This is a genomic window from Myxacorys chilensis, assembly GCF_059505265.1.
The window spans coordinates 6,357-62,361 of sequence record NZ_JCACKG010000191.1 but is presented as its reverse complement, the minus strand read 5'-3'; the positions used below and the strand labels follow the sequence as shown (position 1 = coordinate 62,361).

60 protein-coding genes and 1 riboswitch are annotated in these 56,005 nt (G+C 49.1%); of the genes, 38 read left to right on the top strand and 22 right to left on the bottom strand.

What is annotated here, in order from left to right:
* Positions 1-128: 128 nt before the first annotated feature.
* From AC5JLB_RS17340 to AC5JLB_RS17310, 7 genes are all read left to right on the top strand, one after another.
* Positions 129-1,562, top strand: a complete 1,434-nt coding sequence (locus tag AC5JLB_RS17340; RefSeq protein WP_495875076.1) for an HlyD family secretion protein — start codon at positions 129-131, stop codon at positions 1,560-1,562.
* 183 nt (positions 1,563-1,745) lie between these two features.
* A complete protein-coding gene (locus tag AC5JLB_RS17335) occupies positions 1,746-3,044 on the top strand; it encodes an MFS transporter (protein ID WP_495875075.1) in 1,299 nt (432 codons plus the stop codon).
* Between the two features lie 10 nt (positions 3,045-3,054).
* Complete coding sequence (locus AC5JLB_RS17330) at positions 3,055-4,626, top strand: DHA2 family efflux MFS transporter permease subunit (RefSeq protein ID WP_495875074.1); 1,572 nt, start codon at positions 3,055-3,057, stop codon at positions 4,624-4,626.
* Positions 4,627-4,935: 309 nt separating this feature from the next.
* The gene (locus AC5JLB_RS17325; RefSeq protein ID WP_495875073.1) at positions 4,936-5,895 is read left to right on the top strand and encodes a hypothetical protein; all 960 of its coding nucleotides are present in this window, start codon (positions 4,936-4,938) and stop codon (positions 5,893-5,895) included.
* Between the two features lie 36 nt (positions 5,896-5,931).
* Positions 5,932-6,714 carry an RDD family protein gene (locus AC5JLB_RS17320; RefSeq protein ID WP_495875072.1) on the top strand — a complete coding sequence of 261 codons (783 nt, stop codon included), beginning with the start codon at positions 5,932-5,934 and terminating at the stop codon, positions 6,712-6,714.
* Positions 6,715-6,828: 114 nt separating this feature from the next.
* Positions 6,829-7,725, top strand: coding sequence for an SAM-dependent methyltransferase (locus tag AC5JLB_RS17315; RefSeq protein ID WP_495875071.1), 897 nt, complete (start codon positions 6,829-6,831; stop codon positions 7,723-7,725).
* Between the two features lie 150 nt (positions 7,726-7,875).
* A riboswitch (cobalamin riboswitch) is annotated at positions 7,876-8,034 on the top strand.
* A 22-nt stretch (positions 8,035-8,056) separates the two neighbouring features.
* The gene (locus tag AC5JLB_RS17310; RefSeq protein WP_495875070.1) at positions 8,057-8,695 is read left to right on the top strand and encodes a HupE/UreJ family protein; all 639 of its coding nucleotides are present in this window, start codon (positions 8,057-8,059) and stop codon (positions 8,693-8,695) included.
* Positions 8,696-8,736: 41 nt separating this feature from the next.
* Here the strand turns inward: AC5JLB_RS17310 and AC5JLB_RS17305 are convergent, their stop codons facing one another.
* The gene (locus AC5JLB_RS17305; protein ID WP_495875069.1) at positions 8,737-9,063 is read right to left on the bottom strand and encodes a hypothetical protein; all 327 of its coding nucleotides are present in this window, start codon (positions 9,061-9,063) and stop codon (positions 8,737-8,739) included.
* Between the two features lie 286 nt (positions 9,064-9,349).
* Here AC5JLB_RS17305 and AC5JLB_RS17300 point away from each other — a divergent pair, with 286 nt between their 5' ends.
* The 4 genes from AC5JLB_RS17300 (at position 9,350) to AC5JLB_RS17285 (ending at position 13,381) form a co-directional block, all read left to right on the top strand.
* The gene (locus AC5JLB_RS17300; protein WP_495875068.1) at positions 9,350-9,790 is read left to right on the top strand and encodes a hypothetical protein; all 441 of its coding nucleotides are present in this window, start codon (positions 9,350-9,352) and stop codon (positions 9,788-9,790) included.
* A gap of 64 nt (positions 9,791-9,854) precedes the next feature.
* Entirely contained in the window at positions 9,855-11,183 is a 1,329-nt protein-coding gene (locus tag AC5JLB_RS17295) for an S-layer homology domain-containing protein (protein WP_495875067.1), read from the top strand.
* Between the two features lie 134 nt (positions 11,184-11,317).
* Positions 11,318-12,265 carry a hormogonium polysaccharide biosynthesis glycosyltransferase HpsE gene (gene hpsE, locus AC5JLB_RS17290; protein ID WP_495875066.1) on the top strand — a complete coding sequence of 316 codons (948 nt, stop codon included), beginning with the start codon at positions 11,318-11,320 and terminating at the stop codon, positions 12,263-12,265.
* Positions 12,266-12,277: 12 nt separating this feature from the next.
* Positions 12,278-13,381, top strand: coding sequence for a glycosyltransferase family 4 protein (locus tag AC5JLB_RS17285; protein ID WP_495875065.1), 1,104 nt, complete (start codon positions 12,278-12,280; stop codon positions 13,379-13,381).
* A gap of 9 nt (positions 13,382-13,390) precedes the next feature.
* On the opposite strand, the gene AC5JLB_RS17280 is transcribed toward AC5JLB_RS17285, so the two are convergent.
* The 6 genes from AC5JLB_RS17280 to AC5JLB_RS17255 all read right to left on the bottom strand — a co-directional run bounded on the left by AC5JLB_RS17280 (position 13,391) and on the right by AC5JLB_RS17255 (position 18,807).
* On the bottom strand, positions 13,391-14,308 hold the full coding sequence (locus AC5JLB_RS17280) for an NAD(+) kinase (RefSeq protein WP_495875064.1): 918 nt from the start codon (positions 14,306-14,308) through the stop codon (positions 13,391-13,393).
* Between the two features lie 253 nt (positions 14,309-14,561).
* Complete coding sequence (gene nuoK / locus AC5JLB_RS17275; RefSeq protein ID WP_495693517.1) at positions 14,562-14,867, bottom strand: NADH-quinone oxidoreductase subunit NuoK; 306 nt, start codon at positions 14,865-14,867, stop codon at positions 14,562-14,564.
* Between the two features lie 12 nt (positions 14,868-14,879).
* Positions 14,880-15,491, bottom strand: coding sequence for an NADH-quinone oxidoreductase subunit J (locus AC5JLB_RS17270; protein WP_495875063.1), 612 nt, complete (start codon positions 15,489-15,491; stop codon positions 14,880-14,882).
* A 51-nt stretch (positions 15,492-15,542) separates the two neighbouring features.
* On the bottom strand, positions 15,543-16,124 hold the full coding sequence (ndhI, locus tag AC5JLB_RS17265) for an NAD(P)H-quinone oxidoreductase subunit I (protein ID WP_495875062.1): 582 nt from the start codon (positions 16,122-16,124) through the stop codon (positions 15,543-15,545).
* A gap of 40 nt (positions 16,125-16,164) precedes the next feature.
* Positions 16,165-17,283: an NADH-quinone oxidoreductase subunit NuoH gene (nuoH, locus tag AC5JLB_RS17260; protein WP_495875101.1), complete on the bottom strand. Its 1,119-nt coding sequence runs from the start codon at positions 17,281-17,283 to the stop codon at positions 16,165-16,167.
* Positions 17,284-17,652: 369 nt separating this feature from the next.
* Positions 17,653-18,807 carry a citrate synthase gene (locus AC5JLB_RS17255; RefSeq protein WP_495875061.1) on the bottom strand — a complete coding sequence of 385 codons (1,155 nt, stop codon included), beginning with the start codon at positions 18,805-18,807 and terminating at the stop codon, positions 17,653-17,655.
* A gap of 402 nt (positions 18,808-19,209) precedes the next feature.
* Here AC5JLB_RS17255 and AC5JLB_RS17250 point away from each other — a divergent pair, with 402 nt between their 5' ends.
* The 9 genes from AC5JLB_RS17250 to AC5JLB_RS17210 all read left to right on the top strand — a co-directional run bounded on the left by AC5JLB_RS17250 (position 19,210) and on the right by AC5JLB_RS17210 (position 28,916).
* Complete coding sequence (locus tag AC5JLB_RS17250) at positions 19,210-19,575, top strand: hypothetical protein (RefSeq protein ID WP_495875060.1); 366 nt, start codon at positions 19,210-19,212, stop codon at positions 19,573-19,575.
* A 194-nt stretch (positions 19,576-19,769) separates the two neighbouring features.
* On the top strand, positions 19,770-21,056 hold the full coding sequence (gene codA, locus AC5JLB_RS17245) for a cytosine deaminase (RefSeq protein ID WP_495875059.1): 1,287 nt from the start codon (positions 19,770-19,772) through the stop codon (positions 21,054-21,056).
* A 96-nt stretch (positions 21,057-21,152) separates the two neighbouring features.
* On the top strand, positions 21,153-21,905 hold the full coding sequence (gene purC, locus AC5JLB_RS17240) for a phosphoribosylaminoimidazolesuccinocarboxamide synthase (RefSeq protein ID WP_495875058.1): 753 nt from the start codon (positions 21,153-21,155) through the stop codon (positions 21,903-21,905).
* A gap of 156 nt (positions 21,906-22,061) precedes the next feature.
* A complete protein-coding gene (locus AC5JLB_RS17235) occupies positions 22,062-24,509 on the top strand; it encodes a BamA/TamA family outer membrane protein (RefSeq protein ID WP_495875057.1) in 2,448 nt (815 codons plus the stop codon).
* Positions 24,510-25,415 (top strand): UDP-3-O-acyl-N-acetylglucosamine deacetylase, encoded by a 906-nt coding sequence (lpxC, locus tag AC5JLB_RS17230; RefSeq protein WP_495875056.1) that lies wholly within the window; start codon positions 24,510-24,512, stop codon positions 25,413-25,415.
* 18 nt (positions 25,416-25,433) lie between these two features.
* Positions 25,434-25,934 carry a 3-hydroxyacyl-ACP dehydratase FabZ gene (fabZ, locus tag AC5JLB_RS17225; RefSeq protein ID WP_495875055.1) on the top strand — a complete coding sequence of 167 codons (501 nt, stop codon included), beginning with the start codon at positions 25,434-25,436 and terminating at the stop codon, positions 25,932-25,934.
* A 200-nt stretch (positions 25,935-26,134) separates the two neighbouring features.
* Positions 26,135-26,941 (top strand): acyl-ACP--UDP-N-acetylglucosamine O-acyltransferase, encoded by an 807-nt coding sequence (lpxA, locus tag AC5JLB_RS17220; protein WP_495875054.1) that lies wholly within the window; start codon positions 26,135-26,137, stop codon positions 26,939-26,941.
* Positions 26,938-28,113: a lipid-A-disaccharide synthase gene (gene lpxB / locus AC5JLB_RS17215; RefSeq protein ID WP_495875053.1), complete on the top strand. Its 1,176-nt coding sequence runs from the start codon at positions 26,938-26,940 to the stop codon at positions 28,111-28,113. The genes lpxA and lpxB overlap by 4 nt, the downstream gene beginning before the upstream one ends.
* A 131-nt stretch (positions 28,114-28,244) precedes the next feature.
* On the top strand, positions 28,245-28,916 hold the full coding sequence (locus AC5JLB_RS17210) for a GvpL/GvpF family gas vesicle protein (RefSeq protein WP_495875052.1): 672 nt from the start codon (positions 28,245-28,247) through the stop codon (positions 28,914-28,916).
* A gap of 1 nt (position 28,917) precedes the next feature.
* Here the strand turns inward: AC5JLB_RS17210 and AC5JLB_RS17205 are convergent, their stop codons facing one another.
* Both AC5JLB_RS17205 and AC5JLB_RS17200 read right to left on the bottom strand, forming a co-directional pair.
* The gene (locus AC5JLB_RS17205; RefSeq protein WP_495875051.1) at positions 28,918-29,277 is read right to left on the bottom strand and encodes a zinc ribbon domain-containing protein; all 360 of its coding nucleotides are present in this window, start codon (positions 29,275-29,277) and stop codon (positions 28,918-28,920) included.
* 31 nt (positions 29,278-29,308) lie between these two features.
* Positions 29,309-29,617: a TIGR03792 family protein gene (locus AC5JLB_RS17200; RefSeq protein ID WP_495875050.1), complete on the bottom strand. Its 309-nt coding sequence runs from the start codon at positions 29,615-29,617 to the stop codon at positions 29,309-29,311.
* Positions 29,618-29,778: 161 nt separating this feature from the next.
* On the opposite strand from AC5JLB_RS17200, the gene AC5JLB_RS17195 reads away from it, so the two are divergent.
* The 7 genes from AC5JLB_RS17195 (at position 29,779) to ruvA (ending at position 34,743) form a co-directional block, all read left to right on the top strand.
* On the top strand, positions 29,779-30,960 hold the full coding sequence (locus AC5JLB_RS17195; protein ID WP_495875049.1) for an RtcB family protein: 1,182 nt from the start codon (positions 29,779-29,781) through the stop codon (positions 30,958-30,960).
* Between the two features lie 163 nt (positions 30,961-31,123).
* Positions 31,124-31,981 carry a TIGR02587 family membrane protein gene (locus tag AC5JLB_RS17190; protein WP_495875048.1) on the top strand — a complete coding sequence of 286 codons (858 nt, stop codon included), beginning with the start codon at positions 31,124-31,126 and terminating at the stop codon, positions 31,979-31,981.
* Positions 31,978-32,379, top strand: coding sequence for a TIGR02588 family protein (locus AC5JLB_RS17185; protein WP_495875047.1), 402 nt, complete (start codon positions 31,978-31,980; stop codon positions 32,377-32,379). The genes AC5JLB_RS17190 and AC5JLB_RS17185 overlap by 4 nt, the downstream gene beginning before the upstream one ends.
* Before the next feature lie 57 nt (positions 32,380-32,436).
* Positions 32,437-32,661: a DUF167 domain-containing protein gene (locus AC5JLB_RS17180; RefSeq protein ID WP_495875046.1), complete on the top strand. Its 225-nt coding sequence runs from the start codon at positions 32,437-32,439 to the stop codon at positions 32,659-32,661.
* Complete coding sequence (locus tag AC5JLB_RS17175) at positions 32,645-33,238, top strand: molybdenum cofactor guanylyltransferase (protein WP_495875045.1); 594 nt, start codon at positions 32,645-32,647, stop codon at positions 33,236-33,238. Before AC5JLB_RS17180 ends, AC5JLB_RS17175 begins: the two co-directional genes overlap by 17 nt.
* An 87-nt stretch (positions 33,239-33,325) precedes the next feature.
* Positions 33,326-34,072, top strand: coding sequence for a sucrose-phosphate phosphatase (locus AC5JLB_RS17170; protein ID WP_495875044.1), 747 nt, complete (start codon positions 33,326-33,328; stop codon positions 34,070-34,072).
* 44 nt (positions 34,073-34,116) lie between these two features.
* Positions 34,117-34,743 (top strand): Holliday junction branch migration protein RuvA, encoded by a 627-nt coding sequence (gene ruvA, locus AC5JLB_RS17165; RefSeq protein WP_495875043.1) that lies wholly within the window; start codon positions 34,117-34,119, stop codon positions 34,741-34,743.
* Positions 34,744-34,771: 28 nt separating this feature from the next.
* Here the strand turns inward: ruvA and AC5JLB_RS17160 are convergent, their stop codons facing one another.
* Positions 34,772-34,969 carry a type II toxin-antitoxin system HicA family toxin gene (locus AC5JLB_RS17160; RefSeq protein ID WP_495875042.1) on the bottom strand — a complete coding sequence of 66 codons (198 nt, stop codon included), beginning with the start codon at positions 34,967-34,969 and terminating at the stop codon, positions 34,772-34,774.
* Entirely contained in the window at positions 34,970-35,215 is a 246-nt protein-coding gene (locus AC5JLB_RS17155) for a DUF1902 domain-containing protein (protein WP_495875041.1), read from the bottom strand.
* Positions 35,216-35,453: 238 nt separating this feature from the next.
* On the opposite strand from AC5JLB_RS17155, the gene AC5JLB_RS17150 reads away from it, so the two are divergent.
* Together AC5JLB_RS17150 and AC5JLB_RS17145 are read left to right on the top strand one after the other, a co-directional pair.
* Positions 35,454-35,993, top strand: a complete 540-nt coding sequence (locus tag AC5JLB_RS17150) for a Uma2 family endonuclease (protein ID WP_495875040.1) — start codon at positions 35,454-35,456, stop codon at positions 35,991-35,993.
* 113 nt (positions 35,994-36,106) lie between these two features.
* Positions 36,107-36,445 (top strand): hypothetical protein, encoded by a 339-nt coding sequence (locus tag AC5JLB_RS17145; protein ID WP_495875039.1) that lies wholly within the window; start codon positions 36,107-36,109, stop codon positions 36,443-36,445.
* Here the strand turns inward: AC5JLB_RS17145 and AC5JLB_RS17140 are convergent.
* From AC5JLB_RS17140 to nblD, 3 genes are all read right to left on the bottom strand, one after another.
* The gene (locus tag AC5JLB_RS17140; RefSeq protein ID WP_495875038.1) at positions 36,390-37,700 is read right to left on the bottom strand and encodes a DUF58 domain-containing protein; all 1,311 of its coding nucleotides are present in this window, start codon (positions 37,698-37,700) and stop codon (positions 36,390-36,392) included. The genes AC5JLB_RS17145 and AC5JLB_RS17140 overlap by 56 nt on opposite strands.
* A 10-nt stretch (positions 37,701-37,710) precedes the next feature.
* Positions 37,711-38,661, bottom strand: coding sequence for an AAA family ATPase (locus AC5JLB_RS17135; RefSeq protein ID WP_495875037.1), 951 nt, complete (start codon positions 38,659-38,661; stop codon positions 37,711-37,713).
* A gap of 79 nt (positions 38,662-38,740) precedes the next feature.
* Complete coding sequence (gene nblD, locus AC5JLB_RS17130; protein ID WP_495875036.1) at positions 38,741-38,929, bottom strand: NblD family protein; 189 nt, start codon at positions 38,927-38,929, stop codon at positions 38,741-38,743.
* 167 nt (positions 38,930-39,096) lie between these two features.
* Here nblD and AC5JLB_RS17125 point away from each other — a divergent pair, with 167 nt between their 5' ends.
* The gene (locus AC5JLB_RS17125) at positions 39,097-40,521 is read left to right on the top strand and encodes a hypothetical protein (protein WP_495875035.1); all 1,425 of its coding nucleotides are present in this window, start codon (positions 39,097-39,099) and stop codon (positions 40,519-40,521) included.
* Between the two features lie 382 nt (positions 40,522-40,903).
* On the opposite strand, the gene AC5JLB_RS17120 is transcribed toward AC5JLB_RS17125, so the two are convergent.
* Complete coding sequence (locus tag AC5JLB_RS17120) at positions 40,904-41,068, bottom strand: hypothetical protein (RefSeq protein ID WP_495875034.1); 165 nt, start codon at positions 41,066-41,068, stop codon at positions 40,904-40,906.
* 26 nt (positions 41,069-41,094) lie between these two features.
* Between AC5JLB_RS17120 and ispE the strand changes: the two genes are divergently transcribed.
* From ispE to AC5JLB_RS17085, 7 genes are all read left to right on the top strand, one after another.
* On the top strand, positions 41,095-42,069 hold the full coding sequence (gene ispE, locus AC5JLB_RS17115) for a 4-(cytidine 5'-diphospho)-2-C-methyl-D-erythritol kinase (RefSeq protein WP_495875033.1): 975 nt from the start codon (positions 41,095-41,097) through the stop codon (positions 42,067-42,069).
* Between the two features lie 25 nt (positions 42,070-42,094).
* The gene (locus AC5JLB_RS17110) at positions 42,095-42,409 is read left to right on the top strand and encodes a DUF3082 domain-containing protein (protein WP_495875032.1); all 315 of its coding nucleotides are present in this window, start codon (positions 42,095-42,097) and stop codon (positions 42,407-42,409) included.
* 658 nt (positions 42,410-43,067) lie between these two features.
* Positions 43,068-43,274 carry a DUF2811 domain-containing protein gene (locus AC5JLB_RS17105; RefSeq protein WP_495875031.1) on the top strand — a complete coding sequence of 69 codons (207 nt, stop codon included), beginning with the start codon at positions 43,068-43,070 and terminating at the stop codon, positions 43,272-43,274.
* Positions 43,275-43,411: 137 nt separating this feature from the next.
* Positions 43,412-43,990, top strand: coding sequence for a protoporphyrinogen oxidase HemJ (gene hemJ, locus AC5JLB_RS17100; RefSeq protein ID WP_495875030.1), 579 nt, complete (start codon positions 43,412-43,414; stop codon positions 43,988-43,990).
* Between the two features lie 157 nt (positions 43,991-44,147).
* The gene (gene dprA, locus AC5JLB_RS17095) at positions 44,148-45,266 is read left to right on the top strand and encodes a DNA-processing protein DprA (RefSeq protein WP_495875029.1); all 1,119 of its coding nucleotides are present in this window, start codon (positions 44,148-44,150) and stop codon (positions 45,264-45,266) included.
* 96 nt (positions 45,267-45,362) lie between these two features.
* Positions 45,363-46,706: a 16S rRNA (cytosine(967)-C(5))-methyltransferase gene (locus AC5JLB_RS17090; RefSeq protein ID WP_495875028.1), complete on the top strand. Its 1,344-nt coding sequence runs from the start codon at positions 45,363-45,365 to the stop codon at positions 46,704-46,706.
* Positions 46,703-47,119 (top strand): tellurite resistance TerB family protein, encoded by a 417-nt coding sequence (locus AC5JLB_RS17085; protein ID WP_495875027.1) that lies wholly within the window; start codon positions 46,703-46,705, stop codon positions 47,117-47,119. Before AC5JLB_RS17090 ends, AC5JLB_RS17085 begins: the two co-directional genes overlap by 4 nt.
* A 76-nt stretch (positions 47,120-47,195) precedes the next feature.
* Here the strand turns inward: AC5JLB_RS17085 and psb35 are convergent, their stop codons facing one another.
* From psb35 to petP, 5 genes are all read right to left on the bottom strand, one after another.
* The gene (psb35, locus tag AC5JLB_RS17080) at positions 47,196-47,414 is read right to left on the bottom strand and encodes a photosystem II assembly protein Psb35 (RefSeq protein WP_495693558.1); all 219 of its coding nucleotides are present in this window, start codon (positions 47,412-47,414) and stop codon (positions 47,196-47,198) included.
* Positions 47,415-47,650: 236 nt separating this feature from the next.
* On the bottom strand, positions 47,651-50,020 hold the full coding sequence (locus tag AC5JLB_RS17075) for a transglycosylase domain-containing protein (protein ID WP_495875026.1): 2,370 nt from the start codon (positions 50,018-50,020) through the stop codon (positions 47,651-47,653).
* A gap of 309 nt (positions 50,021-50,329) precedes the next feature.
* On the bottom strand, positions 50,330-51,370 hold the full coding sequence (gene chlG, locus AC5JLB_RS17070; protein ID WP_495875025.1) for a chlorophyll synthase ChlG: 1,041 nt from the start codon (positions 51,368-51,370) through the stop codon (positions 50,330-50,332).
* 16 nt (positions 51,371-51,386) lie between these two features.
* Positions 51,387-52,481 carry a Get3/ArsA fold putative tail anchor-mediating ATPase NosAFP gene (locus AC5JLB_RS17065; protein ID WP_495875024.1) on the bottom strand — a complete coding sequence of 365 codons (1,095 nt, stop codon included), beginning with the start codon at positions 52,479-52,481 and terminating at the stop codon, positions 51,387-51,389.
* Positions 52,482-52,606: 125 nt separating this feature from the next.
* On the bottom strand, positions 52,607-52,894 hold the full coding sequence (petP, locus tag AC5JLB_RS17060; RefSeq protein ID WP_495875023.1) for a cytochrome b6f subunit PetP: 288 nt from the start codon (positions 52,892-52,894) through the stop codon (positions 52,607-52,609).
* Positions 52,895-53,125: 231 nt separating this feature from the next.
* Between petP and AC5JLB_RS17055 the strand changes: the two genes are divergently transcribed.
* Positions 53,126-53,884 carry an SH3 domain-containing protein gene (locus tag AC5JLB_RS17055; RefSeq protein ID WP_495875022.1) on the top strand — a complete coding sequence of 253 codons (759 nt, stop codon included), beginning with the start codon at positions 53,126-53,128 and terminating at the stop codon, positions 53,882-53,884.
* Positions 53,885-54,070: 186 nt separating this feature from the next.
* Here AC5JLB_RS17055 and purB read toward each other — a convergent pair whose 3' ends face one another.
* Both purB and AC5JLB_RS17045 read right to left on the bottom strand, forming a co-directional pair.
* Positions 54,071-55,366, bottom strand: a complete 1,296-nt coding sequence (gene purB, locus AC5JLB_RS17050; RefSeq protein ID WP_495875021.1) for an adenylosuccinate lyase — start codon at positions 55,364-55,366, stop codon at positions 54,071-54,073.
* Positions 55,367-55,727: 361 nt separating this feature from the next.
* Positions 55,728-56,005 (bottom strand): hypothetical protein (locus AC5JLB_RS17045; RefSeq protein ID WP_495875020.1); only part of this gene is annotated, 278 nt, incomplete at its 5' end.

Genomic DNA, 56,005 nt, shown 5'->3' with positions numbered 1-56,005 from the left:
TAAAGGGATGATATTATGTTTGCAGTTAGATATTTAGTGTTCTAAATAAATTTGTTTTAAGTAAGTTTATACACGGTTGATATTTCTTCTGTCCTTTGTCCTTTTTGATCCCATCGTTTTACTAAAGTATGAACACCACATCTTTCGACGATCGCGATTTTGACAGCAACTCCGACCATCAGACCCGCAACGGCCACAAGTCAGCAGGTTATGCTCAACCGCCGCGTGATGCTTTAGAGCTTCGCGAAACCAATCGGGTTGAGGTGACGACAACAAAGCCGCCCGAACCCAAAACTGAACCCACTGCCGATAGCTTGCCAAAAGAGCGCTTGACCACCCGCAAAAAGCCGATTAAGAAGATTTTGGCCGGGGCAGGGATTGGAGGCGCGATTGTAGCGGGTGCGTTTGGGTATAACTGGTGGCAATACGCTTCTGTTCACCAATCGACCGACAACGCTACAGTCACTGGCAACATTCACCAGATCGGCTCTCGGATTGCAGGCACAGTCGACCAAGTGTTGGTGAGCGATAACCAAGAGGTGCAAGCAGGTCAGCCCTTGATCAAGCTCGATTCACGCGATTTGCAAGTCAAGCTTGCTCAAGCTCAAGCCGAATTAACGGCGGCTCAGAGCAAAGCAAATACGGCTCAGGTCAATATTGATTTGGCGGCGAAAAATGCTCAAGCCGCGAATACTCAGGCTCAAGGCGGCATTGGCACAGCTCAAGCCGCGATCGCACAAGCACAAGCTCAGGTGTCTGAAGCGCAAGCGGGCGTTCCTCGCGCCCAAGCCGAACTTGCCCAAGCGGAAGCAAATTTGCGGAAAGCCCAAACTGACTACACGCGATTCCAAAGCTTGTTTGGCTCTGGAGCGGTTGCCCGTCGAGAACTTGATGCGGCGCGGCAAGCGTATGATGTAGCTCGCGCCCAGCGGGATGCTGCCTCCGAGGGAATTCGCCAAGCCCAAGCCAAAGTCGCTCAAGCCCAACAAGGCGTGGCAACGGCTCAAGCGGGACTAGAGTCCTCTCAAGGTGAAGTGCAGCAAGCCCAAGCTAAAGGCGTTCAGACGGATGCAAGTCGGAGCGAGTTTCAAACATCGCAAGCTGCTATCAAGCAGGCACAAGTCGCGCTCAAGAATGCCAAGCTTCAGCTTTCATATGTCAACATTACTGCACCTGTCAGCGGTCGAATTGGTCGCAAAACGGTAGAAGTCGGTCAGCAAGTGCAGCCAGGAACTCCGCTAATGGCGATCGTAGACAATCAGTACTGGGTGACAGCAAACTTTAAAGAGACGCAACTTGAGAAGATGCATCCGGGGCAAGCAGTGGAGATCAAGCTAGACTCGTTCCCTAGCCACGAATTTACGGGCCATATCGACAGCTTATCGCCTGCTTCAGGAGCACAATTTGCCCTCTTACCTCCTGACAATGCGACGGGCAACTTCACCAAGGTCGTGCAGCGGATTCCGGTGAAGGTAGTGTTTGATAGCAACAGCATTCATGGGTATGAGCAGGCTATTACTCCTGGTATGTCAGCAGAAGTAACGGTTGAGACAGGGAAATAGTAGGGGGTTGAGAGGGGAGACCATCAATCCTCTCTAGGGACGGATACATTCTTCATTGGTTTTGAGGTTCTATTTGTCCTAGCGCATCCTCTTCCTCAGATCAAAATTGCGATTCCTTGCGGATTTTGCGACTCAAACCTCCCCGCAATTCTGAGGTATTCTCTCTTCAACCGATCTTCGACTATGAACTCTCAGAGCCAGCTAACTTCCGTCCTTCGAGCCTTTCAATCGCGTAACTATCGTCTCTTCTTTGCAGGGCAAGGACTGTCTCTGATTGGAACGTGGATGACCCAGACGGCGGTTATTTGGTTGGTCTACAGCTTAACCAACTCGGCGTTGCTTTTAGGAGTGGTTGGGTTTGCTCAACAAGCGCCAAATTTTTTGCTCAGCCCAATCGCTGGGGTACTTGTCGATCGCTGGAATCGCCATCATGTGCTGATTGCCACCCAAGCGTTATCGCTACTGCAATCGCTGGGATTAACGGTACTCGCCATCACAGGCACAATTGATATTTGGCACATTGTCCTGCTGAGCGTTTTTCAAGGAGTCGTGAACGCGATCGATGTTCCAGCGCGGCAGGCGTTTGTGGTCGAACTCGTTGAGCGGCGAGAGAATTTAGGCAACGCGATCGCGCTTAATTCTTCCATGTTTAGCGCAGCAAGATTGGTAGGCCCAGCGATCGCAGGGTTGCTCATTGCGGCGGTGGGAGTTGGAACCTGCTTTCTGATCGATACAGTGAGCTATGTAGCGGTGATTATTGGCTTGCTGGCAATGCGATTGCGATCGCGGCGAGGGGCTGCATCCAACAAAGCCAACGATACAGTTATGCAACGCCTGAAAGAAGGCTTTCAGTATGCGTTTGGGTTTCCGCCAATTCGCGCGATTCTGCTGCTGATTGCCTTGGTTAGCTTAGCGGGAATGCCATACACAGTTCTTGCCCCAATTTTTGCAACCCAGATTTTGCATGGCGGGGCTGAGACATTGGGCTTTCTAATGGCCGCCTCTGGACTGGGGGCACTTTGTTCGGCAGTTTACCTCAGTTCTCGTCGAAGTGTTGTAGGACTCGGCAAAATCATTACTATCGCTCCGGCTATTTTTGGCGTCGCGCTGATGGTGTTTTCTCAGTCACAATCGCTGCTGATTTCACTCCCTGCAATGTTTGTTTTAGGCGGAAGTTTAATTTTGCAGTCTACTTCTAGCAATACGGTGCTGCAAACCATTGTGGAAGACGATAAGCGGGGGCGAGTCATGAGTTTCTATTCGATCGCCTTTATTGGCATGGTGACGTTTGGAAACCTTTTGGCAGGCAGTTTAGCAAGTCGCATTGGTGCGCCCAACACGCTGTTGCTCGGCGGAGGGGTATGTATTGTAGGTTCGCTCATTTTCGGTCGCCAACTTCCCGCCTTGCGTCAACTCGTTCTGCCGATCTACTCCCGTCTTGGGCTACTCGATCCGCCAGAACCGTATCCGCCTCATTCTTAGAGGGCATCTTATGACTACTGTTGCTCACCCCCAGCCGAGCGATCGTGTTTCTTTCAAAACTTGGGTTGGCGTGTTTGGCACCGTCCTAGGTGCATTCATGGCAGTGCTTGACATTCAAATTACCAACTCTTCGCTTCAAGATATTCAAGCGGCACTGGGAGCCACGTTAGAAGAAGGATCGTGGATCTCGACCTCTTATTTGGTGGCTGAAATTATCGTCATTCCGTTGACTGGATGGCTATCTCAAGTCTTCTCGACGCGGCGCTACATCCTCGTCAACGCTAGCTTTTTTATCCTATTTTCAATTCTGTGCGCCTTTGCCTGGAACTTGCCCTCGATGATCGTGTTTCGGGCGTTGCAAGGCTTTACAGGCGGCATCTTGATTCCGATGGCGTTTAACGTGTTGCTGACCACGCTTCCTCCCGCGAAACAACCCATCGGCATGGCCCTATTTGGCATCACCGCCACCTTCGCTCCCTCGATCGGCCCGACGTTAGGCGGTTGGTTAACCGAAAATTTTAGCTGGCATTATGTGTTTTACATCAACGTAGTGCCAGGACTGATGTTATTGGCGGCAGTTGCGTACGCGCTTGATGCCCGTCCGATGCGATTGGAGTTGCTCAAAGATGGCGATTGGTTTGGCATCTTAGCCATGGCGATTGGGCTAGGATCGCTGCAAGTCGTGTTGGAAGAAGGGAGCCGCAAGGATTGGTTTAGCTCGGCTTTGGTCATGCGGCTAACAGCGCTAGCCGTGATTTTCCTCACAATTTTCTTCTGGATCGAACTGACTCGAAAGAAGCCGTTCATCAACTTAAGACTGATGAAAGAACGGAACTTTGGGCTTGCCAGCATTGTGAACGTGGCGTTAGGAGTAGGGCTATATGGCTCGGTTTACGTCATGCCGCTCTATCTCGGACAAATTCAGGGCTATAACGCGATGCAGATCGGAGAAGTCCTGATGTGGGTTGGGTTTCCCCAGCTATTGATCATTCCGTTTGTACCAAAGTTAATGCAGCGCATCGATATCCGGTTAATTATTGGAGTCGGGGTGAGTTTATTTGCGGTCAGTTGTTTTATGAATTCGACCCTGACGAACCTGACCGGACTCGATCAATTACGCTGGTCGCAACTCGTGCGGGCAGCCGGGCAACCGTTAATCATGGTTCCGCTTTCGTCGGTCGCTACAGCGAACTTACCGCCCTCTCAAGCAGGGTCGGCATCGGGATTATTTAATATGATGCGGAATTTAGGCGGCTCGTTTGGCATTGCCGCGATCGCAACGCTGCTGACTCAACGGGAACAGTTTCATTCCAATCGCCTCTCTGAAAATCTATCGGTCTTTAATCCGGCGACGCAAGAACGCCTCAATCAGGCGACGCAGTATTTCATCAGTCGCGGATCTGATTTAGCCACCGCCCAAAGTCAAGCGATCGCGTCTCTCGGCAACATTGTTCGTCGCGAAGCCTATGTGCAGGCATTCAATGATTGCTTCTATTTCATTGGGTTCTCACTGCTGCTGAGTGGTCTAGCGATTCTCTTTTTCAAAAAGATCAAAGCGTCTGGCATGAGTGCAGGGCATTAAAACTGGCCAGAGGTAAGCAGAATACTGCATAGGTGTAGCGATTAGGATAGCGTTCAAAATGTAGAGAAGTAGAACTTCCTGCGGATAGTTTTCCCTGCCACCTGTGTGCATCTTCTCAAGTCGAGGCGCTGATTTGGCCACCGCCCAAAGTCAAGCGATCGCCCAATGAAATTTCAAATATGGCGCTACATGCCCTTCTGGAGCAACTTTCTCCGAATTACAAATTACAATCTACAATCTACTCGTTAGCTTGCCTCAAATAGCGTCAACTTTAAGTTCATCCGATCTTTAACTACAGCGGCGGTGATCATGACGAATTCAAGCCCGATGAGACCGATGAGCGTTGGTAACGTCGTCAGCGCTGGGTTTCGGCTCTACAGTTCCCACCTCAAGCCCTACCTTAGCATCTCAGTCAAAGCGACCCTTTGGGCAATGTTGCCGTGGGTCACGCTGCTGATCTTGCTCACCGCCGCCTTCGTACCCCTCGCCCTAAGCCAAGGTCAAAATTTTGTTTCGCTCATTTTGCTGCTGCTGATCCTTCCTTGGATTGGGTTAGCAGTCTATTGCGGAGCACGATCAAGCCTCAACTCTGCGCTCATTGCTCGCCTCGCCTATGGCGAACTGAGCGGACAGCCTGAAGACAGCCGAACCGCGCTTCGACAGATAAGACCCCGGATGTGGAGCTTTTTGCTCGTCCACATTGCGGTCGGGTGCGTGATGTTTGGCATTAATTTTGGCCTGTCGATCGCGCAAAACCTACTGATCATCATTCCAGCGATCGCGCTTCGAGACTACCCAGGGGTATCTGCCATCTTCGCAGTCTTAGTCTCGCTGGCCAGCCTAGCGATATATTTTTGGTTCTGGGCGCACTTCTACATTCCAGAAGTGGCGATCGCGATGGAAGGTGACACCAACGCCTTTGATATGATTGGACGAAGCTGGAACCTTTCAAAAGGGTCAGCCCACCGAATTTTAATTATTCTGACGATCGCAACGTTGGTCACTCTGCCCTTGTATGGGTTGGCCGCTATCCCAGTTGTACCCACACTCATTGGTACAGCCAGTTTAATTCGGGCTCAAGATGCTTCCGCAATTGGGTGGTTTGTGTTGGCTTGCTTAGCAGGAATTCTTCTCTTCCTATTAGTGGGTCTGTTCACACTTCCGTTTTGGCAAACGCTCAAAGCTGTGGTTTATTATGATCTTCGCACTCGTCGAGAAGGCGTTGACCTCGAATTTCGCAATTCTACAAACGATACATCCCGCAATTAGTGCAAGGCGAAACTCCGCCACAACCGCTCATCCTTTATGCCGTTATTCAATCAAGTCAAAGTCCGCACTCCCGAAAGCGTTGACCTCGAATTTACGCTAGCTGGCGTTGGCAATCGTGCGATCGCGCTGTTGATCGATTATGCCGTTTGGGGTTCGCTGCTGATTGCCGTGATCCTTTTGTGGGGTCTGTTCGCCTACAATCTGCCAATTTATTTTCGGGGGTTGGCCGACGCTGACACTTTAGAATTGTGGTTAGCCGCTTTGTCGTGGCTCCTATATTTTGCAGTATACACAGGCTATTTCGTAGGCTTTGAGACGCTGTGGCAAGGACAAACGCCGGGTAAACGATATACCAAAATTCGCGTGATTCGCGAGAATGGTCAATCGGTCGGACTCGCGCAAGCTGCCCTGCGATCGCTGCTCCGACCAATTGACGATTTTCTCTCGATCGGACTGCTGCTCATCTTATTCACAAAACGAGAGAAGCGTCTGGGAGATTGGGTCGCCGGAACATTGGTGGTTCAAGAAGAAACGGTAATCACATCTGCCAATTTTACTCTTCTACCCGACGCGCAACCATTAGCTGAGCAGCTACTAGAAACTACCAACATTGGCGCATTGCTACCTGACGATTTTGCCGTTATTCGGGAATATCTCCAGCGCCGCACCTTAATGGAGCCAAAAGCTAAAAGTCAATTGGGACTTCAGTTAGCAAGACAAGCGAGAACATTGATTGGATTGCATGATTTGCCATTTGAGATGACACCAGACTTATTTTTAGAAGCGATGTATCTAGCGTATCAACAGCAATCCGTATAGTGGAAATACAATGCTCGAAATACAGTGCTTAAAATTGCATAATCTCCGTATTAGGGCAGATGAGCGCAAGCGGCATTTTGAGCTAGTAGAAGAATGCTGTTGTGAGGAGAAGCGATGCGATCAACTCGACCGAGTTCCAAATTGCTAAAATTAGTCGGCTTAAGTGCCGCTGCCCTATCCTTTTCTGTTGGTCTATCTACAACGATCGCGCAAACACCTCCTACACCTCTTCCGATCAAGCCTGATGTCCCCTATGTTCCCACGCCTCAGAATGTAGTCGATGCCATGCTAAAACTCGCCAACGTCACCTCAAATGATGTGGTGTATGATTTGGGTTCTGGCGATGGCAGATTAGTGCTGACCGCTGTGCAGCAGTTTGGCGCAACAGGCGTTGGCGTTGAAATCAATCCAGGATTAGTGCAGCGGAGTCAGGCGAGTGCGGCGAAGCTCGGAATTAGCACACGCGCAATATTTCTTCAGCAAGACCTTTTTCAAACCGACTTTCGCAACGCTTCAGTCGTGACCCTTTATCTTCTACCCAAAATCAATGTCCAACTCCGTCCCAAATTGCTCAGTGACCTAAAACCAGGGTCGCGCGTCGTGTCTCACGCGTTTGGCATGGGGGACTGGAAGCCCGATCGCACCATTTTGGTCAATGATGGGGGACGTCCCCGCAGCATTTACTATTGGGTTGTTCCAGCCAACGTCAGCGGCAATTGGAGCGGAACTATGACAACAAAAGCTGGACAAAAACTTCCTTACACGGTTCAAGTCAATCAAGCTTTTCAAGCCGTCAGAGCCACGGTAGAAGTGGGAGGACAAACCATTAGCTTGCCGCAGGTTCAATTAGTCGGCGATCGCATTAGTTTACAACAAAGTCAAAAGTTTAATAATCAAGACGTTAACATTCAATTTAATGGCAAGATTGACGGAAATACGCTGCAAGGAGTAGCAGAGATAAAAACACCAACGGCAACAGAACAATACAATCTAAGCGCAAAGCGGAGCTAAATATAGATTTTGGATCGCGCCGTAAAGTAGAAGTATCTTTTATTCCGCTGATGAGGAACACATTCTTGTATTTGCGATCGCTCAATTCTTGCGATCGCATTTATTTACAAGTGGGCGGCTGAGATCATGATAGACTGACCTCTCGCATCCTTAAATTTGCAACAAAGCGGTTCTGGTGGAAAGCAGCCATCAGAAGTAAAGGGGAAAGTGCAGTGTGAGTCTGCCGCTGTCCCGCAACTGTGAGTCAAAGTAGGAGTTAAGATTCCAACGTTGATCAGTCAGAATACCCGCCGCTTTGAGTTCACATCCTTTACTCATCTGCGAGGTATAGATGAATCAACAGAAATTAAATCCAGTCGCTATTGTTCGAGTTAGCATCCTTGCAGGATGCGGCTGGTTAGCGACGCTTCAGCCAGCCGCAGCCCACCATTTGATGGGTGGCAAAATGCCATCTAACGGCTGGGAAGGATTTCTGTCAGGACTGGGACATCCAATCATCGGATTAGATCATTTAGCGTCTATAGTTGCAGTCGGATTATTATCTGCGCTCTATTCTCGCGGATGGCGTCTTCCTATTTTTTTCCTAGTTTCTGCAATGATCGGCACAGGTACTCATCTTCTGAAGCTAAATTTGCCTGCGCCAGAAAGCGTAATTGCTCTTTCGGTCATTGCATTCGGAGTGATTTTAGTGTTGGGTAAGCAACTCAGTTTTGCTAGTTTAGCGAGCCTATTTGCGATCGCAGGACTGTTTCATGGCTATGCTTACGGCGAATCGATTTTTGGTGCAGAACCTTCGCCGTTAGTTGCTTACCTGATCGGATTTACCGTAATTCAAGCTGCGATCGCGCTTCTCGCTTACAAGCTGAGTTCTGGGTCGGGCCAAAAAGCATCTGCCTTAAATCGCTCCTTTGGCTTGATTGCCTGCATCGTCGGAGCTATCTTTCTAGCAACTTCGCTTCACTTTGCCTAATCACATTCGCTTAATTTCGATTCGATGACCTAGAGAGGAGATCACACAGACCGATCTCCTCTTTTATGTTTGGCTTCAACCTGATCAGGAAACGTTCGTCCTTGCTGTCTCAATTCCTTATCCAGATAAATCCAGTAGAGAATCTCTTCAGCACGATTTCGCTCTTGGTCGATTGTCCTAAGATGATGCTGCACCGCTTCGTATTGCTCTGGCGTAGACTGCTGAAATGTTTGCTCAAACCGAGTTCGGTGTCGTTCTTGAATCAAGCGGAACAGAAAGGCATACTCATTGCGATCGGGATCTTCTAGCATCCAGTGATCATCAATCACCTGCAAAAGCTCTTTTCTGGAAACGTATTGTCCGTTCACCTCAACCTTGCCTAGCTCAAATTGTTATGAAATTCCCACGCAGTCTAGCAGCATTTTACCCACTTATTTTTTTAGGTTAGCAATTTTATATTGCCAAACTGTAGGCTAAGCTGCTATTCAGCGATTCATGAACCAAAACGTAGCTTTATTTGATCCCCTTTTTTATCTGAAATGCGAGATTTTTTAATATAGAGAATTGCAAAATTAAAAGCGCATTTTAAGCGGGATCTAGTAACTTAGGAAATCTAGGATACAACTAGAATCTAAGTTTGACTGTATAGCAAAAATGAAAATTCATCTTGAGCGCACCTTAGCGACTTGCCCTAAAAAACTACTATGTACAGCTTGCGGTCAACTCTTTGAAGCAGGAAAACTCCGCGCTCTTCTCTACAGCGATCGCGGACTGCTGCAAGGAGATGTTTGTCACGACTGTATTAAACTTAAACCCTCCGAAATTCGGAACCAGATGCGCGATCGCGCCAGCCTTCTCCTCCAGCAACCTTGCGAGCCAGATTGCAGACCGACTGCCCATGAACGCGCTTTAGAACTTTTAGAAGTCGCCCAGGAAGAGGTTAAATTTCCCACGTTCTACCACTGGTGGTTCAAAAAACTTACGGTAATTTCAGAAGAATCTCAAGAACTAGAAGCGGCTCGGCTGGGATTAAAGGGCTGCTATGGCGAAGAGCGATCGCGTCTGCAAAAAATGCTAGAAGACGATCGCGAGTAGGGGTGTCCGACAGAGCCGCTTTATCTGCGCTAGGGTGGAAGTAATTTTTCTAAGGTTGGTCGGTGTGCCCGTGTTACTTCAACGAATCTCCACAGAGCTTGGTTTAATTGCCGTCTTGCTCATGCCTTTAGCAAGCTGCTCCGGTCCAGCAGGCAAGTCCCTTCAAGATACCTTTGCTGCTGATCCTCGACTCAACAGCAGCCCTAGCCCGCTTGATGCAAGCAACTCGCAGCCCGCTCCAGCGTCGCAGGTTCAGCTTCCGCCCAAGTTTCCTGCCGAGGTTCCGACTTATCCCAACGCAACATTGGTTGAAGCCACTTCGACGGGCGAGCTTCCCCGCGAACAAAGTGCTGAGTTACTGACGCGATGGACAACAGAAGATAGCAGCGATCGCGTCAGCACCTTTTACCGCGATCAACTCCAGAAAAATGGCTGGAAGCTGAATCAGCAATCCACAGAGCAAAATCAAGGCAACTTTGAGGCAAGTCGGGGCGGGCTTCAAATTGCGGTCGGAGTGCAGCCAAACGCTCCAGCAGGAACCAGGATTAGCCTTGAAACTAAACCTTCTGACGCCCAAGCCGCTCAGTCCCCTGCATCCTCAAATCCTCAACCCGGCGATCCTGAGTTTGTAGGCCCGATTCCACCAGACAGCACTGCGTCATCAGCCCCGTCTGCCTCGCCCAACAGCACCCAAACTGAGGCGTTTGCTGATTTAAACAAAGCGCCTCAACAGTTGCGTTCCTACATCAGCGATCTTGCGCAGCTTGGAGTTCTCACGCCGTCTAATTCATCTAATTCAAAAGAGAAGAATTCTGCCAAAACGTTCGAGCCAAATAAGACCATCACGCGTGGAGAGTATGCACGCTGGCTCGTCGCGACGAACAATCGAGTCTATGCCGATCGTCCAGCTAGGCAAATTCGGCTCGGCGTTGAAACTGCCCAGCCTGCATTCCGAGATGTTTCTGCTAAAAATCCGAATTTTGCGGCGATTCAAGGACTCGCAGAAGCCGGATTGATTCCGAGTTCTCTCTCAGGTGATAATACTGCCGCCTTATTTCGTCCCAATGCCGCGCTTAGCCGCGAAGAGTTAATTCTCTGGAAAATTCCAGTTGATATGAGACAGGCACTGCCAACCGCTACCCTGGATGCAGTCAAACAGACGTGGGGATTTCAAGATGCAGGGCGAATTGACTCTAGAGCTTTGCGAGCTGTATTAGCCGACTACCAAAACGGGGATCAAGCCAACATTCGCAGAGCCTTCGGCTACACGACCCTATTTCAACCTAAGCGCCCAGTCACACGGGCAGAAGCGGCGGCGGTGCTGTGGTATTTCGGCTTTCAGGGAGACGGCGTCTCTGCGCAAGACGTGCTGAAAGGAAACTCAAAAGCCTAAAGAGAAATAGGTGGAGAATAGATGTCGTTGTTTCTAAAGGGTTGCATTGGTGAACACTGACAGAAGCATCCTCTCGCAACAAGCACTTCAACCAGCACTTGTGCGGGCTATGCTTTTGTTCCTTCACCTACTCCATGATGGATCTAAGTGTTGCAATCTGTACCTACAATGGTGAATCTCGAATTGGCAAAGTGTTGGACTGCCTCCGATCGCAGGTTACTCCAGCCTCGATGTCTTGGGAAGTGATTGTTGTCGATAACAACAGCACTGATGGTACGAAGCAAGTGATTGAAGCACGTCAACGTCAGTGGCAGCACTCTCCTCTAAGGTACGTATTTGAGCCAGAGCAGGGATTAGCACTGGCACGATCGCGAGCAGTTCAAGCGGCGTCTGGAACATTTGTCTGTTTTCTTGATGACGACACTCTACCCGCCGAGGATTGGGTTGCTCAAGCGTACCAATTTGGAAACAGTCATCCTAAAATTGGGGCATTTGGAGGACAAATTCACGGAGACTATGAGGTTGAACCGCCACCTGAGATTAAGAAAATCGCCGTCTTTTTAGCTGTGATCGAGCGAGGCTCGAAGCCGTATCGCTACGAACCCCAGACACGGATGCTGCCTCCCGGAGCGGGGCTGGTGATTCGGCGTCAGGCTTGGCTAGAGGCAGTTCCAGCAAAGCCCATTTTGTTAGGTCGAGTAGCAGGCGTGATGCTGGCAAGTGAGGATATTGAAGCCTTAGCTCACATTCAGCAGGCGGGCTGGGAGATCTGGTATAACCCTGAAATGCACCTCTATCATCAGATTCCAAGATGGCGCTTGGAGAAAGATTACTTGTTTTCTCTGATTCGAGGCATTGGGTTTGCCCGAACTCATATTCGGATGGTGCGGCTCCATGCATGGCAACGCCCTTTATTTTTGCCGCTTTATTTAGTTAATGATCTCAAAAGAGTTATTTTGCATGTAGTCAAGTACCGCACCTTGATTCAAACGGATTTGGCGATCGGGTGTGAGATGCAGTTGTTAGTCAGCAGTTTACTGAGTCCATTCTATTTGTGGCTCCATGCACTCCGGTTGAAGTGAGATCTGCAATGAATGAAATTATTAATTCAACACACGCACCATGATGGAGAAATTGCGGGTGTTTTAACCTACATTCGGTCGATTGAACCCGCATTAAATCTGCGGGGCATAGAAACGCAAGTGGTTTCGACCAAAACCGCGCCAATCTGGCAATGGATCAGCGCGATCGCAGCCGCTGATCTGATTCATATGAATTCTAATCATTTAGGCTTTGCTTTGCTATGCAAGCTATTTGGCAAGAAAATTATTATCAAATATCATTACTTATTCTATTCATCCATCCATTTTGATTATGAAAAGATGCCGTTCTTAAAACGGCTCAAAACAGAACTAATTCAGTCTTTACCCAAAGTAAACTATCCTCTCAAGTGGAAACTCTATACGATTATTAAATGGGCAAGATTTGTAGTTCGGTTTCTAACAGCATTGTTAGCAGATCGCCATACCGCTTGTAGCCAGTTTCTTGCAGAATCGCATAGCTTTCCTTGGACTGTTTCGACGTTATTTAATCCAATTTCCGTTCCGTCAGACCAGTCTATTAAAACAATAGATTGCATGGTTCACCCCTATACCTTCACTTACGTAGGTCGAGTGTATAGTGACAAAGGAGTTGATCTATTGATTAAATCAGCCAAGCTTCTGCAAGAGTGGGGCTACCAGTTTCAAGTGTGGATTATCGGCGATGGAACTTCTAGCGATCAGATGAAATCATTAGCGGATGAATTATTGGTTCGTGATCGCATCGAGTTTTTAGGCAGCCGTGATCGTCAGGAGATTCTTCATCTAGTTCGATCCTCTTTAGCGCTCGTTGTTCCGTCTCGCTGGCAAGAGCCTGCGGGCTATGTCACGTTAGAAGCATCGAGTGTTCAAACATGTTCGATCGTGGCAAAGGTTGGAGGTTTACCCGAAATGGCAAGCCCATATAATCTGATGTTTGAACGAGAAGATATTGAAGGATTAGCAAGGGCAATGAAAGCGTGTCTAGACAACCCAACTGAGGCAATCGAACGAGGGCGAAACGCAAATCAATACGTAATAGATCACTTCTCATCCGATCAAATCACGGCTCAACTCCTCGAACTTTGCTATGAGTTAACCCCTTTCGTGACTCATTAATTTCTATCATCAATTTCTGAAATGGTTGCCGTACTGAATTCGTGCCCCTGCCCACTGCAATTTCTCGCGTAGCGTTTGATAATACGAGTAATCTTCTCTTAAGATAATAAACTGAGCGTCATCCTCTGCCACCCGAATATCAACTCGCTGTCCGGGCCACATTGAAGTCGCCAGCACTCCATCCATCCAAAGCTTGGTACTCAAGTCTGGATCAGCCAACGCCCAAATACTGACCACAGAACCAGGTGGAATGACGATTGGGCGACTCGATAAACTCAGGGGGCAAATGGGCGTAATTGCGATCGCTTCCATACCCGGATGGATAATTGGCCCATTCGCGGCCACTGTGTAACACGTTGAGCCAGTCGGAGTCGCCACAATCAAGCCATCGCCTTGATATTGATCCACCACTGCACCGTCAATTTCCATTTCTAAAATTGAGGTAATCATCCGATCCGCAGAAGCGGGTTTGATGCACATCTCGTTGAGGGCGAGATAGCGATCGCTCACGGCCTCCAAATTCGTCCGATTGCCTTCATGCACTGCTGCCTGCAACATCATCCGACGCTGCACCGCAAATCGATCTTCTGCTAAGCGATCCCAAACCGTATCGCTGTCAAAATCATCGGGTGACTCGGTGAGAAATCCCAAATGTCCACCCACATTCACCGCCAATATCGGAATTCGATCCGCCGCTAAATTTCTTGCCGCAGAGAGCGCGGTTCCATCGCCGCCCAATACGATCGCTAAATCAATCGGTTGCGTCACCGATGCGAGAAACACAGGATAAGGATTATCTTTCGGACCGCTCGGACCTAACAGCACCCGACAGCCCCGATGTTCTAGCGCTTGGACACACTTTTCTGCCCAACGCTTACTCATCAGGTCGCCTGCCTTGTGAATAATAATGACTTGCTTTAACTGCACAACGCCAGCATCAGAAGGACTTCAAGTTGTTATACCATCTAGAACTCTAGGTTGATTCGTTTCTCGCGAATCCATTATGGAGATGAAGCGTTTTGTTGCAACCGTAGCCCGCTTTCGAGCGACGACCTCGTTAGGTTCATGACTAGCGTAGTTGCTTCACCTAGCCAAACAGTCAGGAGACACCCAAAAGCAAGGGGTGCATTAGACTGCACCCCGCGTAAGATAGGAGTCGTTGAATCGGAGTAGAATTTTTCTACCACTTAAGTAAGTTAAATTGCTCCATATCCACCGTGTCGCGATTTCGATAAATAGCCAGCACGATCGCTAGACCAACAGCAGCTTCAGCGGCTGCGATCGCAATTACAAACACCGTAAAAATTTGACCTTTAATCGTTTGCGGATCGAGATAGTTAGAAAATGCCATCAAGTTCAGATTCACGGCATTCAACATCAGTTCGATCGACATTAACACCCGCACCGCATTGCGGCTATTCACTAAGCCGTAAATGCCAATGCAGAACAACGCCGCCGCTACAAGAAGAAAATACTGGAGTTGCATACTAACCTACCCTTATTTCACCGTTTCATTACGACCTGACGGAACTAACTCACGAGGTCGCTCTGGCAACTTTAACGCCTCCGCTTGAGCCTTCTCGAAGTCATCATCAGGCAGAAACTCGCGACGAGCAAGCACAACCGCGCCAATCAGCGCCATCAGCAGCAAGATCGAAGCCAGCTCAAAGGGCAACAAGAAATCACTGAAGAAGTGCAAACCAATTACCACAACTGACGCATCTCCAGCTGGAGTCGCGCTGGAAATCGCCCACGGAGTCGAAAGTACCATCGTACTGAGGAGGGCAAAAATACCCCCGCAAACCGCTGCTGTTGCCGCCTTACGAATCCAGGCCCTCGGCACAGGCTGAAATTCTTGTCGCTTGTTGACCAGCATGATCGCAAACAAAATCAGGACGTTGACCGCGCCAACGTAGATTAAGACTTGCGCGGCGGCAATAAAATCTGCGTTCAGCAGTAAATAAAGCCCTGCGATGCTGATGAAGACACCGCCTAACAGAAAGGCGGAATACACAATGCTGTCGAGTAGCACCACCCCGATCGCGGCTCCTAACATCATCACTGACAGGATACCAAACGATACAATCTGAACTCCTTCCGCTAAATTCACGCTCTTCTCTCCAAATACAGGGGCAGACGACCCCTTAGGTCGTCTCTACAATTATTTTTCGGATTCTACAATTTCCTCAGGACGTGCCCCAGCTCGCTTCGATCCCGGAGGCAAATCATGGGGATCTAGAACTCCTTTGGGAAGATACACCAGTTCTCGCAACGGAGTCACCATTGCATCGTCTGTGACCTTATAGGGCAAGCGACCTAATGCCACACTGTCAAAATTCAACTCGTGACGATCGTAGGTTGAAAGCTCATACTCTTCAGTCATTGACAAGCAATTGGTAGGACAGAATTCCACGCAGTTCCCGCAGAAAATACAAACCCCAAAATCAATACTGTAGTGATTGAGTTGTTTCTTCTTCGACTCTTTGTTAAATTCCCAATCCACCACAGGCAGGTTAATCGGGCAGACGCGCACGCACACTTCACACGCGATACACTTGTCAAACTCAAAGTGGATGCGTCCCCGGAAGCGCTCAGACGGAATCAGCTTTTCATAGGGATATTGAACGGTTACAGGGCGACGGCGCATATGGTCAAAAGTAACAGCCAAGCCTTGACCAATATATTTACCCGCTTGAACCGCCTCTTTGGTGTAGTCACCAACTTGTTTAAGAAACTTTAGCATTGTGTTCTCCGCTCTTAAGGCAAAAGGCAAGGGTTGCGAATTAGCCACCAAACGCCACTGGAAAGGCAAGCTTTAAACCCGCCGTAATCAGCAAGTTCACTAGCGAAACCGGAAGCAAGAACTTCCAGCCTAAATCTAGGAGTTGATCAATGCGCACGCGAGGAACCGTCCAGCGCATTAAGATCGCAATGAAGATTAGAAAATACGCCTTGAGCAGGGTCATACCGATCCCTAGCACTGCTGCCACTACTTGCAACCAAGGCGTTGTGTCGCTGATATTCAAGAATCCTGCGATCGTACCTATTGGCACAAAGAATTCCCATCCGCCCAGATACAGAACCGCAAATAGCAGGGCTGAAAGGGTCAGGTTGACATAGGAGCCAATGTAGAACAAAGCAAACTTCATGCCAGAATACTCGGTCTGATAGCCTGCTACCAGTTCTTCCTCTGCTTCTGGCAAGTCAAACGGAATTCGCTCACATTCTGCTAAGGCAGCAATCCAGAAAATCAGAAATCCAACCGGCTGTCGCCAAATGTTCCAGCCCAAAATTCCGTAGCCCGTCTGCTGATTCACAATGTCCACCGTGCTCAGCGAGTTAGACATCAGCACGATCGCTAAGACCGACAGCGCTAGAGGCAACTCGTAGCTAATTGACTGTGCGGCAGCTCTCAGCCCGCCCAGCAGGGAGTATTTGTTGTTGGAGGCATAGCCCGACATCAGTAACCCGATCGGGACAACGCTAGAGAGCGCAATCCAGAGGAAAATGCCCATTCCGACATCGGTGATGATCATGTTCTGTCCGAACGGCACAATTAGGTAGGACAGAAACGCCGGAATAACAACGATCGCAGGACCCAACGTGAATAGTAACCCATCTGCTTTGGCGGGCACTACGTCTTCTTTAAAGACGAGCTTCAGTCCATCTGCAAGCGGAGCTAAAATTCCCAAAGGACCAATAAACTCAGGACCAATGCGCTGCTGAGCTGCCGCCGAAATTTTCCGCTCTAGCCACACTAGTGTAAAGACGCCTAGGGTCGCGCCAACTAGCATAATCAGCATTGGGAAAGGCATCCAAAGAACTTTAGCCACACCCGGAGGTAAACCAAAGCTCTTAAGGGATTCGATAAAACTTCCTTGAAGATCAATTCCTGGGTTCATAGTTCCCATTACGCAGCAAATCTTAAGCGTTGAAGCGTCGCGAAGCCCTCACGATGAAGATTCTTAACAACCCCAACGACTATCAGTATAGCGGTCTGACAGAGACCAAATCTTTCTAAAGCATTGAATTTCTAACCTTCTTACCCACCAAAGAATTCAATCTTCAAAACTGGAAGTCGCGCCCAAAGCTTTTATCCGTATTATGCAGCGAGTACATCTAACTTACGATCCATACTCTAGACCCCGTATTTTGCGCATTCCAATAAAGAAGCCCCCAGAAGCAAGATGTCTGAGGGCTGGAGTTCCTGAAAATCGTCACGTTGATATAGTTACAAGGGAATTGAAAAACGGCAAGAGGGGTCTCACCCATCAAGGGGCAATAAGTCTTTGTCGTTCATCGATCGGAACGTAAGGTGCTGAATGTAACCCTGTGTAAATTTGCGTCGGTCGAAAAATTCGATTTTCTCCCAATTGCTCTTTCCAATGGGCAAGCCAGCCAGCTGCCCGAGAAATGGCAAATACTGGCGTGAACAAATCTGTTGGTATGCCAAGTTTGCGGTAGACCAAACCGGAATAGAAATCTACGTTCGGGAAGATTCCTCGATGTCCAAGTTTTTCCTCCACCACCCGCTCTAGCTCAACAGCGATGTCATAGAACTTGTCTTGGCCAAACTTCTCAAACAGTTGCTCAGCCAACTGCTGCAAAATAATCGCCCTTGGATCTTTAACTTTATAGACTCTATGCCCAAAGCCCATGATTTTCTGCTTATGCTCTAGTCGAGCTTCGAGAAACGGGCGGACATTTGCCACCGAGCCAATCTGTTCTAGCATTTCCACCACTTCCTCGCTGGCTCCGCCATGCAACGGACCTGCCAACGTCCCGACTGCCGAGGCAATCACAGCATAAGGGTCGGTCAGAGTGGAAGCCGTTACCATAGCCGAAAACGTGGATGCATTAATGGTGTGTTCTGCATGAAGCATGAGCGACACATCAAAGATGCGAGCCGCGAAAGGATCAGGCTCTTGCTCATTCAGCATGTACAAGAAGTTTGCAGCATATCCTAAATCGTCTCTGGGCTGAACCGGATCATTACCCTTACGCATTAATTGAAATGCGGCCACCATCGTCGGAACTTTTGCCAAAATTCGGACGACTGCCTCTCGGATATAAGTTGGATCATCTAATGCCCGCTTTGAGTAAAACAGTCCTAAAGCGGCAGCAGACGCTTGCAAAGCATCCATCGGATGTCCGCTCTCTGGAAAGCACTTCATCATGTCCCGAACGCGGTACTTCAGGCGACGATGATACTGAATCTCATGCTCGAACTCCGCAAGAACGTCGCGGGTCGGTAGCTCATTCCAAATTAGGAGATAAGCAGTCTCAAGAAAGGTACTTTTGGTTGCAAGTTCCTGGATGGGAATACCGCGATATTCCAGGATTCCTTTTTGCCCATCCACAAAGCTGATGCTGGATTGGGTGGCGGGAACACCTTCAAGACCTGCCCTAAATTCACAGACAGTCATTCGTTCACCGTTAATAGTTGATGATTCACTGGTTAACTTATCAGATTCAGAAAAACAGTTTGTAGTGGTTCATCCGAATCTCAGGATTATAAATGATGAATTATTGAAACAACTTCCAGCCATTGAGCCATACAACGGTTGCTCCAGAGTTTCGCGACGCTTTAATCGTCATAACACCTCACCATTTCGGAATACCACACTTTGGGGATGGAAAGTACTTGTTTAAGATACAGATAAATTAAGATTTGCACTTTTTTATAAAAGACAATATTATCAGAATAGTAAAGATTTAAACCTTGACTAAATTGCATCTACCTAGTAGCCAACTGATTTCTTCCAGCGCCTGCTACATGCTGGAGAGAGATAGATTGGCACTTTCTATACACGTTCGTAAGGAGTTATATGCATCACAACTATTCCCATAATAAGACGGCTCATCAGCAGAATTGGGCATCTCGAAAAACAGCGAACTCACGTCATTTACACAAACCTGTTGAAGCCCAAGACCGAACTAGAACGAACCTTACCAAGCTGATTGAGTTAGACGCTCCTCTGCAGACGCATACTCATCTGGTTCTGATGTATGGTCCGTTTCAAACCGAAATGGCGGCTAAAGAGGGCCAAGGCGTAGCTTCATGGATTAAAGATTGTATTCGTCAACATGGTTTGCCTAGTCTTGTCCGGTTTGATTATCACCGCCGTGCGCAAATCTTTCGTCGAGACCAGTTTCAACCTTGGTTAGAGCCGTTGATGGATCAAGCGTGCTGACGACGAGAAACACTGATGAGAATGGTTAATCCTTCATAAAAGCAGTTTGGGCTGAAGGGTTAGAGGATTAGAACCTCTGTTTGCCACTAGCAATGTCTTAGAGCTTTCTCTAAAGTGCAGGATCGGACACCACAACACAAATTTCTAATCCGATAGAGTGGATTGATTAGAACTGCGAGTGGGTGGGTTAGATCATGACTTCTCAAAATTACGAGTTGCTGCTACGACGCTGCAAGCTTCTATCGGCACCCGATCGTACTGAAATTGTAGATATTGCAATTAGTGCACCCTGCACCGCAAACGGAACCGTCTCCCGAACGATTGCCGCGATCGCATCGCACATTGACGGCACAGCCGCAATTGAACTCGATGTTCAAAACCAGCTAGTCAGCCCTCCATTTGTTGAGTCTCACATTCATCTCGATTCTGCCCTCACTGCTGGGGAGCCGCGTTGGAATGAAAGCGGCACTCTGTTTGAGGGCATCGAAATTTGGCACGATCGCAAGCAAACTCTCTCGCTTGAGGACGTGAAGCAGAGAGCGATCGCAACGCTGAAGCAGCAGGCCGCACAAGGGGTGCTGTTTGTGCGCAGTCATGCCGATGTCAGCGAAGCGAGCTTAACAGCGCTTGTAGCGCTGCTAGAGGTGCGTGAGGACGTAAAAGATTGGCTGACTCTGCAAGTCGTGGCATTTCCGCAAGATGGCATCTACGGAAGTCCGAAAAACCAAGACTTGATGGAAGAAGCGCTCAAAATGGGCGTAGATGTGATCGGTGGCATTCCTCACTATGAGTTAACGCGAGAAGACGGCGTTAACTCAGTGCATCAGATCTTTAAATGGGCAGAGCAGTACGATCGCTTAATTGACATTCATTGCGACGAAATTGATGATGATCAGTCGCGATTCTTAGAAGTGGTGGCCGCGTGCGCTATCCGTCATGGAATGGGGTCACGAGTCACTGCCAGTCACACGACGGCATTTGGCTCCTACAACAACGCTTATGCCTTCAAACTACTCGGATTTCTTCAGCGCACCCAACTCAATTTCATTGCTAATCCGTTAATTAACATCACCTTGCAAGGACGCACCGATACTTATCCCAAACGACGAGGGGTAACCCGTGTCAAAGAACTTTGGCAGCAGGGCATCAACGTTAGTTTAGGACATGACTGCATTCAAGATCCCTGGTACTCACTGGGAACAGGCAACATGTTAGACGTTGCATCAATGGCGGTTCATGTGTGCCAGATGACGGGAATGGCAGAGATTGACGCCTGCTATAACATGGTGACCTGGAACGGAGCTAAAACTCTGAACTTAGAAGAGTATGGAATTGCCGTGGGCAAGCCTGCAAATTTAATTGTGTTGGATGCCTGCGATCGCTATGACGCAATTCGTCGTCGCGCGACTGTTCGACATGTGATTTCTCAAGGCAAGCTACTTACTAAAACCAGTCCCGCAGAAGTGACTTGGCAAGAGTGACTTGGCAAGAGTGACCTAGCTGATGCGGTTTGCTTCCAAGTTAAAATAACTCAGTCCCTTTGCGAGTTGTTTCGCAAGTTACTAAAACCGCACACTATGGCTGTTGGTCAAAAGCTCTACGAAGGCAAAGCTAAAATTCTCTACGCTACAGAAGATCCTAATATTCTCCTAACGCACTTCAAGGACGATGCAACAGCGTTCAATGCCCAAAAAAAAGGCAGCATCACTGGAAAAGGCGAGTTTAACTGTGCGATTTCAACCCATTTGTTTAAGTTGATGGAGGCGAACGGCGTTCCAACGCATTTTATCGATCGGACGTCCCCCAATGAGATGCGAGTCAAATCTGTAAAGATTTTGCCGTTAGAAGTCGTTGTCAGGAACATTGCTGCCGGGAGTCTCTGTCAACAAACAGGATTGAAGCTAGGAACGATTCTGACCCCTCCCTTAGTGGAGTTTTATTACAAAAACGATGAACTTGGCGATCCATTATTAACTTTCGACCGTCTACGAGTCCTTGATCTAGCTACCCCGGATCAAGTAGATCAATTAATAGAACTAGCGTCGCGGATCAATCAGATCCTGACGGACTTTTTTCAGCAGTGTGGCATCACCCTCGTAGACTTTAAGTTGGAATTTGGCTGCGTTTCCTCAGTTGGTCAAAGTGCTAATCACACGGGTCAAATTATTCTGGCAGATGAGATTAGCCCAGATACCTGTCGGTTATGGAACCAGGCGGAATCTGATCCTAATAAGCGCGTGATGGACAAAGATCGATTTCGGCGAGACTTAGGCAACGTCGAGGATGCCTATCGTCAAGTAATGGAACGGGTGCTGCAACAGACTATATGAGTGCTAGAAGAATTCCTGGCACTGATAACCGAGGATTGATACCCATGATGCGGTAGAATTTCACAGTTCTGTCAGGATCGGGACTGCTTCTTACTATCGTGATGTAGAGTCTGCTTTGTGCAGAGGTCTGAGGACGTGCGAAATACTGTGAACAAAATGCGTTTATCTCCTGCCTTAATGGCAGCCCTTTCGATTGCGGCGATCAGTTGCGCGACTTCTGCTAACGCCCAAACTTCTAAAGCTTCAGCCAAATCAGCGACGAGTTCAGCTCGCTCTGTTGTGGTGAATTCTGTCGTTTCCACAGCGCTGAAGCGTGCCGTAGCCCAATCGGATCTTAAGTTGAAACCACTTTCAAAAGATGTTGTGGTAGAGACGATTCCCGTTTCAAAGCGAGCAGCCGTTGCGCCGTCATCCCAACCGGTTCCTCGAACCTCGCTTCAGGCGAAAGCTGTGAAACTGGCACAAGGCGGCTCGATCGAGCAGGAAACACCGAACCGAATTCAAGTTGATCCGCTCAATCCATCTCAACCGGCTCCGTCGCCAACGCCTCAACCCACGATTCCCGCTGCACCCACGGCACCAGCCAATCCGGTTTTGCCCCCTCAACCTGCCACTCCTCCGTCTGGGACTCAAATTACCCCCGCTCCTGGAGTTCAGACCTCTCCAAGTCCGGTTGCTCCTCCAGAAACAACGCCGACCGATCCGTCTGTTACACCACCTGCTACTCAGCCCGGTCAGCCTGATCAACCGAGTCAACCGGAGCAAAATGCTGAACCGGAACCCCAGGTTTTGGTCAGTGAAGTACTGGTTGTAGGTGCAAATGAAGAACTACAAGCCGAAGTTTACCGGGTAATTCGGACTCAGCCCGGACAAACAACGACGCGATCGCAGCTTCAAGAAGATATCAATGCGGTCTTTGCAACAGGCTTTTTCTCGAACGTGAGAGCAAACCCGATCGATACACCACTTGGGGTACGGGTCACCTTTGATGTCACGCCAAATCCGCCACTGCGATCGGTTCAAGTAGAAGGGGGCCGAGTGCTTCCATCCAAAGTCGTTCAAGATATTTTCAGTCCGCAGTATGGCAAAATTCTCAACCTACGCGATCTGCAAAACGGCATTCAGGAACTTAACAAGTGGTATCAGAGCAATGGCTATGTTCTGGCACAAGTTGTAGACGCGCCGAGGGTCAATCCCGATGGCAATGTTACCTTGCAAGTCGCTGAAGGAGAAGTTGAAGCGCTGCAAGTCCAGTTCATTAACAAGGAAGGTCAAACCCAAGACGCGAAGGGTAATCCGATTCGGGGACGGACGCGTCCATTCATTGTCACTCGCGAGTTTCAACTAAAGCCGGGGGATGTCTTTAACCGCAACACGGCAGAACGTGACCTACAGCGTGCGTTTGGTCTCGGCATTTTTGAAGATATCAAGCTTTCCCTGCAACCAGGACAAGATCCTCGGAAAGTTGTTGTCGTGGCAAACGTGGTTGAGCGCAACACCGGAAACTTTGGGGTTGCAGGTGGCTTTAGCTCGGCGAGCGGCTTGTTTGGTAGCGTCAGCTTTGGACAGCAAAACTTTGGGGGCAACAACCAAAAACTAAATGCCGAAGTTCAGATTGGTCAGCGTGATCAACAGTTTGACCTGAGTTTTACCGACCCCTGGATTGCAGGTGATCCATATCGCACGTCCTACACCGCTAACCTATTCCGTCGCAGAACCATTTCGCTGATTTTTGAGGGTGGCGATCCGGAAATTGAATTACCGAATGGCGATCGTCCTCGCATTGTTCGCACAGGGGGCGGCATCAGCTTTAGTCGTCCGCTCTCGAAAAATCCCTACGAGCGCTCAGAATGGAATGCGTCTCTCGGCTTGCAATATCAGCGGGTGTCGGTGCGCGATGCGGATGGCGAACTCAGTAATCGGGATGAACTGGGCAATCTGTTGAGCTTTGATCCGTCTGGTAAAGATGATTTGTTTACGGCTCAGCTCGCGTTTGTGCGCGATCGCCGTAATGATTTTCTTCAACCCACTAGCGGATCCCTGCTGCGATTTAGCACAGAGCAATCGGTTCCTGTCGGATCGGGCAGTATTTTCTTCAATCGCCTCCGAGGAAGCTACAGTTTCTACATTCCAACTCGGCTGCTGAAAATTTCACCCGGATGTCGTGACCAGAAGCCTAGAATTGGAGAGGAACCAAACCGCGAAGGTTGCCCGCAAGCCTTTGCCTTCAACGTGCAGGGCGGAACGGTGTTAGGCGATATTCCTCCCTATGAAGCCTTCCCGCTTGGTGGGACGAACTCGGTGCGTGGTTATGATGAAGGAGATGTAGGTAGCGGTAAGAGCTATTTGCAAGCTACTGCCGAATATCGCTTCCCGTTATTCTCGATTATTTCGGGTGCGCTATTTGTTGATGCAGCCACTGATTTAGGAACTGGAGATAATGTTCCAGGTAACCCAGCGGGGGTACGAGGAAAGCCAGGAAGCGGATTTGGTTACGGCGTGGGAGTTCGCGTCAGATCGCCTCTCGGTCCGATCCGGATTGACTTTGGTATCAACGATCAAGGCGGTAACAATATCCGGTTTGGATTTGGAGAACGATTCTAAATGAACGATCGTCGTCAAGGTCTCAGCGTTGCCCAAGCAGAATCTGCCTCTGAGACTCGCCAGTGTACCTTGGCGTCCAGTCTCTCGCGATCGGGCGTGGGGCTTCACAGCGGCGCAACGACTCATGTGCGGGTGCTGCCTGCCGAACCCGGACGAGGACGCTACTTTGTCCGGGTCGATCTGCCGGATGCGCCTGAAGTTTTGGCAAAGGGTGAGGCGGTCAATCCCACTCTGCTTTCGACAGAGTTGGTGAGCGGTGAGGCACGAATTCGGACGGTGGAGCATTTGCTCGCCTCGCTTTCGGCGTTGGGAATCGATAACGCCCGGATCGAAATTGATGGAGCGGAAGTACCTTTGCTCGACGGGTCGGCGAAAGAGTGGACGATCGCGATCGCAGATGCAGGCATTGTTGCTCAATCCGCCCCACGCTCCACACTCACGCTTACAGAACCAATTTGGATTCGCGAGGACGATGCCTTTGTTGCCGCCCTGCCTGCGCCAGAATTGCGATTTACCTATGGCATTGATTTTGAAGTGAGCGCGATCGGCAATCAGTGGCACAGTTGGTCACCCCGGCAATCCTTGTTTGAAACAGAGATTGCCCCCGCTCGCACCTTTGGATTTGCCCATCAGGTTGAACAGTTGCGGGCAAATGGTTTAATTAAAGGCGGCTCGCTTGAAAACGCTTTGGTTTGCAGCCCAGAAGGATGGATCAATCCGCCTCTGCGATTTGCAAATGAACCAGTTCGCCATAAACTGCTAGACCTCATTGGGGATTTAAGTTTGTTGGGGGCGTTTCCAACAGCTCATTTTCTTGCCTATAAAGCAAGCCATCGTTTGCACACTCAACTCGTTCGTCATATTCTTGCAATACGTCCTTCGTCACTAACGAACGACGGCTCTTGATTTTTAACCCCAAAGCTCATGTCAACTCTGCTCGAAACCCATGCGTCTGTAGAAAATCTCGCGACTGAGAGTGCTTCTGAGACTAAAACAACATTTACGCTTGAAGAAATTCATCAACTGCTACCTCATCGCTACCCGTTTGCGATGGTCGATCGCATTATCGATTTTGTGCCTGGCAAACTGGCAGTTGGAATTAAGAATGTCACGTTTAATGAACCTCAGTTTCAAGGGCATTTTCCGGGGCGTCCGATTATGCCAGGAGTGCTAATCGTCGAGGCGATGGCGCAAGTTGGCGGAGTCGTGCTGACGCAGATGGCAGACGTTCAGGACGGATTGTTTATGTTTGCCGGAATTGATGGCGTCCGGTTTCGGCGTCCGGTTGTGCCAGGTGATCAACTGGTAATGACAGTGGAACTGTTGTCCGTGAAGGGTCGTCGATTTGGGAAGATGCGTGGTCGTGCGGAAGTTGACGGTCAGCTTGCCTGCTCGGGTGATCTAATGTTTGCCTTGGTAGATTAAAATACGGACGATTGTTCGGGTTGTAATCTAGCGTTGTTGGATGTTCCCGTTTCAACTTGATCGGTGTAGACGCGATTAACGCCGGGTGAAACTTTAAAGAAACTGGCTCGCCAAGTTTCAAAGGGGACGCCGGGCGAAATCTGAGAACGTATCGCGTCTTTACATTGCTGCGCTCTTTCCCCCTTGTTTCTACCTCTGATATGACAACCCTAATTCATCCGACTGCTGTAATTCATCCTGAGGCTGAACTTCATCCAACCGTACAGGTTGGCGCGTACGCGGTGATCGGAGAACATGTGAAAGTTCGAGCGGGGACAATCGTCGGACATCATGTGGTGATTGAGGGCAACACTGACATTGGAGAGCGCAATCACTTCTTTCCAGGAGCCGCGATCGGGCTAGAGCCGCAGGATTTGAAATACGATGGGTCGCTGGGTCTGCTGAAAATTGGGAATGGCAATCAAATTCGGGAGTTTGTGACCATTCACCGCCCGACGCATGGAGATGACGTAACGCTGATTGGCAATGGCAATCTCTTGATGGCCTATACTCACGTCGGTCATAACTGTGTGATTGAAGATCAGGTAATTATTTCTAACTCGGTGTCGTTGGCGGGACATGTTTACATCGAGACGAAAGCCAGAATTAGCGGCGTGTTGGGCGTTCATCAGTTTGTGCGGATTGGGCGTCATGCAATGGTAGGTGGCATGGCCAGAATTGATCGCGATGTGCCGCCGTACATGATAGTAGAGGGAAATCCGGGTCGGATTCGGGCGTTGCACAAGATTGGACTCCAGAGATCGGGATTTTCGGTGGACGATTTGCAGCTTTTGAGAAAGGCATTTCGGATTCTTTACCGCTCTGGTCTACGACTGACAGAGGCGTTGGATCAGCTTGAGCTGTTGCCTGAAAATGAGCATATCCAGCATTTGCATCAGTTTATTCGACTATCGGTCTCGCCCGGACGTCGAGGGTTAACGCCTGTTTTAGTCAAAGGTGGCGAATGAAGCGGCGTATTTTCGTTAGCACGGGGGAAGTATCGGGAGATCTTCAAGCGGCGCTGTTAGTGGAAGCGTTGCAGAAGCAGGCGCGATCACTGGATATCGATCTTGAAATCTTGGCGTTGGGTGGCGATCGCATGGCAGAAGCAGGCGCAATCTTGCTGGGCAACACCAGCGCGATTGGCTCGATCGGAATATTTGAATCGCTGCCCTACATTCTGCCAACGCTAAATCTTCAGCAACGAGCAAAACAGTATTTGCTGCAAAATCCGCCCGATGCCGTGGTGATGATTGACTACATGAACCCCAACATCAGCATTGGTAGCTACGTTCGTAAACACTTGCCGCATGTTCCAACTGCTTATTTTATTTCGCCACAGGAGTGGGTGTGGTCGCACACGCTTGAAAACACCAAAAAGATTGTCAGCATTACCGACACGCTCTTAGCTATTTTTCCAGAAGAAGCCCGATATTACGCTCAGCATGGCGCAAACGTACGACTAGTCGGGCATCCCTTACTCGATCGCATGGAGGCGGCTCCCGATCGCGCGGCGGCTCGGGCAGCGTTAGGAATTCCAGACGAGCAGGTTGCGATCGTGCTACTGCCTGCATCGCGTCAGCAAGAAATCAAATATCTCATGCCGGTCATGTTTCAAGCGGCTCAGTTAATCCAGGCACAGGTTCCGACGGCTCACTTTTGGATTCCACTGTCGCTGGAGAAATACCAGGGTGCGGTAGAACGCGCGATCGCAAAATATCAGCTTCGCGCCACGATTTTAGAGAGTAACCAGGGAAAATCGACGCTAAGCGCGATCGCAGCGGCAGATCTGGCGTTGACCAAATCTGGTACGGTGAACCTCGAAATGGCATTGCTGAATGTACCGCAAGTGGTGATGTATCGGGTCAATCCAATCACGGCTTGGGTCGCCAGAAATATTATTAAGTTCTCCATTCCATTTATGTCACCGCCAAATCTGGTGCTGATGAAGCCGATCGTGCCAGAATTTTTGCAGGAGGAAGCAATTCCTCAAACCATTGCAGATGCGGCGTTAGAGCAGTTGAGGCCAGAGGTGAGGGAGCGGACGATCGCAGGCTATCAGGCGATGCGAGTCGCGTTAGGAGAACCGGGAGTGTGCGATCGCGCCGCTCAAGAAATTCTTAAACTGCTCAAACTCTGATTCTGAATTTTTTGATTTTGGATTTGATTCTGGCAATTAGATCGATTGGACTTCAAAGTTTTGCGATCAAGATTTCCTAGATTTCTGAACTATCGCCTAGACTCGAATAGGTGCTGTCAAATAGACCGGGGATGTATACCTACGCCTTTTTCAAAACGCCTCAAACAGATTTGCAGTTCGAGCAAGATGGAATTGCCGGACAGGTCGAAATTATAGGAACACCGACTCTTTCGGCGCTGGTGGAACCGAACCTAGATTTAGATGAAATTCAGCAAAATGATCATCGACTCGTTCAAGCGGTCTTGACCCACGATCGCATTATCTGCGACTTGTTCTGGACGACTGCAATTCTTCCCTTACGGTTTGGGACGTGGTTTGTCTCACCCGAAAATTTGCTCGAACATCTCGAATTACATCAAGATAAGTATCTGGCAAAGCTAAATCAGTTTGAAGGAAAAGCCGAGTATCGCCTCATGCTGATGCCCATCGACAACTCGCAGCCCCAGTTAGAGTCGGAGTTGCGAGGAAAAGAGTATCTTTTGGCCAAGAAACAGCGCTATCAGCAGCAGTTAGACCAACGCACTCAACAGCAGCAGGAATTGAAGACGGTACTCAATGCGATCGCGTTGGCCTATCCTAACCACATTCTGAAAGAGTCTCAGTCTGAAGGCGAGAAGCTTTATTTACTCGTGAACCGGGAAGCTGAAGACACGCTTTATTCGCGGCTAGAAGGGTGGCAAAATCTCTGCTCTAGCTGGGAATTAACGTTGGGTGAGGCGCTGCCGCCCTATCACTTTGTTTAGGTTAGCGTTTTGAGGCGGCGAATAAAAAGCTCAGAACTAGCAGCCCTACGATCGCAATCCAAACTCCATTGCGGCGAATCCAAGCTTGCGGCGATGAACTCGTTTCGTAGTTCGTTGGAGTACTGACCGTAGCGACGCGGCGATCGCGATACATCGTGCATTCCCACGCATCGGGGCGCTGTGGATAGTTGCAGGTGTCATCCGCGTGATAGGTACAGGTTCTACAGAGTGGCTCATTACCTGTAGCGCGATGGAGCGGAATGCCCGCGTGACCGTGCGCCTTTAATGGGGTGCGGCAGCGAGGACATGCGATCGCATCTCGATTTTTAATCGGTTGATGGCACTTAGGACAAGACAACATAACGGGTCAAGGGTTAGATGTGGGGAGTTTTTTAACGGTTGCCAAATTTGCGGACTTGATATTCAGCTTCTTCGAGAAAGGGAAACGACTGTCCCATTGCTTCGATGAACTTGCGATCAATTTCTTGTAGTACGTCTGCCGCAATCGATTTCCACGCTTCTTTACTTTGCCAATAAATCACCATGATTAGTTCTGTTTCGTCCTTTGGGTTAAACCAAATTTCTTTACCCGCATAGCCTGGATATTTTGCTAAAGCTGCTGTCCAGATTTCTGCGTCCTTTTTAATATAAGTTTCGCGTAATGCGATCGGCACTTTAACTTTGAGCCATTCAATCACCATAAGTTGATCTGTTACAGATAGACATCTCTAATTCGTAGTCATCTCTATTCTTACGCAGCCGTAGCTTGACAGTCTTGTATTATATATGTAGTATGTATACTACGGTGAGGCAATGGGCATCATCAAACCGTTATCGATACTCTACGAAGGAGGCAATCATCATGCCTTACGAAGCACTCAATCTTTCTACATCAACGCCTGTTTTATCGTGGGCAAATCACGACCTCGGCTCGCAAGAAATCAAAATGGCGAAAAACGTTGCCTCCTTGCCCTTTGTGTTTAAACACGTTGCGCTGATGCCTGATGTTCACTTGGGCAAAGGAGCGCTGGTTGGTTCTGTTGTCGCGACGAAAGATGCGATTCTGCCTGCGGCTGTAGGGGTCGATATTGGCTGCGGAATGTGTGCCATAAAGACGCCATTTGTGGCAGACCAACTTGAAGGTAAACTGAAGAAAATTCGTCAGGATATTGAAGCGATCATTCCGGTTGGCTTTAACGAAAACAAGGAAGCTGACAAAAAGGCGTTGAACTGGCAGGGATGGCACGACTTTAAGCATCTGCATTCAGGTGTGCAGCATTTAGAGAACAAAGCCCTGAAGCAAATGGGGTCTCTTGGCGGCGGAAACCACTTTATCGAAGTGTGCATCGATACCGAGAATCAAGTGTGGCTGATGCTGCATTCCGGGTCACGCAACATTGGCAATATGCTGGCGCAAAACCACATCAATACCGGAAAGAATTTGGCAAAGTTGGCGGGTGAGAAATTGCCTGATCCTGACTTGGCTTACTTTACGGCGGGAACTGCTGAATTTGAAGCCTATTGGCGTGATTTGCAGTGGGCGCAAGAGTATGCACAATTTAACCGAGAAGTGATGATGAGTCGCTTTCAAAAGGTCATTGAAAAGCATCTTGCGGGCGGGAAGCCGATCAAGCCGCTTATGTCGGTGAACTGTCATCACAACTATGCCGAAAAGGAAATTCATTTTGGTGAAGAGGTGTATGTGACGCGTAAAGGGGCAGTGCGTGCCCGTGAGACCGATTACGGCATCATTCCTGGATCGATGGGCGCAAAGTCTTACATTGTCAAGGGCAAGGGCAATCACGAAAGCTACTGCTCGTGTTCTCACGGGGCGGGACGATTGATGTCTCGCAACAAAGCTAAGAACGCTTACACCTTGGATGATTTGATTCAGCAAACAGAAGGGGTTGAGTGCCGTAAAGATGGAGGCGTGCTAGACGAAATTCCAGCGGCTTACAAGTCGATCGAATCGGTGATGGCAAACCAGGCTGATTTGGTGGAAGTTGTAGCAACGCTAAAACAAGTGGTTTGTGTGAAAGGTTAAGTCAAATCGCTAACTTATCAAATCAATTTAGAGATGCGTTCCTGGCAATGGAGCGCATCTTTTTGTATCTAAAGTTCTTGTTGTATTTAAGGTGACGTTCTACCTCCGGAGGAATGGCAACCGCGATCGCATCCCTTGTATCCTAGTTTCTTTGCTGTGAGCTATGAAAAAGGGTTTAGCAGAGCAGTGGCGCACTGAACTTAAAGATCTGTTGCGAGGAGCATCTGGCGGATTTCTGTTTGGTGTGCCACTGCTCTACACCATGGAAGTTTGGTGGATTGGCTCATTTGTGGGTCCAGTGAGAATGCTATTAGCGCTCGTACTCACGTTTGCAATTATCTTTTTTCTGAATCAAACGGCAGGCTTTCGCCGCGACAGCGCTGTTCATACTACAGATGCATTGATTGACAGCGTTGAAGCGATCGCAATTGGTATTGTTTGTGCCGGATTTATTCTGATATTGCTACAAGAAATTACGCTACAAACTCCTCTACATGAAGCGTTGGGCAAACTGATTTACGAAGGCATGCCCTTCTCATTGGGTGTAGCATTAGCGAATCAGTTTCTTAGAGGAGATGAAGGACGGTTTGATCAGCAATCTGACTCCTCTCAGTCTAAGCAACTGAGCGCCACGCTTTCAGATATCAGTGCAACGTTGATTGGAGCAACTATTATTGCGTTTAATATTGCGCCCACTGACGAAATTCCAATGCTGGCGGCGGCAGTTTCAGGACTTTCGTTGTTATCGATGATGATAGCGTCGTTGCTGATTTCATACTGCATTGTGTTCGCATCAGGGTTTACACATTATCAGCAACGACAACAACAGCGCGGTATCTTTCAGCGTCCGTTAAGTGAAACGATCGCGAGTTATCTTGTGTCTCTTATTGCCGCAACGGTGATGCTGCTATTCTTTCAAAAGCTTGAATTTAGCGATCCGTGGCAGGTGTGGCTAAATTATTCGATTCTTTTAGGTTTACCGGCTACCGTGGGCGGAGCTGCAGGACGGTTAGCAATATGAGCCATTCCTCTCAAGAAAAACCCTCACGATCGATCGCAGAATGGACAACGTTTGGAATCGCGTCTACGATTTTGGGCGCGATCGCGGGGTTAGTTATTTACGCTTGGACAACCGAGCAAGACCGTCCGCCCGTGTTGACTCTGGAGCGACGCGAGCAAATTCGGGAAGCGCAAGGACAATTTTATGTTCCGTTTGTAGTGAAAAATACGGGAGGCGAAACGGTGGAGTCGGTGCAGGTTGTAGCAGAGTTGCGGGTCAACGGTCAGGTTGAAGAATCGGGCGATCAGCAGATTGATTTTCTGTCGGATGGTGAAACTGAGGAAGGAGCGTTTGTGTTTCGCCGTAATCCGCGCCGAGGCGAGTTAACGGTTCGAGTTGCCAGTTATAGATTGCCGTAATGCATTCCATCTTAGAGACGAAGTGGATCATGCTGTTTGGGTTGTGGGCAATTGTCAATGAAAATTTTAAGCGTAAAGGTGAAGCCCAATTCCAAGCAGCAGAACGTTGAACAGCAAGAAGACGGAGGTTGGATTGTGCATCTAAAATCTCCTCCAGTGGATGGCAAAGCGAATGCAGAACTGATCAAAGTGTTGTCCGATCGCTTCAATGTTCCTAAATCGTGCATTACGATCAAATCTGGCGCATCCTCCAAATTAAAACGAATTGAAATTGATTGTTAATGGACTGAGTACCGTCATTCTGGCAGGTGGACAAAGTTCGCGTATGGGTCGGGACAAGGCGCAAATCGAGATCAACGGTGTGCCGATGCTGCGACGAGTTTACGATGCCGCGAGACCCTATAGCCGTGAGATCTATGTCGTCACCTCCAGAGGTGAAGCGTATCGATCGCTGCTGCCCCTCGACGCAAAATTTATGGCTGAGATCGAACCGCGAGGGCCTGCGATCGCATTTGCCCAAGCAATACCTCACCTATCAACGGAATGGGTTCTCCTGCTAGCCTGTGACCTGCCGCACTTAGATGAAGCGCAGCTAAAGGGTTGGACAGCCTTACTTGATGGCGTGCCAAATGATGCAGTCGCGCTGCTGCCCAAACACGAAAAAGGTTGGGAACCTTTGTGTGGTTTCTACCGCTGCATTTGCTTACCCGAATTGGCACACTTCATTGATCAAGGCGGACGCTCTTTTCAAAAGTGGCTATCCAACCAATGTATTCAAGAACTGCCTGTGAGCGCTCCGCAAGTCCTGTTTAATTGCAACACGCCTGATGATTTAGAACACGTTATTCAACAGTTCTAGCGTTCACCCTCTTTATTCCTTCCTTGGCATTAGGTAATTTTTGCCACAGATCGATAAACTCATAAATGATGTTTGGAGGTGATCAGTGTGCCAAAGTTTCTGCTTGTAACGGATCTCGACCATACGCTAGTCGGAGATGACTTTGCTTTGGATCAACTCAATCAGTGGGTGATCGAGCAGCGACAGACGAACGGAGCAACGCTAGTCTATTCGACGGGGCGATCGCCAACGTTGTATCGAGAACTCCAAGCAGAAGCAGGACTGATTGACCCCGATATTCTCATTGCCTCCGTTGGCACGGAAATTTATCATGATGGGCAGGAATCGCCTGATTCGGGTTGGTCAGAGAAGTTGTCTGCCGGATGGGATCGCGCCACTGTTTTTGCCGTGACGGCCCATTTTTCTGATTTGGTCTTGCAACCAAAAACAGAGCAATGCGCGTTCAAGGTCAGTTTTTTCTTAACCAAAGAAGCGGCGGTAGATGTGCTTCCCGAACTGGAATCGTCGCTAGAACAACGGGGTCTAGATGTGCAACTGATTTACAGCAGTGGGAAAGATTTAGATATTTTGCCGCGCAGTGCCAACAAGGGAGCCGCAATGACGTTTATTCGCGAACAGTTGGGATTTGCGGCGGGAGAAACGATCGTGTGCGGGGATTCGGGCAATGATGTTGCGCTATTTGCGGCGGGAGAAGAATGCGGAATTATCGTTGGTAATGCTCAGCCGGAGCTTCTGCAATGGCATCGCAATCATCCGAGTACTCAACGCTATTTAGCAAAAGCGCATTGCGCGGCTGGTATTCTTGAAGGCTTAAAGTATTTTGGCTTTCGGTAAATGGTTCTCCCGCTTTGCACGCCGCCTATGATTGGTTATCTCACATGATTGGTTATCTCAAGGGTACGATCGCAACAATCCAAAAAATCAGCAGTTCTCGCGTGGTTCTGACACTAGATGTGAATGATATCGGCTATGACATTCAGATTGTGCCGCGTCTGATGCAGGATTTGCCCGAAATTGGAGAAGCTGCGCAGATCTTTACGCATCTCAATGTGCGAGAAGATCAGGTAACGCTGTTTGGATTTGGATCGTCGGCAGAGCGAGATTTGTTTCGGCAATTGGTGAGTGTAAGTGGAATCGGCCCGCAATTAGCCGTGGCGTTGCTTGATACGTTGGGATTGCAAGATCTGGTGCAAGCGATCGTATCTGGCAATACGCGCTTACTGTCTCGCACGCCGGGCGTTGGGGCAAAAACCGCTGAACGCATTGCCCTAGAACTCAAGACGAAGCTCTCTGAGTGGCGATCGCAGGCAAATCTCGTCTTGGCTCCGGGTGCAGGGCCTGCCTCAAATATTCAAGAAGATGTGGAAATGACGCTCTTGGCGCTGGGCTATACCGATCGCGAGATTACTCAAGCTTTGCAAGCGGTGGGACAGAGTTCTACCTTGTCAAAATCGGATGATGCAGAAGTGTGGATTCGACAAGCGATCGCATGGTTGAGTCAATAGATAATTTGTCAGCGTTGTGTATGACAAGCTAAAACGCCTTGAGTAACCCTGCTTGCTTCAGCACAGCATTCGCCGTGTGTCGCGATCGAATTGCCCCATCCACTACAAATCGACAATCAGTGATGGGACTATACCAAATTTCGTGATCGCCTTTGCCCTGTCGCTCGAAATAGCACCCCGCTTTTAGAAGCAACTTTTTCAATTTAGGAGTCAACGATGCAGGCATTTAGGAAGCTACCTCAATCTGCTCTTCCCAACGGCTGATCAACCGAAAGTTAACTGAACTGGGGAGTTGCTCTGGTAAGAGACGATTCAGCAAGATTAGTTCTGGAATCATCACCCGTAGTTTTTCCATCAGTGCTTCGATCGTTGGGGCTTCTGTTGCTAACCCTGGCACATCTGCGCTGGTTGCAACCCAAACGTTCACTTCTGAATCCCAAAACGCTTCTACACTACAGGTTAGCTGTGCCATTTGCGACGACTAAAAACCAGGATGACTGCTCTATTATACAAATCTAACTCGTCCAAAAGTCTTGGATTTAATCAGCGATCGCATGGCTGAGTCAGTGATCTCTGAAAAATTAGTAGTTACCCGTTTCCAAGCTTCAATAACGTTAATGATTCGCATTGAAGCTGTTGACCCTATGTTTTATGCTTCAGACATGAGCAATATCGCGTCAAAATAGAATTACTCGATTGGAGTGAGGCGCATGACTCTAGCCACTTACAAATGGACGATCGACCATTACCACCAAGCTATTGATGCTGGAATTTTCAATGATCAGTCGATCGAGCTATTGAGGGGAGAACTTGTTTTAATGCCGCCTGAAGGCCCAGAACACGCCGACAGTTGTGAAACAACCGCTCGTTATTTGGAGCGTCTATTTGGTGACGGATGGTGGTCACGTCAAGGTAAGCCCGTCACACTCGCTGATTCTGAGCCACAGCCTGATATCGCGATTGTGCGTGAGCAATCGTATCGAAGCTGTCACCCCACTCCTAAAGACATTCGATTAATTGTGGAGTACGCCTACAGTACTCAGGCAAAAGATACGGGAATAAAACGCGACCTCTATGCAGAAGCGGGCATCTTAGATTACCTAGTGATTGACCTGAAGCGATCGTCGGTCAATCATTACGCCAATCCGATCAAGGGCATTTACACCACAGAGCAGACGCTCACCGATGGCGTGATTCAAGTTGGGCAAGTGCAAATAGAGGTTCAAAGACTGCTGAGATCCGCGCACTAGTATAGGTCAAGCGCATTTTGCAAAGCGGCGATCGCATCTGTCGCATTCAGTGTTCCATTTCACATGAGTACCTTTTCGTCGCGAACGAGCACCTTTTCGTCACCAACGAAACGATGTTTGTCACGAACGAAACGACGTTTGCCACCAACGAAACGATGTTTGTTACGAACGACGCGATGTTTGTTACGAATGACGCGATGTTTGCCACCAACGAAACGATGTTTGTCACGAACGACGCGATGTTTGTCACGAACGACGCGATGTTTGAAGATATTGCGCTGATTTGCTTCGGTTCTATGTCAAACCAACATCAATTCAAGGAATTATCTCCCTCAATTTCTAGAAGCGAATTGTGTTTAATTCCATTAGCGCAGAACGCAACTCCAAAGGAACCGATTAAAGCTGATTTTTTGCTTTTAGTTGCAGATAGCGATCGACGAGTTCTTCGGTAATTTGATTAGCAGGCGCATCTAGTACCAACACTCCTCGCTGCTTCAATTGGGCAAACGCCACCTGACGCTGAGCCAACAGATCCAACGCCACCGCTCGCTCATACGTCGATGGCACATCCTCAGTCGGCGTGTGTGCCTGCTGATCGACAGCAGGATCGCGCAACGTTACACAAAACGGCAGATAACGTGGAGCCAACCGTCCCAACGCTGCCAATAATTCAGCCGAAGCAGTTTTATCAACAATATCGGTAATCACAACAACTAATGCCCGGCGAGTGTGCTGATTGACAACCGTAGTGACGGCTCCTAAATAATCAGGTTCAAGAATCTCTGGTTGAATCGGCGTCAGGCGTTCGATCAGACGATTGAGATGATTTTGCCCTCGCTCAGGTGGAATCCATGTATGAATTTGACGATCGAACACGGCAACCCCGACGCGATCGCCGCGATTCAATCCCGCTAATGCAAGCGATAACGTGGCATTCAATCCCCAGTCAAATCGAGCTAACCCGTTGACTTGAGCCGTCATCAACCGCCCGCGATCGAGCAAAATGATCAGCGTTTGTTCTTGTTCTGGCTCTAACACTCTGACCAGCGGCACTCCTTTGCGAGCCGTCGCTTTCCAGTCAATAAAACGCGGATCGTCTCCAATCCCGTATTCTCTCAGTTCGGCAAATTCTGTGCCGATGCCGATGCGCTTGGCTCGTTTCATTGCGCCCGACGATTGCAACGTGAGACGAATCGAGAGCGATCGCAGTCCAATCAGATCGGGATACACTGCGACCTTTTGCGGTTGAGGAATTTTCCAATCGTGCCACGCCAGTTTCCATGGGCTGAGTTGCCGGACTTGAATAGCTCCCCACTCATATTCGCCGCGATGAGTCGGATGCACCGTGTAGCTCAGCTCTTGCGTGCTATTTGCGTCAATCGCTGCGGCCAACGGCATGGCTGAGACGCCAAATTGCAGCGGATAGTGATCATGGAGCTTGATGACGGCTGGCTTGCTAGACTCGACCGTTAGACTCACGACATTATCTCGTCCGATCGAGAGGCGAGATAGTTCTTGACGGTTGACTTTGACGCGCTTTGACCGAACCCGCCTGCTATCTAGCGCTGCGATCGCAAGGACAACCGCATCAAACATCAGCACAAATATGACCGTGAGCGCGAGGTACGAGGGAAACAGAAAGGCAAGAGCAGTTGCGATCACAAGCCCGAACAGCAACAGTCCATAGGTGCGGCGAGACGGAATCATGATGAAGGGGTTAGCGAGGGACTGGAACTTGATTGAGAACGGCGCTGATGACGGACTCGATCGCGATGCCGTCAAGCTGTGCTTCGGGGCGGAGGATCAGGCGATGGCGTAACAAGGGAGAGGCAACGGCTTTGATGTCATCGGGTGTGACAAACTCTCGACCGGAGAGCCACGCTTGCGCTTTGCTGACGTTGAGCCATGCCACCGCCGATCGCGGTGATGCACCCAACGCGAGATCAGAATGTTGACGAGTTTTCTGAACCACGGCAAGCAAGTAATCTAAAACTGACTCTTGGACTGCGATCGCGCTGACCGCTTTTCGGGCGTGCAGAATCTGTTCAACGGTGGCTAACGGTTTCAGTTTCGCTAGGTCGAGTCGCTTTGCCCTAAAGCCCGCTTGAGAATTCAGGAGCATTTGCTTCTCTGCGGCTGAGTCAGGATACGCCACGACTAGTTTGAATAGAAAGCGATCGAGTTGGGCCTCGGGCAAGGGATATGTACCTTCAAACTCCAATGAGTTTTGCGTTGCGATTACCCAGAATAAATCTGATAACGGCAGGCTCTCGCCGTCTAACGTTACCTGTTGTTCTTCCATTGCCTCTAGCAATGCCGATTGTGTTTTCGGTGGCGTTCGGTTAATTTCGTCTGCTAGAAGAATCTGTGTAAAAACAGGACCCTTTTTTAGGGTGAAATCGCGTGTGTTGAGATCAAAAATGCTCGTTCCCAAAATGTCTGAGGGCAGAATATCGGGCGTTAGTTGAACTCGCCGAAAATCTGCCTCGACTAACCGCGCCATCACTTTAACCAGCAGCGTTTTGCCCGTGCCCGGAACGCCTTCTAAAATGACGTGACCTCCGGCTAGCAGCGCGACAATTAACTGCTGGACTAATTGGCTCTGACCTACCACAATCTGATCGAGAGCTTGTTTGAGGTGCGTAAACTTAGCGTGCAGGTCAGACATATCGTTAGCAAGTTGGAACGTAGGCAACCATATCTTACGTTCTGATGCTTGAAATGAGGCAGTTTAGCGGACGAATCGGTTAGAGCTTCGTGCCGCTTGAGGCGTCTTTATTAATACAGCCTGCTTTCTGGACGTGGCGGCACACCCGCGATCGCAGCATTTCTCGCGTCCCAAATGCACCAGTCGAAAAGATCACTCGATCTTCTCCAACCAGTTTGAGAATTTTTACACTGCAAACCGGACACACCTGCACTTGACTTTGACTCATATGCGCTTATTCATCGACGGTTTGTGATTAGTCTCTGACAAAGCCCATCGAATTCAGTACTAATGACACATTTATTGATGCAACTGGGAAAAATCCTTACTCAAATTTCATCCCAATTGCCCTTGACAATGGGAAAATAGGGCGGCGGTGTGAGAGGAACCTTTAATATGCGTAATATACGGCGCTTTTTAGGAGCGCTAACGATTTGCTTCAGCTTGGCTCAATCAACTGCGCTCCAGGCAAGCGTTCGTTCTAGTCCGTCTGACGATCCATCACGAGCGTATTGGCTAGAAGCGCAACAGCTTACTCAAGAGCAACTGGTCTTGTTGAGCCGAGTTGAACAATCTTTGACGAGTACCGAGCCAAATCGCCTGCGATCGCTTCAAGGTCAGTTGTTTTTGCAGACTTGGGCAGTCGATCGCTTTCTCAAATCCAACTATCCGAACCCAAGTGTATTTTGTTTGTCGCCGAATGGGGAAGTTGCCGGAACAGATGCGGTTGACCTAGCTCAAGGGCAAGTGTATTGCGGATTGTATTTTGCTTGCCAAAATCTAGAGATTCTGCGAAAAGATCTTGCTCGTCGCTCTGGCATCGCCGCTCGCCCACTGCGATCGCCTGTTGCGAGTCTGCTCGCTCCTCAGGCGCTACCGCAAGATAATTCGCTGGTGTTCAATCTTCCAGAAGGAACGATCATTGGTTCAGTTATTCGGCTACCCGCTGCGCGATCTGTTGCGCCCGATGCGCCTACTTCGACGTTCAATGCGGTTACTTTAATCAAGTCTGCGCGACAGTGGTTAGCCCGAATTCAGCCTGCTTTTCCCCAAGCATTGCGGGTCACAGTCCCGATTGAGACTCAAGCGACAAGCGGCAAACCGACTGATCTCTATGCAAATGAGGCGCAACCTCACGCTCAGTTTTTGCAACAACCCAACACTGGCATCGCTCGTCTATTGCCCACTGAGGTTTATTTCGATGCCAATCTCAATCGTCCGCAAAATCGGCGCTTTGCTCCGTTAGCGGAAGAATCGTATCCCTTACCCGTGTTGAGCAAACGCAGCGACGATTTTTCTGCCCGTCTCGCTGTCCGGGTGACAGGCAATCTTTTTCAACTCGTTCCGTCGGGAATTGATTACGGATTCATGGCAGATCTAGGAGATGTGACGTTAGAAAATTTGCTGCCGTCGATGTCGATCGGGCAGTCTCTATCGCTTCCAGAAATGCTGAAATCGTTTTACACTTATCGTCCTCCCACTGTATTAGAAGCCATTTCAGCCGATCAGCGCCATTTTGCGGAGCAATCGCTGGAACAAGGAATCAGCAGTTTTGCTCCAGCGCAGCTAAATCGGACGTATTTGGTGCGATCGCTGCAATTTAAGCTTCCAGAATTGCTTACGTCTGGACGCCCTGTACCACCGAACCAACGCCAAAGTCTAAAAGATCTGCTCAAGATGCCAAGTAGCGATCTGCTGTTTGCCTTTCGTCCGGTCAGCCGCCGATCTGATGGTAGCTATACCGTGCTATGGCGACTATTAATACAGTTTCCCGATCCACAAATTCGAGATTTAGAAAAATATGTTGGTCATGGGGAGTGAAGGTCTGAGGTGGGCTAACCCAGGTTCAACATTCAACGATCCATGTCTAAGGTGGGCTGACCCAGGTTCAACATTCGGCGACGAATGATTGAGCATCAACGACGAATGTCTAAGGTGGGCTGACCCAGGTTCGACATTCATCAACGAATGTCTGAGGTGGATGAACGCAGGTCTGAGGTTGAACGATGAATGTCTAAGGTGGATGAACGTAAGTCTGAGGTTCGACGGCGAATGTCCAAGGTGGGCTGACTCAGGTTCAACCTTCATCAACGAATGATTGAGCATCAACGCCGAATGTATAAGGTGGGCTGACCCGGGTTCAACATTCATCAACGAATGTCTGAAGTTCGACGGCGAATGTTTGAGGTGAGTTGACTCAAGTTCAACCTTCAACGGCGAATGTTTGATCATCAACGACAAAGAGTGAATCATCACCAGGCTCAAGAATCAGAACATCTTGAGCCTTCTGCAAAACCCTCGTGAACTTCATCCCTAGCAAAGGATGAGAAAAAGCAGAGGATGAAAAAAATTGGTTTTCATCCCTCATCCTTCATCCTTCATCCCTCTTGACCTATGATGAGTGAACCAGACACTCAACCATGTCTCATGCGCTCTTACTCTCTCATTGCACCCGCGAAGATCAATCTTTATTTGCAAATCTTGGGCGATCGCCCCGACGGGTTTCATGAACTCGTGATGGTGCTGCAAAGTATTGATCTAGCCGATCTGGTCACGGTGCGATCGCGCGCCATCGACGGCATCCGCTTGTATTGCGATACCCCCGATGTTCCGACCGATGAAACAAACCTGGCCTACCGAGCCGCCGATCTGATGATTCGCGAGTTCTCCGACGAGTACGCTAGGTTCGGTGGCATCGAGATTGATCTTCACAAGCGAATTCCAATGGGGGCAGGATTGGCAGGCGGTTCGACCAATGCAGCTGCTGTTCTCGTGGGCATCAACATGATGTGGCATCTGGGACTGACCCAAGGCGAACTGCACGATCTAGCCGCAATGCTGGGGTCTGATATTCCGTTTTGTATTAGTGGCGGAACCGCATTGGCAACAGGTCGCGGCGAAAAACTTGACCCCTTGCCCGATCTGAGCAATTTGTATGTCGTGTTAGCGAAGTATCGTGATCTTCCGGTTTCGACCCCTTGGGCATACAAAACCTATCGGCAAACCTTTGGGCAAACCTATCCCACTACTCCCGCCGCTTGGGACGCTGCCAAGCAGAAAGCCGGAGGGATCTTGGGTGCGATCGCACGTCACGATATGAAGCAAATGGCGAATCTTCTCCACAACGATCTAGAGCGAGTCGTACTGCCGTCGTATTCTAAAGTTCAACAGTTGCGCGACGAGTTTCAAAGGTTAGACATCCTCGGTACGATGATGTCGGGGTCAGGCTCAACAGTGTTTGCCCTAGTTGAGTCGATGGCCCAAGCAGAGCAAGTCAAGGCGCAAATGAGCCGCGTGATCCCTGATCCAAATCTCGATTTCTGGGTGACAAAATTCTGTCAATCTGGTGTGCGTTTAAGCAACAACTAATTTTTGATCTTAATTTTTTGATCTTATGGCTGACACTCCTTCCGACTCCACATCCAATTCCACGATGCCCAGTCCGCTGCAATGTTTGATTGGGTCACTCATTGCCGCCGCGATCGCGTATGGCGCTTATAACCTGATGCACGCGATCGCCCTTTCATTCGCCTCAAAACCAATTCAGTCCAGCAACATCACGGTGGTCAACATTACCGTTGCGGTTCGTACCTTAGTTGTGGGAATTACGGCATTAGCAACGGGCGTGACGAGTTTAGCGTCGGTGGGGCTATTTGGTTTGGGCATTCAGCTTTTACTGCGTAAATCAAACGATTCAGCCGCAGAATAATTTTGCCATTTCAGGATAGGATATAAAACCTGTGCTGATAGATGTCATCCTCCGAGCTACATCTCCCAGCCCGCGATCAATATGTAATTGAACTCTATGAAACGCGGCAGAGTACCTTAACGCGCTAATCCACAGGAATAGATTATTTACCCCTTCGTGACTTGTTTTTATGTCAATTATTTTTAGCGACTAATAACATTTAAGCCAGATCTCGCCGTTTAAGCTCAATCTGTCGCTCGCTTTTCCACAGAAAAGACAAGTTTTCCACAGGCATTCAAGCGTAAGCCTTGAAACTCATCTTGCCTGTGGAAAACGTTCACACTGAGTCATTTTTGTCGCGAGAAAGTTAAAGTTTTGTGACAAAAACAGGGCTTAAACTTCCATTCCTCGTTGTAGCATCTCTAGTCTGAGGCGAAAAATTACATCTTTAACCATTGACAAATTTTTCGTTAAACGAGAATACTAATTACGCGGCTCCCACTTCAAAAAATCGGCTCGACACGCTGAAACCAGTACAAATGTTAGCTCTCAGCGAATCAAGGTTAAACCGTTCAGCCAATTAAGGAACGCTGAACAGTGTTGCGCTATTTTGAAGTTTTCCACAGGCTGTTTAGATCGTTACTTATTCAATCGTTGTTCCTGTCAGAAGCATCCATCTATGTCCTCTTCAACTGTTAGCATTCTTACCGAATTGCCCGAGTCACTCCACGAAACCCTAGCTGACTATCTCGAACATCATCCCGATCGGGATCAAGACCAAGTGTTGATAGCTGCGCTGTCCTTCTTTCTCATGCACAGTGGTTGCGATCGCAATAGTCAAGCCGCTCGTACCTATCTCGACACCCTATTGAACAGTTTTGCCTAACCGCCTTTCGCTACAAATTACAAACTACAGCCGACTTTGCGTTGCTTTGTTCGAGAATAGAGTGTAGAGCGATTCTTTGACGCTAATCGCTGCGTGCGATCGTTTAATCTCACCTCACCCTACAACCGCATTTTTCTATGGCTTATCTATGGTTTAAGGCGTTTCACATTGTTGGATTTGTGTGCTGGTTTGCCGGAATGTTCTATCTGCCTCGGCTATTCGTCTACCATGCCGAAGCCCGCGAGCAGCCCGAACCCGCTCGCACCATTCTGCAAAACCAATATCAGATCATGGAGAAACGCCTCTACAGCATCATCATGACGCCCGCGATGATTCTGACGATCGCGATGGCGGTTGGGCTAATCTCAACCGAGCCAGATGTGCTAAAGCAGCCGTGGCTTCAGATTAAACTTGTCCTTGTCGCGCTGCTGGTAGCGTACCACCATGTTTGCGCCCGGATTATGAAGCAGTTTGCAGAAAACCGATGCAAGCTGACTGGGCAGCAGTTCCGTTGGTTTAATGAGTTTCCAACGGTGTTCTTTGTGATTGTGGTGATGCTGGCGATCTTTAAGAACAATCTGCCGACTAGTGCCACCGCTTGGGGCATTTTCGCGATGGTGATTGCGATGGCAGCATTCATTCAGCTTTATGCCCGCAAACGTCGATTGGCAAAAGAGAAAGAAGCCGTACAATCCGGTTCAGAAGTGGGTGCTTAAACCTTAAATCTTGAACCTTAAATATAGATACGAAGTGATCGCATCCTGATATGGATGCGATCACTTCTGACTAAGTGGAGCCGAACTCGCGCCATCACCTGGTTTTGTCGCTGCTATGGGAATACTGAAAGCGGTGACAGCATGGGGTGGAGAGTGAATGGAACGCGGTTTTTGGTTGGCTTGGTCACAAATTGCAGGAATTGGTCCAGTTTTACTAAAGCGATTATATTTGCACTTTGGGCAACTATCTGTCGCTTGGAATGCCCCTGCTGACGAGTTGGCGAAGGTGGAAGGAATTGGTCATCACAGCGCGATCGCTATTGCAGCAGAACGCACGACTCTCCATCCCTTAGATCTACTCGAAACCCACGAGCGCCAAAATCCTCACTTTGTTACTCCTAGTGACCCGCATTATCCTCAGTTATTATTTGAGATTCCCGATCCGCCCCCTGTACTGTACTACCGAGGGCAGATCACCCTGCTTCAAGATCTAGACGCTGTAGCCGCGATCGCGCTAGTGGGCACTCGTGAACCGTCAGATTACGGACGACGTTGGACTCGAAAGCTGAGTTCGACTTTAGCGAAAAGCGGTTTTGTGATCTTGTCGGGTCTAGCCGACGGCATTGATGCCGAAGCGCACCGCAGTTGTCTCGATGCCGGGGGCACGACAATTGCCGTGTTGGGAACCGGGGTCGATCTGGTGTATCCGCGGAAAAATCGCCAGCTATACAATCAGGTTTTAGAAACTGGGTTGGCAATCAGCGAATATCCGGCAGGAACTCAGCCCGATCGCACTCATTTTCCTCGTCGCAATCGAATTGTTGCAGGATTATCCCGTGCGGTGTTGGTCATTGAAGCACCTAAGAAATCAGGCGCTCTGATCACGGCTCATTTAGGCAATGATTATGGACGAGACATATATGCGCTTCCCGGAAGTTTGGACAATTCTAAATCTGAGGGCTGTCTTGCCTTACTGAGCAAAGGAGCGCAAATGATTTTAGGAGAAACAGAACTGTTAGAAATGCTAGGAACATTGCCAAAACTTGATCAATCTAACTCCTCAGAAATGCAGTTATCGCTGCTTGATCTAAGTCACGAACTCTCTCAAGTTCTACAGGCCATTCTCTCCATTACTCAACATCACAGTTCTGCATCATTTGATGCGATCGTTGAGCAAACAAAACTGGAAACCTCATCAGTATCAAGCGCGTTATTACAATTAGAATTGCTAGGACTGATTAAACAACTACCGGGAATGAGCTATTGCAATGTTTAATCGAGTACTTGATCACGATCAACCGAGTGCTCTGAAGCGCCATTCCTGCTTTTGGATTGCTATTCTAAATAAGGCATCTTAGCTTACGTTTAGAATTTGACTCAAACTCCTCGCCAATTGGCACTGATGGCGCTGCGATCGATTCACAAGGGCGCGTTTGCCGATATCGCCGTTGATCAAGCGCTGCATCACAGCAATTTTACAACCCTCGATCGTCGCTTCCTAACTGAGCTTGTGTACGGCACGACTCGGCGTCAGCGCACACTGGACGCACTAATTGATCAATTTGCGAAAAAGAAAGCATCTCAACAACCCCCCGATCTCCGCCTGATTTTGCATTTAGGGCTTTATCAACTGCGCTATCTAAGCCAGATTCCGCCCTCTGCGGCGGTTAACACAACCGTTGATCTTGCAAAACAAAATGGCTTTGCCGGACTGACCGGATTTGTAAATGGAGTATTGCGGCAATATCTCCGGTCTAGCGAGACGGGCGATCCGCTGCGGCTGCCAACTGATCCAGTCGAACGGCTCGGAACGTTGCACAGTTTGCCTGATTGGATTGTGCAAGTTTGGGTCGATCAGTTTGGGGCAGAAGAAACAGATCGTCTATGTACCTGGATGAATCAACCGCCGCAAATTGATTTACGAGTCAATACCCTCCGAGCCAGTGTAGATCAAGTCCAAGCGGCTATGACCTCTGCTGGAGTGGAGGTCAGCCGAATTCCTCATTTGCCTCAAGCGCTGCGACTTCCACCCAGCGCAGGCGCGATTCAAAATCTTCCGGGCTACCAAGAGGGATGGTGGATCGTGCAAGACAGTAGTGCCCAATTAGTTGCATATTTGGTTGATCCGCAGCCCGGAGAAACAATTGTCGATGCCTGTGCGGCTCCAGGAGGAAAAACAATGCATCTGGCGGAGCTGATGGGCGATCGCGGAACCGTTTGGGCTTGCGATCGCACGCCATCTCGGCTCAAAAAGCTGCAACAAAACGTTGATCGTCTCGGTTTGCAGTCGATTAAAGTCCAAGTTGGCGATAGCCGCAACTTACCGCACTTTACAGGTCAGTGTGACCGAGTTTTGATCGATGCTCCCTGCTCAGGCTTAGGCACTTTAAATCGTCATGCAGATGCTCGCTGGCGACAAACTCCAGACAGCGTTCAAGACCTTTCGCAGCTTCAACAAGAACTCTTGGCTGCTGCCACTTCTTGGACTGCGCCTCAAGGTGTAATCGTTTACTCAACCTGTACACTGCATCCGTTAGAAAATGAGTCTGTGATTCAGAAGTTTCTCAACTTACATCAAAACTGGAGGATTGACTGTCCTGAAGCGGCATCACCCACGGCTCCGTTCGTAACTGAAGCGGGATGGGTCAAAGTTTTGCCTCATCAACATAGAATGGATGGGTTCTTTATGGTGCGGCTAAAGCGCCAAGATGTATGACAAGCGACGTTAAAACTCTCGTTAAAATTCTGATCGGCGCAGCTTGGCTTGACGGCAAAATCCAACCCGAAGAGCGGCAATATTTATATCGAGTTGCCAAAGAAAAGGGAGTCGCTGGCGATCGAGAGATACAACCTTTACTGCATGAGTTGCGCTCGGTGAAACCGAATGAATGCTATCAGTGGGTACAAGAGTATTTGGGCGATCACCCAACCTCTGACGCCTGCCAAGATTTGATTGAAGCCATTAGTGGACTAGTTTACAGCGATGGCGCGATCGCTGACGAAGAAGCAAAACTGTTAACTCGCTTGCAGCTAGTGACCGCAGAGGGCAATGCCTCAGATTCACTGCGCGCCAAACTGCTATCGGCCATCAGAAAGCTATATCAACGCGGAGTCTCGCAAATTGGCTAACCGCAAATCCGCTAAACAATAATGACTCTGAATAAAACTATACTCAGAGTCAATAAATTCTGAGCTTTAGGAAGTTTTATAAACCAGGCGTTTCTTCTTTTTTAACTTCTGGAACAATGTCAGGACGATCTTTGTCTTCCCAACCCACTGGACGCTTTGAGTTATACCAAGTGATCGAGCCGAATGTAACAGCCGCAATGAATCCAAGCACGTACACCAGGGTAAACGACGTTGGAAACTGCATGCCAGGCTTAGTTGCCGTTTCCGTTGCTGCCTGTAATAGGATGTTCATCATAAAAACGCTCCTTTGAATTTTTCATTATCGCTAGTATATTAGTGCGAGTATCCTAAGTCATCCTTCAAGAGTCCGAATTTGCGGGTAGAAATTGAGCCAAAAAATCTGCCAATAAGAGGAATACAAGAACGGAAAAGGGTAAACCGACCTCATTCCAAAAGTAGAGATTCCTCTTCTCCTGGCTCTACTTTCTTCGTCCTTAGAGGGATGGTTTCTGAAGACCAGTCAACGGCTTACTAATTTCCTGAAGGTGGTAGGGGATCAGATCCTCCCGCAGGGGCTGAATCAGAAGGGGGGGCTTGCTCAGATTCAGAGGGCGGTGCTTCTTCTTGAGGGGGAGCAGGCGCTTCGGGTTCAGGCTCTGGCTCATATGCTCGCTCTGGTTTAGGCTCAGCATAGCTCGGCGCAGAGTAACTCGGCTCTTCATAACGCGGTTCAGCGGGCGCTTCTTCGTAGCTGCCCTCGCTGCGAGACTCAGCCGGATCAGGAGCTGTACCCAACGATTGAGAGCTACTTGGCTTCACAGGTTGGGCTTTGATGCTACCCTTTCGGGTGTCCAGATTCTTTGGAATTTCAGGAAACTTTTGAACCGGCATTCCGTTCACGACTTCTTTCATAAACTCGTGCCAAGTAAAGGCTGCTGTAGAACTTGCACCCCACGTCGGCGAGTTATCATCGTTTCCGAGCCACACCCCAGCAACGACTTGAGGAATAAAGCCAATAAACCAGAGATCTCGTGCCTTCTCAGAGGTTCCCGTTTTGCCTGCAACCGGGCGATCAAGCTGCGCCGATCGTCCGGTTCCGTCAGTAACGACTCCCCGCATCATCCATGTCATGATCGATGCGGTTCCCGGATCTAGCACTCGCTTTTGCTTGTAGTCAGACTGGTACAAAACCTTGCCCTTGCGATCGACAATTCGACGAATTCCATGCGGATCGACAGTATTGCCCTGCGCGGCTAACGTCCCGTAAGCGTTGGTTAACTCCAGCAGATTCACTTCGTATGCGCCTAGCGCCATCGCATAGGTAGGTTCTAGCTTGGAATGAATGCCCATGTTCTGCGCCATTTTAATCACTGGCGCAAATCCAACATCGATTAGGGTTTTAACAGCAATCACGTTCACCGAATTCGTGAGCGCCGATTTGATCGTCAGCCAGCCAGAATATTTGTTGCTGTAGTTTTTTGGCTGGTAGCCATCAACTTTAAATCGCTCATCAAGGTAAGACTGATAGGGTGAGAATCCCGCCGCGATCGCAGTAGTATACACAAACGGTTTGAATGTCGAACCCGGCTGCCGCTGCGCTTGAGTCGCTCGATTAAATTGACTTTCTTTGTAGAAGTCGTAGCCACCGACCATCGAGCGAATTTCTCCATTTCTTGGATCGATCGCGACGAGTGAGGCTTGCTTAAAACTGGCGGCTGATCCATCAATTTCAATCGTATCTTTGATCGCTTTTTCGGCTGCCTTCTGCCATTTGGCGTTTAGCGTCGTCTCAATTGTCAATCCCCCCGCCGCGATCGCCTCTTTGGATACATAGTTCGGCAACTGCTGCTGCACATAGTAGGTAAAGTAAGGCGCATCGCTTTGAATTTTCTTTGGCTCACTCGGCTTTACCTTCAGTTCTTCCGCTTTCGCCGTTTGAGCTTCAGTGGCGGAAATGTAGCCCGCCTCGACCATCTTATCGAGGACGTTATTGCGTCGTTGCTTCGCCTTCTCCAGGTTCTCTAGGGGTGAATAAACGCTTGGTGCCGGGGGCAATCCTGCGATCGTTGCCATTTCTGAGAGCGTTAGCTGGCTTGTAGATTTGCTGAAGTAAATCCAAGCTGCATCGCCCACTCCATAAGCATTAGAGCCAAGGTAAACCAGATTGAGATATTTTTCTAGCAGCTGCCGTTTATCTACTGATCGCTCTAATTTCTGAGCAATTAGGGCTTCTCGAATCTTGCGGATGACACTGCGATCGTTGTTGAGATAGACAATTCGAGACAACTGCTGCGTCAGTGTGCTGCCGCCTTCGACCACGCCGCCTGATGAGATGTTGCGTGCGATCGCGCGAACAATGCCCTGATAGTCGATGCCATTATGTTCATAAAATCGCCGATCTTCCGATGCAATAAACGCATCTACCAAGCGCTTCGGCATCTGGTCGATCGCCAATTTCTCGCGCGTCGCCGGACCTAACTGATGCAAAATTGTGCCGTCGGAAGCTCGCATTGTTAGCGTACCGCGCCGAGCAAACGTTTGAATCTCTGACGGATCAGGGAGGCTGCGATCGATTTGCCAGGAGATTAGCTTGACCGCTCCAATCCCGCCCACGACGACACTGACCCACAGCAGACCCCGACGGACACGTGAATTTTTGAGCGGAGGCGGCAGACGGCGCTCGAATCGTTCTAACCGCGCCGTAGCAGTATCCAAAGCACCCCGAACTCCTGCCATACGGGGGTGTTCGAGCAACCGACCAATGCTCTGACCGATACGAGAGCGATGTTGCGTCCCCGAGCGACGTTGCTTCTTACTTCCGTCAGTCATCGCATCCTGCCCCAGCCGGGAACGATTAAGACGAGTTGGAAGCCCTCGGCGGTTCGAGCTATACTTTGCCACATTCGTGCCTCATCACACAAAAGCTATCACTTCAATTCTCAGTGGAGTCGCATGCCTGTGACTTACAGTGACGGAAAGCGTCAAATGAGTCAACCGTACCATCAAAGCGTGATGGCGTCGGGGTGCCGCATAGACTGCAACTGAGAAACGGTTGTCCCACTCGTAAAATTACTGAGCTTAGTTTACACGAGATTGAAGAAGATCGATGACATTTGAAACGAATTTCGGAAGAATAAGTCAAAAAAAGAGGTAATCGGGATTGCCTCCCCAATTACCCATTACTTAAAGAAATTAAAGAGCTAAACCCCTTTAGACGCCTGCATGACCGAGGGCTAAGGCCGTTACTAGCATACCTAACACCAAGAACGGCTGAGCGCTGGCCTGATACTTCACATCGTTTTCCACGGGGTTGCGCAAGAAGTACATGTCCTGAAACGTGATTTGAGGAATAATCATCAACATCAAAATTGTTGCGTATAAATTTTGATGAATGCTAATTAAGTAAGCAGCAATGCCGCCTTGAAACACATCGATCATCAGGACACAAATCCAAGCGGCAGTAGAAATCCCAAAGATGACTGGCAGAGATTTCAGTCCCAATTGACGATCGCCCTCAACGCTCTTAAAGTCGTTGACAATGGCAATTCCCAAACCTGACAAGCTGTAGAACAGGGTCAGCACGATGATTGTTGAATTTAGGTCGCCAAACAGCGCGTGTCCTGTCCACCATGGAATCGCGATATAGCTTGCTCCTAAGGCATAGCAGCCCAGCCAGCCGTTCTGCTTTAGTTTTAACGGCGGAGCCGAATAGATGTAGGAGAGCAAAGAACCCCCGATCGCAAGAGCCGTAATCGTCGGGAAAGTATGCCCTGCCCAGCGATCTAAAACGTAGGCAATTCCAATTCCGCCAAGCAGTAATACCCAAATCTGAGTCACCACTTGAGGTAGTGAGATTGCTCCCGACGGAATCGGTCGATACGGCTCATTGATCGCGTCGATCTCGCGATCGTAGTAGTCATTCATAATTTGGGTGTAGCCCGTCATCAGAGGCCCTGCCAGAAGCATACAAGTTGCTGCTTTCAAGACATCTTCTAGCGACCAGGTATATTGCCCTGACGACGCTGCACCACAAATAATTCCCCACATGAGAGGAATCCAGGTAATCGGCTTCATCAGTTGGAGGCGAATTTTCCAGATGGACGCTCCTTTCACATCAGCGCCTTTCATCCCCAGCATTTGCCGGGTTCTAGCACGGCTTGCGTCGCGCAGCTCCGCAGGAGTGGCACTCATGGGCATCGGTGTAGAGGGATTGGAATCTGTTGGCAGGTCTGGAGTTGTGGAATCTGTCATAACAGCATCTAAAACGTTAGAAGGAGATAATTAAGTAGCCATCTTGAAACTTCGCACCTTTTACAGGTTGTCCTTTCAGGGTGGGTGGAAGAGACACATTACGGCGCTGATCGCCCGCTTCAATCGTAATTTCCGGACCCGACTGCGTTAGTTTGACTTGCTTTTTATCAAATCCTGGTAAAAACAGGCTGACCTTGCGTTCTGCCACATTGACTGCCATGGGGCGAGGAGCCTGTGTGACTTGATCGAAGTCAGGCAACGCTTCAATCAACGGCTGCCAATCATTCACGGGTTGTTCTGGGATTGCTGAAACCGGAAGCGGTTGAAACGCCTCAGCGTCACTGAGCTGGTTTGCCCGATTCAGCAGCACGCCCCCGACGGTTAGCCCCACCTGCTGAGCGCTGCCCCACAGATAGCGTGCCATTGCGATCGCGCTTGGGTCGTCGGTCGTCACCAAGTACGCCGCCATCCGCTTCGGATCGTTGACCGCTTCTTTGCCCTGCTCTAGCAGGTTATTCACCTGACCCGTTGGCTGCGCGAAGTTATCGCCCGCAAAACTCGCATTGGTTAATACAGCGCTCGCGACGGGTTGGATAAACGGCGACAAGGTTTTTCCTAAGTCAGACTCCGTAAATACTTGCCGGAACCGCCGAATGTACCAGCTAATGATTTCTGGCATGCCCAGCATCCGCAGCGTCGTCTGATCGCCTGTACCATCATAGACAATCACATCGTATTGTCCACTCCCGTCATATTCGCGCAGCGCATTGAGTGCCAGCGCACTATCCATGCCTGGAAAGATACCTAACTCTTGCCCGTACACTTCTTTGAAGAACGGTGTGCGTAGATATTGCGCTTCGAGCTTTTTAACCTCTTCCCAACTCCGCTCCAACAAAAGCGCCGTCTGAAGCTGAACGACCTGCAAATTTGGAGCCATTTCTTGAACTTCAGCCCCTACGGTCGCGCCGAGCGCCAACCCAAACGCAGGACTTGAATCTTGCCCAATTAGCAAGACTCGCTTGCCTTGACTGGCGAACTTTTTAGCGGCGGCGATTGCCAGCGTTGTTCGTCCAGTCCCACCTTTGCCGAGAAACGTCAGAATAAAAGCCATGTCCAGTCTTTAAGAGAAATATAGGGCATAGAGTGTGGGGACTGGAGATTCAGAATTCTCTTTCATGCTCCATATCCCCTACCTTTACACCTCTATGGTATCGATTGCCTGGACGTGAAGATCGCCTAATTATATTGCTCTAGCTCATCTTCAAAAAACCACGTCGCAAATTGGTCATCAAACTGAATCAACAGTCCAAGACCCTTTCCGTCTACCACTTTAAAGTCGCGCACGACACCGACTTGTCCAAGCTTTTTCACCACCGCCGGGGGAACACGATCGCGCAACCGACGCACGCGCACTTTCTGACCAATTTCCATCACATCTACTGATACATGACCATTCCAAAGTTTACCAGCATGTTGACGCGGTTTGAACGCTGGCTGACCCAGAAGCTCAAGAATAGGAGCCATCCCCACCCCGCATCACTGCACCTAAATTTATTTGCTGAGATTGTCAAGGGAGGGATTACGTTGAGTTGACTAAGGGCGTTACTAGAAGATGATCGGGAACTTCGAATACTTTTCACCTATAGATAGGGCAAGCTATCCAATAGAAAGCACGTCCAGCATAGTCCCTATTTTTTGAGTTCTTACTTTTTTGTTAGTAAATCTTTGTTAGTAGAGTTTTTTGGAGGCATTACCATGAGGGTTAGTGAAAAGCGATCGAAATCGCCCTTAGCGATCGGAGTGTGCATCACAGCAGTTGTGACGGTTGCGGGAACCGCCTATGCACTGACACATCCGCGTCAAGATACTTCTGCCTCTGTCTCCCTAACCTCTAATGTTTGGCAACCCTTAAAAGGACACTCTTGCAAAACCATTGTTTTTGATCCACAACCACCACTGAATGTCCGCTCTGCCCCCCTTGAGCAGAAAGGTAACATCATTGGTGGAATCGCGAACGGTACAGAGTTGACGATTCTGCTTGAAAAAGATGGATGGTATCAAATCAGCGCGCCAACATCTGGTTGGGTCTACAAAAACTTGACCAAAACCAACTGCGGAATGTCCAATCGGGCGGCTACTACCAGTCCTCCAACACAAGAATCAGATTCGTCACGGTCTGTAGATCAAGGAAAGCGGCTACTAGAAAAAGCAACGGATCACTATCAAGCTGGAAATTTAGAAGGTGCGATCGCCCTTGCCAAATCGGTTTCAATTGAGAGTGCGGCTTACGACCAGGCTCAGGTGGCGCTAAGAACAATGCCGCAGAAGTGGAATCAAGCCAAGTCGAAGTACGCGATCGCAAAACAGGCTCTCGTAGAGAGCCGATGGAGTGATGTTTTGAAAGTGGCAGTTGAATATCCAGACATCCGCCACTGGCGGCAAAAACTTGCGCCGATTGTCAAAAAAGCAACCCTCTTGCAGTACCATCTCAAGGCAAGCGAGTCTAGCTTATGATGACCTACAGATCTTTCAGAGCTTCGCGATCGCGTCGAAATTGGAGTGAAAGTTTTCCTCCTGAAGGTCACAGTTGAGGAAAACACTTCCCAAGGAGTCTAGAAGAAATAAGTTGAACGTTCTTCCTATGAAAGCAGCAAGACAAAGCTATTTCAGCAGAATTTGGCTCAAGTTATTTCTAGTTTCCTAAATGCCCAAGCGTTGATAGACCTGATCGAGGTTTTTCAGATGATGTAGAGGATCGAAGCAGTCATTAATTTCTGCTGGAGAAAGAACTGCCGTCACCCGTGGATCGGTGCTGATTAGCTGGCGAAAATCTCCGTCGGCTGTATTCCAAGCTTGGTGAGCGCAGGACTGCACAATAGTATAGGCTTCTTCTCGATTGAATCCTTGTTTCACTAGCGCTAGAAGTACCTGTTGGCTAAACACAACGCCGCCATAAACATTCATGTTTCGCGCCATGTTGTCGGGGTAAACCAGCAAGTTTTTGATGAGTTTGGTCGCCTCGACAAGCATGAAGTGCATCAGAATGCAGGCGTCGGGCAAGGCGACACGCTCAACAGAACTATGAGAAATATCGCGTTCATGCCACAGGGCGACGTTCTCTAGAGCAGCTACGGCATAGCCCCGAATCAGCCGCGCCATCCCTGTTAGCCGCTCTGAGCGGATCGGGTTGCGCTTGTGGGGCATAGCAGACGATCCTTTCTGACCTTTTGAGAAAAATTCTTCGACTTCCAATACATCTGTGCGTTGAAGGTTGCGAATTTCAACCGCAAATCGTTCGATTGAGGCGGCTAAGAGTGCCAGACAATTCATGAAATCAGCGTGGCGATCGCGAGAAATCACCTGCGTCGATGCTGGATCAGGCTCTAATCCCAAAGCTTGACAGGTCAAGGTCTCAATCCGGGGATCAATATTGGCGTAAGTTCCCACTGCACCCGAGATCTGTCCAACTGCGATCGTTTTCCTGAGCTGACATAAGCGATCGCGGTGACGCAGCATTTCGGCTAACCAGCCTGCTAATTTAAACCCAAATGTCATGGGTTCAGCATGAATTCCATGCGATCGCCCGATCATCACAGTGCTGCGATGCTGCTGTGCTTGATAGCGAATTGCTTGAATTAATGCCTCAACGTGACTCATGATCACGTCAAGACTTGCCACCATTTGCAATGCCAGTGCTGTATCTAGCACATCCGAACTGGTCATTCCTAGATGAATATAACGTCCTGCATCGCCCACATACTCATTGACGTTGGTGAGAAACGCAATTACGTCATGGCGAACTTCTGCCTCGATTTCCAAAATTCTTTGGGGGTCAAAGTTCGCTTTTTCTTTGATTTCTGCGACAGCTTCGGCGGGGATGTAGCCAAGCTCAGCTTGGGCTTCGCAGACAGCAATTTCAACCTCTAGCCAAGTTTTAAACTTGTAGGCTTCAGTCCAGAGGTTGCCCATTTCGGGCAGGGTATAACGCTCTATCAAGGCTCGCCGCAGAATACAACGGTCACATTGTAGCGTCTAATTTAGCTCGCTAATGATGAAGTTATCTCGCTTGTATTCTGGGTTATGGCAGTGATTTCAAAGCTATATGTTTGTGTTCGAGATCAAGTACGATTCAAGTAATTGTAGAAGTAAGTCAATGGTGATGAAGCCTGAAGTTATCACTGCCACGATCGCTTCGGCAATAGCAGTTATTTTGGAAGGGATGGCTAACAGGCTCTTCGTTTAGCATTATCGTGCTTTCGTCGCCGTTCGATTTGGTCGTTGAGGTGAATATTGAAAATAGTGCCTGCACTCTTCCTTAGCGCAGGCATCAGATACGTTTAACAAAGCGGTTGACGGCTTAATCGCTGTCTTCGTCTTCGCTCCCCTCTTCTTCGTAGCTGTCTTCGTCTTCGCTCTCTTCGTAACTGTCCTCAGCTTCTTCGTCTTCTTCGTAGCTGTCTTCGTCTTTGGTTTCGTCCTCGCTGTCTTCGTCTTCAGTTTCTTCTTCGTCTTCTTCGTAGCTGTCTTCAGTTTCTTCGTACTCTTCGTCTTCGTCCTCGCTGTCCTCTTCTTCGTCTTCGGTTTCTTCTTCGTCTTCTTCGTAGCTGTCTTCAGTTTCTTCGTACTCTTCGTCTT

Coding starts and splice junctions, on each gene's coding strand:
- AC5JLB_RS17315 (WP_495875071.1), top strand. CDS start 6,829: ATGCGATCAACTCGACCGAGTTCCAAATTGCTAAAATTAGTCGGCTTA.
- nblD (WP_495875036.1), bottom strand. CDS start 38,929: ATGAGTCAAAGTCAAGTGCAGGTGTGTCCGGTTTGCAGTGTAAAAATT.
- AC5JLB_RS17105 (WP_495875031.1), top strand. CDS start 43,068: ATGTCCTCTTCAACTGTTAGCATTCTTACCGAATTGCCCGAGTCACTC.
- AC5JLB_RS17195 (WP_495875049.1), top strand. CDS start 29,779: ATGCCTTACGAAGCACTCAATCTTTCTACATCAACGCCTGTTTTATCG.
- AC5JLB_RS17135 (WP_495875037.1), bottom strand. CDS start 38,661: ATGTCTGACCTGCACGCTAAGTTTACGCACCTCAAACAAGCTCTCGAT.
- AC5JLB_RS17125 (WP_495875035.1), top strand. CDS start 39,097: ATGCGTAATATACGGCGCTTTTTAGGAGCGCTAACGATTTGCTTCAGC.
- hpsE (WP_495875066.1), top strand. CDS start 11,318: ATGATGGATCTAAGTGTTGCAATCTGTACCTACAATGGTGAATCTCGA.
- AC5JLB_RS17085 (WP_495875027.1), top strand. CDS start 46,703: ATGACAAGCGACGTTAAAACTCTCGTTAAAATTCTGATCGGCGCAGCT.
- fabZ (WP_495875055.1), top strand. CDS start 25,434: ATGTCAACTCTGCTCGAAACCCATGCGTCTGTAGAAAATCTCGCGACT.
- ruvA (WP_495875043.1), top strand. CDS start 34,117: ATGATTGGTTATCTCAAGGGTACGATCGCAACAATCCAAAAAATCAGC.
- nuoH (WP_495875101.1), bottom strand. CDS start 17,283: ATGAACCCAGGAATTGATCTTCAAGGAAGTTTTATCGAATCCCTTAAG.
- AC5JLB_RS17325 (WP_495875073.1), top strand. CDS start 4,936: ATGACGAATTCAAGCCCGATGAGACCGATGAGCGTTGGTAACGTCGTC.
- hemJ (WP_495875030.1), top strand. CDS start 43,412: ATGGCTTATCTATGGTTTAAGGCGTTTCACATTGTTGGATTTGTGTGC.
- AC5JLB_RS17160 (WP_495875042.1), bottom strand. CDS start 34,969: ATGCCTGCATCGTTGACTCCTAAATTGAAAAAGTTGCTTCTAAAAGCG.
- AC5JLB_RS17340 (WP_495875076.1), top strand. CDS start 129: ATGAACACCACATCTTTCGACGATCGCGATTTTGACAGCAACTCCGAC.
- AC5JLB_RS17330 (WP_495875074.1), top strand. CDS start 3,055: ATGACTACTGTTGCTCACCCCCAGCCGAGCGATCGTGTTTCTTTCAAA.
- chlG (WP_495875025.1), bottom strand. CDS start 51,370: ATGACAGATTCCACAACTCCAGACCTGCCAACAGATTCCAATCCCTCT.
- AC5JLB_RS17190 (WP_495875048.1), top strand. CDS start 31,124: ATGAAAAAGGGTTTAGCAGAGCAGTGGCGCACTGAACTTAAAGATCTG.
- AC5JLB_RS17300 (WP_495875068.1), top strand. CDS start 9,350: ATGAAAATTCATCTTGAGCGCACCTTAGCGACTTGCCCTAAAAAACTA.
- petP (WP_495875023.1), bottom strand. CDS start 52,894: ATGGCTCCTATTCTTGAGCTTCTGGGTCAGCCAGCGTTCAAACCGCGT.
- psb35 (WP_495693558.1), bottom strand. CDS start 47,414: ATGATGAACATCCTATTACAGGCAGCAACGGAAACGGCAACTAAGCCT.
- ispE (WP_495875033.1), top strand. CDS start 41,095: ATGATGAGTGAACCAGACACTCAACCATGTCTCATGCGCTCTTACTCT.
- AC5JLB_RS17235 (WP_495875057.1), top strand. CDS start 22,062: ATGCGTTTATCTCCTGCCTTAATGGCAGCCCTTTCGATTGCGGCGATC.
- purC (WP_495875058.1), top strand. CDS start 21,153: ATGGCTGTTGGTCAAAAGCTCTACGAAGGCAAAGCTAAAATTCTCTAC.
- AC5JLB_RS17155 (WP_495875041.1), bottom strand. CDS start 35,215: ATGGCACAGCTAACCTGTAGTGTAGAAGCGTTTTGGGATTCAGAAGTG.
- ndhI (WP_495875062.1), bottom strand. CDS start 16,124: ATGCTAAAGTTTCTTAAACAAGTTGGTGACTACACCAAAGAGGCGGTT.
- dprA (WP_495875029.1), top strand. CDS start 44,148: ATGGAACGCGGTTTTTGGTTGGCTTGGTCACAAATTGCAGGAATTGGT.
- lpxB (WP_495875053.1), top strand. CDS start 26,938: ATGAAGCGGCGTATTTTCGTTAGCACGGGGGAAGTATCGGGAGATCTT.
- AC5JLB_RS17185 (WP_495875047.1), top strand. CDS start 31,978: ATGAGCCATTCCTCTCAAGAAAAACCCTCACGATCGATCGCAGAATGG.
- AC5JLB_RS17335 (WP_495875075.1), top strand. CDS start 1,746: ATGAACTCTCAGAGCCAGCTAACTTCCGTCCTTCGAGCCTTTCAATCG.
- AC5JLB_RS17140 (WP_495875038.1), bottom strand. CDS start 37,700: ATGATTCCGTCTCGCCGCACCTATGGACTGTTGCTGTTCGGGCTTGTG.
- AC5JLB_RS17065 (WP_495875024.1), bottom strand. CDS start 52,481: ATGGCTTTTATTCTGACGTTTCTCGGCAAAGGTGGGACTGGACGAACA.
- lpxC (WP_495875056.1), top strand. CDS start 24,510: ATGAACGATCGTCGTCAAGGTCTCAGCGTTGCCCAAGCAGAATCTGCC.
- AC5JLB_RS17110 (WP_495875032.1), top strand. CDS start 42,095: ATGGCTGACACTCCTTCCGACTCCACATCCAATTCCACGATGCCCAGT.
- AC5JLB_RS17055 (WP_495875022.1), top strand. CDS start 53,126: ATGAGGGTTAGTGAAAAGCGATCGAAATCGCCCTTAGCGATCGGAGTG.
- AC5JLB_RS17285 (WP_495875065.1), top strand. CDS start 12,278: ATGAAATTATTAATTCAACACACGCACCATGATGGAGAAATTGCGGGT.
- AC5JLB_RS17180 (WP_495875046.1), top strand. CDS start 32,437: ATGAAAATTTTAAGCGTAAAGGTGAAGCCCAATTCCAAGCAGCAGAAC.
- AC5JLB_RS17320 (WP_495875072.1), top strand. CDS start 5,932: ATGCCGTTATTCAATCAAGTCAAAGTCCGCACTCCCGAAAGCGTTGAC.
- lpxA (WP_495875054.1), top strand. CDS start 26,135: ATGACAACCCTAATTCATCCGACTGCTGTAATTCATCCTGAGGCTGAA.
- AC5JLB_RS17145 (WP_495875039.1), top strand. CDS start 36,107: ATGTTTGTCACGAACGAAACGACGTTTGCCACCAACGAAACGATGTTT.
- AC5JLB_RS17150 (WP_495875040.1), top strand. CDS start 35,454: ATGACTCTAGCCACTTACAAATGGACGATCGACCATTACCACCAAGCT.
- nuoK (WP_495693517.1), bottom strand. CDS start 14,867: ATGCAACTCCAGTATTTTCTTCTTGTAGCGGCGGCGTTGTTCTGCATT.
- AC5JLB_RS17250 (WP_495875060.1), top strand. CDS start 19,210: ATGCATCACAACTATTCCCATAATAAGACGGCTCATCAGCAGAATTGG.
- AC5JLB_RS17255 (WP_495875061.1), bottom strand. CDS start 18,807: ATGACTGTCTGTGAATTTAGGGCAGGTCTTGAAGGTGTTCCCGCCACC.
- AC5JLB_RS17205 (WP_495875051.1), bottom strand. CDS start 29,277: ATGTTGTCTTGTCCTAAGTGCCATCAACCGATTAAAAATCGAGATGCG.
- AC5JLB_RS17310 (WP_495875070.1), top strand. CDS start 8,057: ATGAATCAACAGAAATTAAATCCAGTCGCTATTGTTCGAGTTAGCATC.
- AC5JLB_RS17200 (WP_495875050.1), bottom strand. CDS start 29,617: ATGGTGATTGAATGGCTCAAAGTTAAAGTGCCGATCGCATTACGCGAA.
- AC5JLB_RS17210 (WP_495875052.1), top strand. CDS start 28,245: ATGTATACCTACGCCTTTTTCAAAACGCCTCAAACAGATTTGCAGTTC.
- AC5JLB_RS17120 (WP_495875034.1), bottom strand. CDS start 41,068: ATGAGGGATGAAAACCAATTTTTTTCATCCTCTGCTTTTTCTCATCCT.
- codA (WP_495875059.1), top strand. CDS start 19,770: ATGACTTCTCAAAATTACGAGTTGCTGCTACGACGCTGCAAGCTTCTA.